Below are 43,733 nucleotides of genomic sequence, written 5' to 3'. Positions count from 1 at the left end.
CGGTCATGACGCGCTCGACCGCGACGCCCATCCCCTCGAAGAAGCCGAGGCACCGGCCCATGAACGCCACGCAGGTCTCCTTCCTCTCGTCCGGGAGCAGCTCGGCGTAGGCGGCGCGGCTCCGGTCGTCGACGGCCACGTGCAGGCAGGCCGTGCCCGCCGAGGTGTGCCCGTGGTCGAGCTCGGAGGCGCCGCGGGCCCTCCAGCCACCTCCGTCCGGTATCCGCGCGACCTTCTTCACGTCGACGTGCAGCAGCTCGCCGGGCCTCTCCCGCTCGTAGCGCACGCGGGTCACGGGGCCGCGCCTCCGGGGCTCGCCGGTCACGCGGTCCACGTCGGCGAGCCTCGGCAGGCCCGCCCTCGCGACGATCCGGGCGCAGGTTCGGGCCGGCACGCCCGTGACCGCTGAGAGGGCGTGCGGCGCGAGCAGCAGCGACGTGCGCGCCTCCACGACCCGGGCCTCGTCCTCCGGGGCGGTGAGCCGACCGAGCCGCGCCGGCCTGCTGGGACGGTCCGACAGCGGCTCGCCCCGCCTCGCCCGCGCGACCCACTTGCTGGCGGTCTGCCTGCTCACGCCCATCTGCCGGGCCGCCTCGCCGACCGCCTCGCCGGCCTCGATGCGCTCGACCAGCCGCTGACGGCCCCAAGGCGTGAGGCGTGCGTTAGGATGTTGTGACATGGGAGGGCCCCTCTCTTCGCTGCAGACCTAGACAATCCACAGCTTCGCGGAGCCCTCCCTACTTGTCACTAGTCAGACGTAAACAACCTGTTGGCACTAAACAGGGATGGCGTTGCCGCTGGGTCGCATGCCGACTCCCACCCGGGTCCCGGCCCACGCCATGGCGGAGAGCGCGGCCGTGCCAAGGGCGACGCCCGGCGCGAGCAGCGTCGCGATCACGCCATGGACGCGCCGGCCCCCGAGCCCGCCGCCGACGGCTCCGTCATTGAGGCAGGCGCCCCGCGTGGCATCCGTGGCCTGCTGGCCGGCATGGTCGGCGGTGCGCGCAAGCGTCTGGGCGCCGGCAAGCGCTCCGGTGCGGCGTTGCCCGCGGGCCCGCGAGAGCGCACGGCGCGCATCGCCGCCGGCCTGCGCCCGCGCGCCGCAATCGCCGGGCCGAAGGCCCCGGAGCCCAAGTCCCTCGAGCAGCCCGCCCGTCCCGCCGCGATCAAGGGCGCGTCCGAGCCCCGTGCGTCGCTCGGCAGCGGCCCGCGCACGCTCGACGAGGTTCCGCTCGAGCGTGGCCAGTCGCCTGCCGCGAACGACATCCGGCGCCAGATCCTCGACCTCGATCCGCGCCTGTGGATCAACGGCTGGCTGCTTGCGCACCCCGGTGCCTATACGCTCTACGAACGCAGGCTGCGCGCCCTGGACCGTGCCCTTGCCGGCAAGACGCAGCTGGGTGACGGCACGCTCACCTGTCGTGAGCTCTCCTACCAGGTGTTCGGCGACGAGAAGTTCCTCGAGCGCGACGGTGACGGCACCAAGCTGCTCAAGAACGTGGGCCTTGCCGACATCGTGCGGCATCGCCCCCAGCCCAAGCTCGGCATGCTGCACCACATCCCGCGCCTGCATGACGAGATGCGCATCGTCGTGAGCGAGAACCTTGACGCCTGGCTCGCCGTCCGCGAGCGCATGTACGTCGACGGCGCGACGCGCATCCTGGGCGAGCGTGTTCACGGCGTGGTCTTTGGCAACGGCTACCTGGTCAATGACGCCCGCAAGCTGCCGGAGTTCGTCGAGGGACTTGGCGCGAGCAAGGTCCAGATCCTGTATTGGGGCGACATCGATCGCGCCGGCGTGCAGATCCTGGGCAAGCTCGAGCGTGCCGCTGACGGACGATTCGACGTCGTTCCGTTCACCGCCGCGTACGAGGCGATGGTGCGCAAGGCGGCCGGGCGCTACCCCGATCCGCTCGACAACGAGCCGGCCGGCCAGGCGGGGGTCCCGTTCGACGGCATCGACGCGCTGGTGGCGGGCATGTCCGAGCGCGACGCCGCCTATGCCCGCGCCATCGTCGAGCAGGACCTGCGCATCCCACAGGAGATCATCACCCGCGCCGACCTGTAGGGCGCATGCGTTTTCCTCGTCGGATGTTTTGCGCCTGAGTTCCGTGGGCGTCCGCCCAGCTGCTACCATGGTGGCATGGATACCAGAGACGAACACATGGGGCGGGGCCTTCGCGGGGCGGGCGCATGCGGGCGCGAGCCGGCCCCTGCGGATAGGCCATCCGAGACCACCATCGGTCCGAGCGTCTCGGCGAACCCCCGGCTGCACCCGCTCTTTCCCGGCCGGACCTTCATCTCCACGGTGCTTGACGTGCTGGACTCCAAGGAGACCATGTCAACGTCGATGCGCGCCGTCTACGTGCAGCGGGCCGCGATGGCGGGGTTCTTCGTGGGCCTGTTTCTTACGGCCTACTTTGCCGTCATGACCGCATGCGCCCAGGTTGGTGGCGCCGGTCCCGTGGCGGGCCGCCTGTTGGGGCCGCTCGTGTTCGGCTGGGCGCTCGTGCTCATCTATTACACCAACTCAGAGCTTCTGACCTCGAACATGATGGTCATCTCCATAGGCGTGTACCACCGGCGCATCACCTTGGCGCACTCGGCGCGCCTGCTCTCGTACTGTCTGGCGGGGAACCTCATCGGCGCGGCGATCATTGCGGTGCTGCTGAGCCTTTCGACGGTGGCGTCGGGGGTGGTTGCTGACGGCATGGCCGCGGCCGCGATGGCAAAGATCGCCTATGTCGCAACTCCTGCGGGTGCCCTGGACCTCGTGGTCCGCGCGGCCCTGTGCAACTTCTGCATCAACATCGCAATGCTCATGGTCTACAACGGCAAGATCTCAGACGACCTTACCAAGTGCCTCATCATGATCGTCGCCGTCTTCGTCTTTGCCTTCTGTGGCTTCGAGCACTCGATTGCAAACTCGGCCCTGTTCCTCATCGTTGGCCTGCACCAGGGAGTCGACGTCATTGGGGCATGCGCGAGCGTCGCGCTCACGCTTGTCGGCAACCTGCTTGGCGGCGGCGTGCTCATCGGCCTTAACTTCGCCATCATGAACAACGAGGGACATCGAGACATCTGACGCGATTCGTCCGTGCGGACGCCCTGGCCGCCGCCGTCCGGAGGGTCCTCCTCTCGCCGTGGTCACACCACCACGGATGAGTTCTCCACTCGTGACCCGTGGGATTCTGCAGCGACAAACGGAAATGCGCGAAATCGGTTCTTGTTTCCAGGTTTCTCGCCGGGTCTTGCTGTTCGATTGAACATACCTCTGCAAACTTGCTGGTAGAGGGCTTGTAAAGCTATCCGATACTAATAGCTACTTGGAGATTCCGTCTCCAAGAACCGATTGCTCAAAACCCGTGCAAACTGTGCGCGAGGCCACTCGACGGTTCGCCGGCACCCCACGTCTGGCGCGGCTTGAGGCGAAGGCCGGAAAGATGATCGAGCCCGGGCCCCTTATCCCCTCCGCTCGGAGATGCCCGTACAAATCTAGGGTTGACACAGCCTGTCTAGGAAAGCCCTCTTCGCGCATCTTAGAGGTAGCTGCGTGAGGTACCCACCTCATGCGTGTATCGCTCGGGAACGATGTACTGCCGGTTGACGTAGATAATCCGCCCCGCTGGATCACTCAACCTCTCTAGCACCTCGAGAAGTGGGGCCTGCTCCGGACAAGAGAGCACCTGAGCGAGACGAGGACCTGCCGCACGAGCACCAAAACGGTCATCGAATCCGACGACCGGACCAATCCCCTCCCGCTTGAGCAGCTCAAAGAGGGAGGTGTCGTCGGAGATTCTGTCGACAAGTGCATCAATGCTATGCGGCAAGTAATCAATCTCAAGGACGCAAGGCAGGTTATTGGCGAGGCGCACGCGCCGCACCTCCCAAACCTCATCGTCAATCCCATCCAGCATTTCGACCACATCGGCCGGGGGAATTACCCGAGCATGCCCGAGCACTCGAGTCGAGGGGGTCATCCCCTTCCTCCGGCAGTTCTCTGAGAAGCTACCCGTGAGGTAGGCGCTCGTTCCCTTCGCGCGCGGGCTTACGTACGTGCCCGACCCCTTCCTTCTGATCAGGAGCCCCGCATTCACCAGCTCGTTAAGTGCGGAGCGGACGGTCACGCGGCTCATGCCGTAAATCTGCGAGAGCTTGTTCTCGGAGGGGATCCTCTCTCCCGGCCCATATATCCCGGAATCGATCTTCGCTCTCAGGTCATCTCTCAGCCGCTCGTGCAACGTCAGAACTCGACTCGACTCATCAGGCATGCCAACCATCCGTCCCAAAAACGACCGTTTGTGGGAATCGTAACGCGACTAGCAGCAGCAAAATCGGCGGCTCCCTTTTCCTCCATCCTACGGAGGCCGCTCACCGTTCGTTTGCGACCGTTCACCCGTCCTCATGGTACCAAAGTTGTCTTACCTTGTATTATCTCCATCAGAACAAATTGTATTAACTTGTATTATATGAAGGAGAACGTGGACCGAGAAGTCATACTTGCTTCCCATGGGCATCTGGCAGAGGGGATGCTCGACACCATCGCCATGATCATGGGTGAGCCGCCATGCCCAGTGCGCACCTTCTGCCTGCTACCCGGCGAGAGCCCTGATTCGCTTACACGAGAACTTGAGGAGGCGGCGCAGGGGCGTCCCGACACGCGCTTCGTGGTTCTCGCAGACCTATTCGGAGCGAGCGTGTTCACTTCCCTATGCCGGCTTGCCGCTTTCGACAACATCACGATCGTGGCGGGAATGAACGCGGCGCTCGTCCTGGCAGCCCTCACGGAGGAGGACGTATCGAACGAAGAGGCCCTTTCCTGGTGGGGCACAACCGGCATCAGGGGGTGCCGGGAGGCACTCCAGGCGGAAGACAACGAAGGAAACAGCTTTTGACAAAGAAGGGGAGGAAGGACATGGCGGACCACATCGATATCCTGGCGTGTCTAAAAGAGAAAAAGACAGTGATGGGCATGCTCCACCTCAAGGGCGAGAATGACCACGAGATCGCCGAGCGCGTCAAGCGCGAGTACGACGCCTATGTTACCGGAGGCGTGGACGGCGTGGTGGTTGAGAACTACTTCAACACCTATGACAGCATTCGCCTTGCCCTCGATTGCCTGGTGCCGCTTCGCGGGCCAGTTGCCCTCGGCGTCAACTGCCTGCGTAGCGAGAGCATGGGGCTGGAGATCGCACTCGAGTTTGACACCGACTTTGTTCAGCTCGACTCGGTTGTCGGCCACGTCGAGCCTCGCGACGAGCCCACCCTGTCAGCCCTCTTCAATCTGTGGCGGGAGCGCTACAGCGGTCGCGTTCTCGGCGGGGTGCGATTCAAGAAGCAGCCCGTTCTCTCCGACAAACCTCTCTCAGAGGACCTGACCGTTGCAACGGGGCGCTGCGACGCCGTATGCGTCACGCAGGACCGCACCGGTCAAGAGACCTCTGTCGAGAAGATCAGGGAGTTCCGCAAGGGGCTGGGCAGCTTCCCTCTTCTCGTCTCGGCAGGAGTGACGCCTGAGAATGTGGCGCGAGGCCTCACCTATGCCGACGGCGTCATCGCGGGAAGCTACTTCAAGGACACCTACGAGGCCGGTGGAGAGGTGTGTCTCGCTCATGTTCGTAAGCTCGTGGACGCCGTAGCCAGAATCGAGGTGCGTTCATCATGATCAGGTTGTGCCGCGTCGACCATCGTCTGCTTCACGGACAGGTCGCCTATGCCTGGATGCAGTCGCTGAGCGTCAACTGCATCCTCATCTCCAGTGACACGGTTGCCGCCGACGAGCTGCGCATGGCAGTCCTCAAGATGGCTAAACCGGCTGGCGTCAAGCTCGTAATGAAAAGCGTCGCCGACTCTGCCGCAGCAATCGAGAGCGGGGTTACCGACAAGTACGACCTGATGGTCATCTGCGAAACGATCGACGACGCGTACCGTCTCGCTCGAGCAACCTCGAAGATCACCGAGATCGATGTGGGAGGCGTGAAGAGCGAGGAGGGCAAGCGCAGAATCTCTCGAGCCGTCTGCGTCTCGGAACGTGAGTGCGCTCAGCTCAGAGAGCTCGAGTCAGCTGGGGTGCGCTGCTATGTCCAGCAGGTACCCAGCGAGAAGCCGGTCAATGTTAGCGAACTCATCTAGTCGAGAAAGGAGCAAGTGATGCTGCTGAGTCAGACGCTGGCCATCTTCGTCGTGTCCATCATCGGCTACCTCTACAACTCTCTCTCGAGTGGCCTGCTCAACCGTCCGATTGTCACGGGCGCGCTCGTTGGCATTGCCCTGGGTGACATCCCCACGGGCTGCATGGCGGGCGCCGCGCTCGAGCTCGTCTATCTGGGGTCGCAAGCCATCGGGGCGAGTAACCCACCCGATATGATTTCTGGCACCATCATCGGCACGGCATACGTCATCACAACGGGAGCGGATGTTGCGTCGTCGGTCGCCATTGCCATTCCCGTGTCCCTGCTCATGTCCATGGTCTGGGAGTCTCTGTTCCGGGCCATCCTCGGACCTCTTGCTGCGTCCAAAGCGGATGCCTATGCCCAGCAGTGCAACCGGCGCGGCATCGACATGGTGCACTATCTCTTTACAGGACTCCAGCTGCTGACGCTCTCCGGCCTCTGCGCCGCTGGCTTCTATGCGGGTGCGAACGCCATACAGGGGATCGTCGACTCCATTCCGACGTTCGTTACCGACGGCTTCAAGTATGCCATGGGCGTTATCCCGGCCATTGGCTTTGCCTTGCTCGCACGCATGATCATGAACAAGAGGCTTGCCTGCTTCCTATTCCTTGGCTTCCTTCTCGTCGCCTACGGTGGGATGAATATCGTCGGTGTCACGGCAGCCGCGGCGGTCGTCGCAGCAATCCTCGTCCTCAACGTCAACACGTCTAGCTGTATTGCAGTGGAAGGAGCCGAAGATGACAACGAGTTCTAGCGAGAAGAGACTCACGAAGAAGGAACTCCGTCAGATCTTCTGGCGCTCCTGCATGCTCGACAGCTCATGGAACTACGAGCGTCAACAGAACATTGGTTATTCCTATGCCATGACACCCGTGGTGAAGAAGCTCCATGAGGACGGCTCAGAAAAACAGCGACGCGCCTACGCCCGCGGCCTTGATTTCATGGCCGTCACGCCGCAGCTCTCGACCCTGCTCATGGGCATCAACGCTGCCATGGAGGAGGAAAACGCCAACAACGAGGACTTCGACGACTCCACGATCGTTGCCGTCAAGACCTCGCTTATGGGGCCGCTCGCGGGCGTTGGCGACTCTCTTATCGCCGCCACGCTGCGCATCATCGCCACGGGCGTTGCCATCGGCTTCTCCCAGCAGGGTAGTCTTCTCGGCCCAATCCTGCTGCTGCTCATCTTCAACATTCCCGGCTTTGCAATCCGTTATCTTGGGCTCAAGTTCGGCTACCGCTATGGTCAGTCCTTCATCAAGAATGCGGCGAAGGGCGATGTCATGGAGAAGGTGACACTCGCCGCGAGCATCGTCGGTCTCATGGCCATCGGGGGGATGGTGGCAAGCTACGTCTCGCTTGACCTTCCCTTCGTCGTTGGCTCGGGAGACTTTGCACGGCCGCTCACCGACTATCTCGACATGATCATGCCCTGTCTCACGCAGATTCTGCTCTTTGCGCTGATGTATTGGATTTTGGGCCGCAAGGGAGTCAAGACGGTGTGGGTGCTTGTCGCCACAATTGTCGTTTGCATTGGCGCTTGCTGGCTCGGGTCGTTGCTCTAAGAGTGTGCAAGACTCATTTCTCACCGGCCGCCCGGACTCGTCCGGGCGGCCTCTCTTACGTCAAAACCTAGGGTAGGGTGGCGGGAAGGGCTCGCAGCTAGCAGGCCACGTCTGCCTCCTTGCGGCCGTGGCGCCACGTGGCCGCCCGAGGCCAGCGCCTCGGGCGCGGCGTTCCCAATGACCACGCCGTCGCCGGTCGCTTCGAGCATGGACGCGTCGTTGCTGGAGTCGCCGAAGTCCACGACGTCGGCCACGCCCACGTCGAGCACCGCGCAGATCCGCCGCAGTGCTTCCGTCACCCCGATCTGGCCAAGGCAGCCCAACGGTCCTCGGCGGTCAGGACCTTCTCTCCCGAGAAGAGGTCGAGGCTGTGATGTCGGTTGCCCTGGTCAACGTCGAGGGCCTTGGGAAATGCGCCGCCACACGCATCTTGCCGCGGGGGAGCGCGACCACATCGCGGAAAAGCGAGCTTCGGGTCCCGGCGTCGGGGAGGTCGAGCGGGCCTACGACCTCATCAACGACAGGCCCAGGAAGGTGCTCGGATACAGGACGGCCAGCGAGGTCTATCGGGAGATGTTGCACTCAGCTTGACGATCCGCCGGGCCAAATCACGCCCGCAGCTCGGAGTACAGGTCCCCAAGGGTCACGAGTCGCAGGTTGTTACCTTTGTTCGCCCGCTCCCGTATCCCGTCGCTGAACTCCCTCTTCGAGAAGAGCATGTAGTGCTTTCGGTCGTAGCCGCGGAGGAGCTCGGCTCGGCTCATGAGCGTTCGAAGCGCCCTGGTCTCATCGAACGAGTTACGCCACTTGCACTCTCCGACAAGTAGCTCGCGCTCAATCGAATTGACCGCGACCACGTCGATGTCGGTTTCCTCGTGCGTTTGGTGATCGGTTCCCCACCAGCGACCAAACTCCAGCGCAGCGAAGGGGAGCTGCCCCGCGATGCTCTCGCGCCGCACCCATTGCAGGCAGACGTTCTCGAACTGCTTGCCGACATACGTGAGAAACGCCTGACCAGACGTGGCGTAGCCCGCCACCGCCCGCCCCGCGCCCTCCTCGATCGAGCCAACGTACCTGCTCACGAAGTGATACCAGTAGGAGAAGAAGGGATCCCCAAACTTCCAGACCGCTCGCTTTGCCGAGGCGCCGCCCAGCGGTACGAGTCTCTCGATGATGCCGAGGCTCGCCAGCGACCGGAGGTACTTCCCCACAGAGTTGGGGTTCATCCCCACCTTGTCGGCGATGCGGGAGGGCGACGTTGCCCCGGAGCCAATCGCGTCCAACACGGAGTTATAGCCCGCCGGCTCGTGCAACTCCTGACGCAGCAGCATGAGGGGCTCCTCGTAGAGCAGCCCGGCTCGGTCAAAGAACAGCTCGGCGACGTTCTCGGCATAGGTTTGCCCCGTGTCGATCTGCGCGAGGTAATACGGCGTCCCGCCAAACGTCGCGTAGTAGGCAACGAGGTCCTCATCGGAAACCCCGGGGAGCATCCGGGCCGCGTCGAGGTAGTCGAAGGGTGGGAGCCTCAACTGCATGGTTCTGCGGCCATAGAGTGGGCTCTTGCTCCCCAGGACCTCGCTCTCCATGAATCCCTCGTTGCTCCCACACAGGATGAGCATGGCATTCGTCTGCGCAAAGCCGTGATCGATTACGGATTGGAGAGCGGAGGGCAGCGACGGGTCAGACTCTGCGGCATAGGGAAACTCGTCGAACACGAAGACGAGGGGCTGCGAGCCTTCCCAGGAGCGCGCCCGCTCGACGATGAGGACCAGGGCATCGTTCCAGGAGGCGAAGGCGGGCAGTGACGTCGGGAGCGAGAACGCCTCGTAGACGGCCGCGCTGAAAAGCTCGAGGTTCTGCCTCGTGGTCTTTTGCTGCGCGGTGAAGTAGAGCGTCGGCTTGTCCCTGACAAACTCGTCGATGAGGGTCGTCTTGCCCACGCGGCGCCGCCCATAGATAACCGCCATCTGGAACCCGCCCTTGGCATACGCATGCTCAAGCGACCGGAGCTCGCCCTCTCTGCCTACGAACATGAGAGACACCACCCATTCAAACACGTACTCTACAGTACCGTACTCTACAGTACCGTACTGTAGAGTACGTGCAAAGATAGCTCTTGAAAGGGTGCTTCTCGCTTTTGGAGAACAGGCGTGAACAGGGGACTGAACAGGGGACGTACCCCCGTTCACGCTGCGGCCGCCCTCCCGCTGTGAAACAGGCGCACGTCCCCTGCCCAATCGCGTCCTCTGTTCACTCGGGGCCGCGCCGACCCCGCAGCCGAGTCCGAGGCCGTTCGGGGCGTGGCGGAGGCGGAGGCCGGTGACGCCGGGCCCGTGGACGCGTGGGGCGGCTCGGGGCCGAGCGCCCGCTCCGCGACCGCGGCGGGTTCGCAGCCGAAAGGGGCGCGCCCGACCCGCCGGTCATGGGGCCCAGCGCGCGGGCCTTGATGCTCCTGGCGCGGGCGTCGGGGCCGATGGCGGTGGCGCAGTCGGACGTGAGGGCCCTCGTCCGTCGCATGCGGCGCGCGCGGCCACGGCTGCGTGGTGCGGCCATTGCCGCCCGGCCCGCGATCGCTCGATGGGTCTGAGGGCCCCAGTGCTCGGCTCACATCGCCTGTTGCCTGCGCGCCATCTACGTCGCGAGGGTCCCGAGAAATGCACGCTAATTCGACCTGCGGTCACTTTTTCTGAGGGGCCATAGTAGGCGCGCGTCTTTGACCTGCGCCTTTGCAAAGGGTGGTATATCCAGTGTCCCGTTATGGCCGCATCAGGTTGCCCGCAAGTCGAATTACCGTGCATTCCGGGGGCCTTCCGCCACGTTGATCGCGTGCGCGGCGATGAGCCCACGAGCCCTGTGGGCGAATTCGGGCCACATCCCCAGCCGCACTTAGAGCTGGGCGACCTCGGGGGAGAGAAGCCCGCCGGTCTCGAGGAGGCTCGCGAGCGCGCCGGGACCGGGCAGCACCCCTTGGGCCCGTCGAGGCGACGTCGCTCACGAAGCGGGGCCTGAACAGGGCCGACCGTGCCCCCTCGAGCACGTCTCCATGCGTTCCGTGCTTGCTGTTTTCCCATCGTCGAAGAATGGCCCGGCTGCATAGAAGCCATGGCGGGCGCCTACGGGCGCCTCCCTGAACAGGGGACGTGAACAGGGGACGTACCCCCGTTCACGTCTTGCCGCTGTGAAACAGGTGTGCGTCCCCTGTTCACGTCCTGTTCATTGATGCAGATGGCAGCCCCACACATAGTTCCGTCACCAAACGCCTAGATGGCCCACAGCGGCATTGCCCACGCGCGCGAGCTCACCGGGTAGGCGTCATCCGCCATGCAGATGATGGCGCCCATGCCGACCTCGCGCTTGAGCGCGGCCAGCTCCCGGGGCACGCCCTCGTCCGCGAGGCCGTCCAGCGCGCCGAAGTTCTTGGCATCTCCCGCGACGGGCGTGGCGCTCTTCTTGACCTCGAGCGGATATACCGTCCCGTTCCGCTCCAAGAGCAGGTTGATCTCCTTGCGGTCGTTGGTGCGGAAGAACCAGAGCGGCGGCCGGCGGCCGGCGTTGCTGAAGCTCTTGTAGACCTCGCTGAACGCATAGCTCTCAAACGCCATCCCGGACATGGCGCCAAGCTCCAGGGTGCCGGCGCCGTCCCAACCGCTCAGGTACGCGGCGAGCCCCACGTCCACGAAATGCATGACAGGCTGCTTGCTCAGGCGCTTAAGCAGGTTGTTCGAGTAGGGCTCCAGAATCTTGACCTAGTAGGAGCTCACCAAGAGGGAAAGCCAGGACTTGGCGGTCTTTTCGTCAATGTCCGCAAGGCGGGCAAGCTCGGCGTAGACGACGGGTTTTGAGGTGAGGGCGGCGCACGCCGCCATGAAGCGCCTGAACTTGAGCTCGTCGGCAACCTGCGCGAGGCCGCGAATGTCCCGCATGATATAGGTCTCGACGTAGGACTCGTAGGCCGCGGGACGCATCTCGGGCGGAATGGCCCTTATTCCCGGCAGGGAGCCCGCGGTCATTCTCTCGAACGCCTCGTGCACGCCGAAGGCGGGCATCTGTCGGATGCGGCGGACATAGTAATCGGTCGTCGCCTCAAACGGCTCGGACTCAACGCCCGCAAGCTCGGCATTTGAGAGGCCAAGCATCTCAACAATGCCGGCGCGACCGGCCAGCGACTCGGAGACTTCCTTCATCAGGTGGAGCGGCTGGGAGCCCGTGAGCCAGAACTGTCCGTTCCTCTCCTCAGAATCGGCCGCGAGCTTGATGTAGGGGAGAAGCTCGGGCGCCTTCTGGATCTCGTCGATGAGCACGGGCGGGCGGTAGCGCTGCAGGAAGAGGGCCGGGTCCGTTCTGGCCGCCATGCACACGGCGGTGTTGTCCAGGGATACATAGGCACGTTCGACGCCCGTGTGCTCTTTCTCCTCCTTCGCAAGGTGCCGCAGCATGGTCGTTTTTCCAACCTGGCGCGGGCCGGTCAGCACGACGATCTTGAAATGCACGGAGTACCTGGCTACCACAGGCTCAAGGGCTCGCTTGATGTACATGTTGCTGTCACCTTCTCTCAAATCGGAGGACGTTCCGGATTTGAGACGGTTTGCGCAATTCGAGCTGGCAGCCAGGTACTATGCCCTCGAGTTCCATCAGGGGCATGTAAACGAACGGCGACTCGCCCCGACAACGCTCGACCGCAAAAGACCCGAGGTGGATAAGACTAAGAAGCTGCCCGAGGACACGATGCCCGGCGATTCGACGAAGACCGGGGACATGGAAAACGGCCTCGACAAGCCGCGCCACACCCAGGCGACTCTGCTCATAGGCGAGGGCGCCGAGGCCGGACCCCGTGCGCGAGGCGAGCGTCTCGCGCCCCCTTGGGGTGAGCCTTGCGTCAGGATGCCGTCGCACGGGAGGCCTCTCCTCGCCGGGAATCCAGACAACTCACAGCTTGGCAGGGGCCTTCCTATTTCTCACTACTCGGGTGCAAACAACCTGTTGGCACTAAACACCTAGGGCATGTCCATCTGACTCTGATGGGGTGGTTCGGTTGCATTGTCTAGACCTGGGTGTGCAGTTTGAGCGGATTTGAATGCCCGCCTGACGCCTCGCGTTTGGCGCGTGCGTTTTGTTCGGATTTGAATGCCCTTTTCCGTTCAAAGTGCACACGCGATCGTGTGGGCGCATTCCCAGGCGCCCTTTTCCGTCCAAAATGCACATCCGACCGGAAGCCAATGCGCCAACGCCATTGAACGTCGTTCAATGGCGGATGTCGGGAGGGGCAGTCGGGGGTTGAGGACGGCACTGTGGGTGTCGGGGTTCGAGGACGGTGTCGAGAACGGCGGCGCCGGGGTGTGTGATGACGACATTTGGGGACGGTGTCGAGAACGCCGGGCACTGGGGCAAGAGATGGGGTCTTGAGTGCCGGACGCCGGGGCAACGGGCGGCGGAATGAGCGTCGGGTGACAGGGCGAAAGGCGGTGCGGCAATCGATGGGCGTCGCGGCGGGAGGCCGCCGACGGGATGGTGAGTTGAGGCGGCGTGGAAACGCCGCAGGTCATTGTGCTGAAAGGGGCACATCATGAAGTTCATCAACGATTGCGCGAGTGCGTTTGCGGGCGCGTCCGAGGTGGGGGAGGCCAGCGCCGCCGGCCTCGTGGGCGACGCACTCGCCCGCAAGGAGGCGCCCCGTCGGGCGTTCGACAGGCTGGCGTCCACCTTTGACGAGGACAGGGCCGGCCGCCACGCCCGCAACCTCTACCGCCACGTGCTCTGGCAGCTTGCCGGGGCCTATCGCGAGTGGCTCTGCCGCGAGGGGCGCGAGGGTCGCCTCGGCGCCAACGGCGAGCCCGACCGCCGCTTCCGCGTGCTCGACCTCGGCTGCGGCACCGGCGCGCTTACCCAGCTCGCGCTCGGCGCGCTGCCGTTTGCGCGCATCGCGGGCGTGGACCTTTCGCCCGCGATGGTCGACACGGCCCGCGAGCGCCTCGGCGGCCGCGTGCGCCTCTTCGAGGCCGACGCCGAGCACCTGCCGTTCTCCGAGGGTAGCTTCGACGCGGTGCTCGCCAACGACGTGTTCCACCACCTGCCCGACGGCCCGCGCGCCTCGTTCGAGGCGTGGCGCGTGCTTTCGCGCGACGGCATGCTCGTGCTGGGCGATACCTGGGCGCCCGCGCCGGCCCGCGCGGTCCTGAACCAGTTCGTACTGCCACACTCCGCGGCCGTCGACGCCTGCGTCCGCTCGCAGGCCGAGCTCATCGGCATGCTCGGCGCGTGGTTCCACCACGTGGAGTGGGAGCGCCTGGGGTTCGACTCCTGCCTCGTCGTGGCGCGCAAGTCACCCATCGACTGCAGGTAGGGCCGTTCGGTAACGTGATGGCGTCTGTACGTTCCGTCGCTCCGCCCCACACACAAATGAGTCAATCGGGTTGCGAGCCGGTTCCATCGGCTCGTGACCCCTCGCTCCTTGCCGTACGGGCGGCCTATACTGTGCCCCGGACAATCCAGGGACAAGCCCAAAGGGGGACGCATGGCGGAGTTCGAGAAGACCGCACCAACCCAGCTGAGCACGGCCGAGGTGCTGGTAGAGTGTCTCAAGGCAGAGGGGGTCAAGGTCGTCTTCGGCATTCCGGGCGAGGAGAACCTCGACCTTATGTTCGCGCTCAAGCACTCCGACATCCGCTTCATCCCCACGCGCCACGAGCAGGGCGCCGCCTTCATGGCCGACGTCTACGGCCGCCTCACGGGCCACGCCGGCGTGTGTCTCGCGACCCTGGGGCCGGGCGCCACCAACCTCGTGACCGGCGTGGCTGACGCCTTCCTCGACGGCGCGCCGCTCGTGGCCATCACGGGCCAGGTCTCGAGCGAGCAGATGCAGCTCACGAGCCACCAGTACCTCGACCTCTCGGCCATGTTCTCGCCCATCACCAAGCGCAGCAAGGTGGTCATGCGCCCGGACACGGTGGCCGAGATCTGCCGCCTCGCCTTCAAGTACGCCGAGGCCCCCAAACCCGGCTCCACCCACATCGACCTGCCCAAGAACGTGGCCAACATGTCCAGCCCGGCGCGCCCCCTGCGCAAGCAGCAGCCGCCCAAGCTCTACGCCGACCCCGCGAGCGTCATCGAGGCGGCCAGGCTCATCTCCGAGGCCAAGAGCCCGATCATCCTGGCCGGTGCCGGAGCGGTGCGCGGCGAGGCCAGCGAGGCAGTGAGCTCCATGGCCGAGCGCCTGCACATCCCCGTGGTCCAGACCATGATGGGCAAGGGCGTCATTCCCACCGACTCGCCGTGGCGCCTCGGCGTGGTGGGCATCCCGCAGCACGACTACATCATCGACGCGTTCGACGAGGCGGACCTCGTGATCGGTGTGGGCTACGACCTCATCGAGTGCGCGCCCACCAAATGGCACACCCACCCCATGAAGATCGTGAACATCGCGGGGCTGCCGGCTGACGTCAACCAGCTCTACGAGCCCGACGTCGAGGTCACGGGCGACCTCTCAGACAGCATCTACCAGATCCTGCGCACGGCCCGGCGCGACGACAGGCCCGAGCCCACGGCGATGCTCGAGGTGGGCCGCCGCCTGCGTGAGGACTTCGACGAGCTTGCCGCGAGCGACGCCTATCCCATGAAGCCGGCCCGCATCCTCAAGGACGTGCGCTCCGTGATGGGCCGCCGCGACATCCTCGTGTCCGACGTGGGCGCCCACAAGATCTGGATCGGCCGCGACTATCCCTGCTACGAGCCGCGCACCTGCCTCATCTCCAACGGCTTCGCGTCGATGGGCTTCTCGGTGCCTGGTGCCATCGCGGCCAAGCTGGTACATCCCGAGCGTCGCGTGCTGGCGGTCACGGGCGACGGCGGCTTCATGATGAACAGCCAAGAGCTCGAGACGGCCGTGCGCGAGCACGTGCCCATCGTGGTGCTCATCTGGGAGGACGAGCACTACGGCCTCATCCGCTGGAAGGAGGAGGAGCAGTTTGGCGACACCTTTGGCGTGGGCTTCTCCAATCCCGACTTCAAGGCCTACGCGGAGGCCATGCACTGTCATGGCTACGAGGTGACGAGCGCCGCCGAGCTGATTCCGACGCTGGAGGACGCCTTCTCGCACGACGACGCGCCGAGCGTGGTGTGCGTGCGGGTGGACTACTCCGAGAACATGGCCCTCACCGAGCGCTTGCGTGAGCGTTACGGGAAGTAGCCGGGCCGTCGGGCCGTGCGTGCGTCGCGTTGGCCGGGTGCGTTTACGCGCTAGGCGCCGCGTGGCGAATAGTGAGACCGAACAACGAACGGATGTTCTGTGAAGCGGGCGTGTCCCATGGCACGCCTGCCTTGCTGTCGGTAGACTCTATGACTACCTAGTCGGGCCGAAAGGGGAGAGCGCACATGGCCTCCGATTCGATAGTCATCCGCGGCGCGCGCGAGCACAACCTACGCAACGTCGACGTCTCGATCCCGCGCGACAAGCTCGTGGTCATCACGGGCCTGTCGGGCTCGGGCAAGTCGAGCCTTGCCTTCGACACCATCTACGCCGAGGGCCAGCGCCGCTACGTGGAGAGCCTCTCGAGCTACGCGCGCCAGTTTCTGGGCCAGATGGACAAGCCGGACCTCGACAGCATCGATGGCCTGTCACCGGCCGTCTCCATCGACCAGAAGACCACCTCCAAGAACCCGCGCTCAACGGTGGGCACGGTCACCGAGATATACGACTACCTGCGCCTACTCTTCGCGCGCGTGGGCACGCCGCACTGCCCGGAGTGCGGTCGCGTCATCGAGCGCCAGACCACCGACCAGGTGGCCGACAAGGTGCTCGCGGCAGGACAGGGGCGTCGCGCCCTCGTGCTGGCGCCGGTGGTCGTGGGCCGCAAGGGCGAGTACACGAAGCTCTTCGAGGACCTCAAGGCCGAGGGCTTCTCGCGCGTGCGCGTCGACGGCGAGGTCCGCGAGCTCGACGACGAGATCAGGCTCGACAAGAAGCTCAAGCACACGATCGAGGTCGTGGTCGACCGCATCGTCATCCGCGAGAACTCGCTCGGGCGCATCGCCGAGGCCGTGGAGCAGGCAACCAAGCTCGCGGCGGGCAAGGTGGGCGTGTTCCTGCTCGCCGACCGCGCGGACCCCGAGCGCATGCCCGACGAGATGCTGCAGTACTCCCTGGCCCTGGCCTGTCCCATCCACGGCCACTCCATGGACGACCCGCAGCCGCGCGACTTCTCGTTCAACGCCCCCTACGGTGCCTGCCCGGACTGCGACGGCCTGGGCTTTCGCCGCGTGGTGGATGCCGAGGCGCTCATCGAGAACCCGGACCTCTCGGTGGCCGACGGCGTGCTCGGCGGCTTCTTCGGGCGCTCCAACTACTACCCGCAGATCTTCGCCGCCGTCTGCCGCCACCTCAAGGTGAGCGACGAGACCCCGTGGCGCAAGTTGCCCAAGCGCGCCCGCACCGCCCTGCTCGACGGCCTGGGCGACACCAAGATTCGCGTCGACTACCACACGGTCGACGGCCGCGACACACACTGGCTCACCACCTACGCTGGCGTGCGCACCATCCTGTTCGAGAAGTACAACGAGACCACCAACGAGAACATGCGGGCGCGCCTCGAGAAGTACATCCACGAGGTGCCGTGCCCCACCTGCCACGGCGCCCGCCTCAAGCCCGAGATACTGGCCGTGACGGTGGGCGGCAAGTCCATCTACGACGTGTGCCGTATGAGCTGCCGGGACTCGCTCGAGTTCTTCCGCGAGCTCAAGCTCACGGAACGCCAGCAGTTCATCGGCGGGCGCGTCGTCAAGGAGATCGTCGAGCGCCTGCGCTTCCTCGTGGATGTGGGGCTCGACTACCTCACGCTCTCGCGCGCGGCGGCCACGCTCTCCGGCGGCGAGGCTCAGCGCATCCGCCTGGCCACGCAGATCGGTGCCGGCCTCATGGGCGTGCTCTACATCCTGGACGAGCCCTCCATTGGCCTGCACCAGCGCGACAACGACCGCCTCATCCACACGCTCGAGCGCCTTCGCGACCAGGGCAATACCGTCATCGTGGTCGAGCACGACGAGGACACCATCCGTGCGGCCGACTACGTGGTTGACATGGGACCCGGCGCCGGCGAGCTGGGCGGCAAGGTGGTCTCGGCTGGTACGCCGCGGCAGATCATGGACGACCCGCACTCCATCACGGGCGCCTACCTCACGGGCAAGCGGCTCATTCGCCTGCCCGAGCAGCGCCGCCGCCCGCGTCGCGGCGCGCTCAAGATCACGGGCGCCTCGCACAACAACCTCAAGAACGTCACGGTGAGCATCGAGTTCGGCACGCTCACGGTGGTCACGGGCGTGTCCGGCTCGGGCAAGAGCTCGCTCGTCACCGATACGCTGGCGCCGGCGCTCACCAACGCCGTCCAGCACTCGATGCGCCCGGTGGGGGAGTACAAGCGGCTCACGGGCGTCGACCAGATCGACAAGGTCATCGACGTGGACCAGTCGCCTATCGGCCGCACGCCACGCTCCAACCCGGCCACCTACATCGGCCTCTGGGACGACCTGCGCGCCCTGTTCGCCAGCACGCCCGAGAGCCGCGCGCGCGGCTACAGCCCCGGCCGCTTCAGCTTCAACGTGCCGGGCGGGCGCTGCGAGGCCTGCAAGGGCGATGGCCAGATCAAGATCGAGATGAACTTCCTGCCGGACGTCTACGTTCCCTGCGAGGTGTGCCACGGTGCGCGCTACAACAGGGAGACGCTCGAGGTCACCTACCACGGCAAGAACATCTCCGAGGTGCTCGACATGAGCGTCACGGAGGCGCTCGCCTTCTTTGGCAACATCCCGCGCATCAAGAACAAGCTGCAAACGCTCTATGACGTGGGCCTTGGCTACATCCGGCTGGGGCAGCCCGCCACCACGCTCTCCGGCGGCGAGGCCCAGCGCGTCAAGCTCGCCAAGGAGCTGCACCGCCAGCAGACGGGCAAGACCTTCTACATCCTCGACGAGCCCACGACGGGCCTGCACTTCGAGGACGTGCGGCAGCTGATCAACGTGCTGGAGCGCCTCGTCGATGCCGGCAACACAGTGCTCGTCATCGAGCACAACCTCGACGTCATCAAGGTGGCCGACCGCCTCATCGACATGGGTCCCGAGGGCGGCGACGGCGGCGGAACCGTGGTCTGCCACGGTACGCCCGAGCAGGTGGCGAAGTGCAAGGAGAGCTACACGGGCAAGTTCCTCGGCCCCGTGCTCGGGCGCACGCGCGAGCTGCAGGAGCGGCTCGACGCGAGCGGCGCGCCCGAGTGGGTGCCGAGCTTCGAGCTGCCGGATGTCGCGTCCGCGGGATTGACGTCCGCGGACCCGGACGGCCCGGACGGTTCGAACGCCGAGGAGTAATGAGAGGGGGCCCCTCACCTGCCGCCTGGCGGTTGGGTGGGGGAGCCCCCTGCGTTGGGTGATGCATGTGTCGCCAGCCCAGGCGGGATGGGCGGCGCGGGCTGCCCTTGTCGCCAAACCGGGCAGCCGGCGATGCTTCTCAAGCTTGGGCCTTCGACGTCGCTGCCTAGTCGCGCCACTCCGGCGGGCAGAGCTCGTCGGCGCCAAGCGGGCGGCCGGAGTAGTTGAGGCCGGCCACCTGGGCGCGCACCTCGTTGCCGCCGCCACGCGTGAAGGCCTCGGCCAGCGAGGGCCAGCCCTTGAGGGCCTGGTCGAAGCGGTCGGCAAAGGAGTCGTGCGACACCGCGCCGGTGAAGGGGTCCTCCCACTCGTGGTGCTCGAGGTTGGCCGCCGCGCAGGCATCGGACGAGGTGACGCGGTGTGCCAGCGCCTGCAGCTGCGAGTGCGGACGTGCGAGGCGCTCGAAGACGCCGATGACCGTGGAGCCCGTCGAGCCGGCCGGCTCGATGAGGCGATACGTCAGCTCCATGCTGGCCGCCGCGGTCGCGTACTCGGTGGCCGGCAGCTCGATGCCAAACGCGGCCCAGGCCACGAGACTCGTGAGCGCGCCGGCAACGCGGTCGATGCGCTCGGTGCGGGCAAGCTCGCTCGCAGGTGGGCAGTCGTGCACCGTGGCTCGGCGCAGGCGCCAGAGCATCCAGGAGTCGAGGTCGCTCTCGATCACGGCGTGGACCTCGCTGCTCGCGTCGGAGAGCTCGGGGTTCGCGTCAATGAGCGCGTACTCCTGCGCGTAGACGAAGGGGTGCGCCGTGCGGTCGAGCTGGTAGTGCGACAGAATGCCCAGCGCAAACGCGCGTCCGATGCCGGCGTCGTGCGCGGGCAGGTGCCTCACGCCCTCACGCAGGGCCAGGAAGGCGCCGGTCATGCGCTCCTCGTGCATGCGGTTCGCAAGCTGCTGCGACGCGCGCACGCGGTCGGGCCAGCCGGCGACGCGGAAGAAGAAGGGGTCGGGCCCCTGGTTGCCAAGGAGGAAGGCGAGGAGCTGCTCTTCGTCGCTGATGACACCGTCGGGCAGCAGCGTGGCGGAGCGCTCGCCAAAGAGGTGATGCGTGATGAGTGCGGGCATGGTCGTCCTTTCGCAAGACGTGGTTCTCTCCATTATTACCACTCGCGGAGGGGCCAAGGCCGCTCAAGCGCGTAAAAGGGAGGCGCGCAGGGCCGGCAAGTCATGCCCCCAGCGCCGGAGGGGACGCGCACGGCTCCAGGGTCCCACCGCTTACCGCGGGCTTACAAGCGCGGGGCGCCTTTGCCGCTACCATTGGTGCATTGGTTAGACGGAATGCGTTGGCGCGCCATATTCGGGCGCCGATTGGGGAAGAGGCACGCATGGGGAAGTTCAGCTACACGAAGCTCGAGCGCAACTGGGTCATGTACGACGTGGGCAACTCGGCGCTCGTCCTCCTGCAGACCTCCGTGGTGCCCATCTACTTCAACGCACTCAACACGGGCGCCTCGGCGGCCGAGCTCGTGACGGCGTGGGCCAACGCCCAGACGGTGGCGTCGCTCGCGGTGGCACTGCTCATGCCGATCCTGGGGTCGCTCGCCGACTACGCGGGCAACAAGGTCAAGTTCTTCATCGGCTTCTTCCTCACGGGCCTCGTGCTCTGCTTCGCCCAGGCCATCCCGATGGGCGCGCTCGCGTTCCTCGTCATCTACGTGCTGTGCACCATCGGACTCAATTCGTCGATGACCTTCTACGACGCCATGCTCACCGACGTCACCACCGACGAGCGCATGGACGCGGTCTCGAGCTCGGGCTATGCCTGGGGCTACGTGGGCTCCACCGTGCCGTTCATCGTGTGCCTCGCCCTCATCTTCGGCGGACCGGCGCTGGGCCTCGACACCATGTTCTGCACGCGCATGAGCTTCGCCATCACGGGCGTCTGGTGGCTCGCCTTCACGCTGCCCCTGCTCAAGACCTACAAGCAGCGCTTTGGCAAGGAGCGCGAGCCGGGCGAGACGGTGGGCTCCATCGTGGCCGACACCTTCCGCGGGCTGGGCGCCACCATGGGCCGCATCGCCCACGAGCGCGTGCTCTGCATCTACATGTTCGCGTTCTTCTTCTACATCGACGGCGTCCACACGGTCATCTCGATGGCCACGAGCTATGGCTCGGCCCTTGGCATCGACTCCACGCAGCTCGTGCTGGCGCTCCTCGTGACCCAGTTCGTGGCGTTCCCGTCGGCCATCGTCTACGGGCGGCTGGCCGGCAGGTTCGGCACGCTGCGCATGATCATCACTGCGGTGGTGGCCTACGTGGGCATTGTGCTGTTCGCGGCCTTCTTCCTCAAGAACGCCGTCGAGTTCTGGATCCTCGCTATCCTGGTCGGGCTCTTCCAGGGCGGCATCCAGGCGCTCTCGCGCAGTTATTTCGGCAAGCTCGTCCCCAAGGAGAACGCCAACGAGTACTACGGCTTCTTCGACATCTTCGGCCGCTACGCGAGCGTCATGGGCACCTTCCTCGTGAGCGTCATCACCGCGCTCACCGGAAACGCGAGCCTGGGCGTGCTGTCCATCGGCATCCTGCTGGTGGTGGGCCTCGTGATGCTGCTGGGCCTGCCGGACGCGCGCGGGGAGCGGGCGTAGGGGCTGGCTTGCCTCGCCTGCAGCCCCTCGGATTCCCCCATTGTCGCGGGGTGAAGCCTTGCTAAAATAGATAGGTTGTGCATCCGAGCACCTCTGGGGAGGGTGGCGGATTTGAGCTTCATCGAAATCGTCGTGCTGGGGGTTGCCCTCTCGGCAGACTCATTTGCCGTGACCATCTCGAACACCTTCATCTACGCGAGCGAGTCCAGGGCAAGACTGGCGCTCATGCCCATCATGTTCGGTCTGTTCCAGGGCATCATGCCCCTCACGGGCTACTTCGTGGGCGGTCTGGCGGCCGACGTCATCGAGGCCTACTCGGGCATCGTGACCCTCGTCATCCTGGGCTTCATCGGCGGCAACATGGTGCGCGAGGGCGTGCTTGCCCTCATGGGCCGCGCCGGCCGCGAGCCTGGCGCAGGCCCCGTGGCCAAGCGCCTCACGCTCGTGTCGCTGTTCGTCCAGGCCGTCGCCACCGCCATCGACGCCTTTGCCGTGGGCGTGAGCCTTCGCGCCCAGGCCGCGAGCATCTTCGAGGCAGCGGGCGTCATCGCGCTCACCACGGCGCTCTGCTGCGCGATCGCCCTCGTGATCGGCCGCAAGGTGGGCGAGGCGCTGGGCGACAAGGCCCAGATCGTCGGCGGAGCGGTGCTGCTCGCCATCGGCATCAAGGCGTTCCTGTCGTAGGGGAGCTCCGGGCTTGGCGCGGCGGTGCGTCTCTTGTCCGTCTCGGCGGCGTGCGTCTCGTCTGAGCCCCGATTTGCGTGTTGGCCGCAGTGCGTCTGTCGCCTGTCTCGTCCTTTCCGTTCAGGCTCGCCTCGGCCGTTCGCGTATCTCTCGTAATCCCAGCTCGAACCAGCGCATATGCCGCCCGAGCCGTCGTAGCGGCCGCTCGCGGGTTTTTTGCTTTCTCGGAGGGGTCCTGCCCAAGGTGGGGTAGACTATCCTCTGTGACCGGGAGGTCGCATATGTTCCGCGCTGCAAGGCGCAATGTGTTGCCCCCGGAGGGGCAAACGAAAGAAAGGCACGTCATGGCTCAGGGTACTGTTAAGTGGTTCAATCCGGACAAGGGCTACGGCTTCATCTCTCGTGAGGATGGCGACGACCTGTTCGTCCACTACTCCGAGATTCAGATGGATGGCTTCAAGACCCTGGACGAGGGCCAGGCCGTCGAGTTTGACATCACCACCGGCCAGAACGGCAAGCTCCAGGCTTCCAACGTCCGTAAGCTCGTCTAAGTTCGACTTACATACGCTTGGACGGGAGGGGTGCCCACGGGTGCCCCTCCTTTTTTTGCGCGGCCTCCTGCAGGAGGGGCGTGCGCAGCTGGCAGGTCGCGTTGGACCCCGTCCTGATTGTGGGCCCATTCCGCGTTGGCCCCCTCAGAGTCAGTACGGTTGCCATTTTGGTAGAGTCTTCTGACGCTGAGGGGGCCAACGCGGAATGTCGTGGGGCCGACGCGGGCCAACGCCGCCGGAATTGGCATGGGGCCGACGCGGGCCGCCGCTGGGCTTGGCAGGCGGGTGCCCCTTGCGTTCGGAGGGGCTGACCGCGGAGGCCCGGCTGTGGGCAGCCCGGCGGGGTGTCCGCGCGGGCTGGCATCCTCGCGTGCAAGGGGGCCGGTCGCGAGCGGCCCGGGTACGTCATGATTCGGGGGTTGGATGGTTTCCGAGGCAACGCGCCACGTGATGCAGGCGAACAAGTCAAAGGACACCAAGCCCGAGCTCAAGGTGCGCGCCGCCCTCCGCGAGGCGGGCCTGCCCGGCTATCGGCTCCACTGGAAGGCGGCCGTCGGCAAGCCCGACATCTGCTACCCCGGCCGAAAGATCGCCATCTTCGTGAACGGGTGCTTCTGGCATCGCTGCCCCTACTGCGCCCTGCCGGACCCCAAGAGCAACGTCGAGTTCTGGAACGCGAAGTTCGCCCGCAACCGCGCGCGAGACGAGCGCGACCAGTCGCAGCTCGTGGCCGAGGGCTGGACGGTGCTCGTGGTGTGGGAGTGCCGGCTCAAGAAGGGCCGCTTCGAGCAGACCATGCACGAGCTCGTGCGCGAGATCAGGCGGGCGTCGGGCGAGCGGGAGCGTGCGGCTGCTCGCGGGAAGAAGGCGCCTCAGGGCCTGGGTACGCCCCAGCCGCAATCCCAGCCCGCGCCCTCCCCGCGTCCCGACCTCGCCTGGCCCGGCCGCGGCCCCTGCGTCATAGAGATTGGGTCGCTTCCGGCGTGGCGCCACCACGAGGTCGCGAAACGGCTCCGCTTGCGTCATAGTATGCAATCACAGGTTTGTTCTTCCAAAAGGAGCGCGCGTGCGGCCCTGGGCCCCGTGGCCCCGGGCTCGCATGCCCGTCGACGGCGCGGCTAGTCCGGCTTGGGGAGGTGCGGCATGGCAGTCTACGTCACGTCTGATGCCCACGGTCACGTTCGGGCGCTCGACGCGGCGCTCAACGCGGCGTCCATCGGTGTCGACGACGAGCTCTTCGTCCTGGGCGACATGGTCGACCGAGGCCCTGACCCGGTGGGCGTGCTGTCGCTCGTCCGGGCGCTTCCCAACGCGCGCGTGCTGCGCGGCAATCACGAGGAGCTCATGCTCATGGCGATTGCCCGCTCGGGTGCTCCCAGGGACGGCTCCTTCGACGTGTCGCACCTCGACGTGGACGGGTTCGTTGACTGGTCGGGCTGGATGCAGAACGGCGGCGGCGTCACGGCCACCCAGCTCGAGGACCTGGCTCCCCAGGACTTCGCGAGCCTTGCGGCGTGGGTGGCCGACCTGCCCCTCTACGCCGTGACGGTTGCCGGCGGCCGCACGTACGCCCTTGTCCACGCGGGCATAAACCCCGAGGTCACGGCTGCGTGGCGTGCCGACAACCCGGATGCGGACGTGTCAGACCCCGAGGTTCTCGAGCAGCTGCTCGAGGCACAGGACCCCGAGGACCTGCTTTGGGTGCGTGAGGGGTTCTGGGGCGCGCCCACCGGCCTCGTGGACGCCGGGGGCAAGGGCCCCATCGTCATCGCGGGCCACACGCCCTCGCCCTACCTCGAGCAATGGATTGACGCGCCGGACGTCGAGGGCATCGTGTGCGACGACGGCCTCGGCAAGGTGGTCCCGATGGGCGCCTGCGCGGCGACCGGCGGTGTGCCCGACCGATTCGACATCGACTGCGCGGCGGCGGGTGGCGCGGGCATGGGTCGGGTGGGCGTCATGCGCCTTGACGACCACAAGATCTGGTATGCGGAGATTGAGGAAGGCGAGTAGGTGGCGGAGCAGGGAGAGGAGGCCCAGAGGCCCTGGGGCCGCGTGGCGCCTGCCGCGGTGAGGCCCGCCGGGCGTCCCGCCTCGGACGGCGCCTCGGAGCCGCCCCTGGTTGCCGAGCTGCCGGCGCTTGTCACCAGCGTCCCCGCCGAGGGGCTGCTCCACGGGGCGGTGCGCGTGGAGGACCTCTCCCACGGCTGGGTGCGGCCCTGGCGCGTCCTGTCTGCCCAGCAGCGCTCGCTCACGAGCTGCATGGCCTGGTACCCGGGCATATTTCGCCAGATGGCCGCCTGCACGTCCGGCATCACGCTCGAGTTCGAGACTGACAGCTCGCACGTGGCCGTGGAGGTTCGCCTCGACGCCGAGCCCCGCGCCACGCGCAACGTCCTCGCGGGCGTGGACGGCGCGGGCGAGCCGCTCGCGCACGACGGCCTGTCCGTGGACGTGGACGGCCGGCACCGCAAGCCCGCGATGCCCACCTCCGCGGAGGGCATCCTGCCCGAGGCGCGCGGCGACGTTCTGCTCGTCGACCTCACGCGCTCCGGCCGCTCGCGTGCCGGTGGCCTGCAGCCGCTGCCGGGCATGGGCCCCGCGCGTCACGTGCGCGTGTGGCTGCCGTGCCTCAGGGGCTGTGAGCTGGGGCGCGTTTGCGGCGACGGTACCTTCATCCGCCCGATTGCCTCGCGAGACACGATGCTCGTCCTCGGTGATTCGCTCTCGCAGGGCTTCTGCGCCGACGACCCGGCCAAGGCCTGGCCCTCCGTCGTGGCGCCGCGGCTGGGCCTCGACCTCGTGAACCAGAGCATCGGCGCGCAGGTCTTCCAGCCCACGGCGCTCACGGGCGCGGAGGCCATGGGGCTTTCGCCCAAGCTCGTGGTGGTGGCACTGGGCGCAAACTACCGCTACGGCCGTTGCGGCGAGCGCGTGGTGGGGCGAGAGATCGCCGACTTCCTCATGCGGGTCGACGAGCTGTGGGGCGACTCTCCGCTTGTGGTGCTGGTGCCGGCCACGGAGGGCAGGGAGGCCGTCTCGGGCAGCTGCTACGAGCAGGTGCCCGGGCTTATCGCAGCCGCTGCGAGCCGGGTGCGTCGCCGTCGCGTGAGCGAGGGGAGCCCGGTCCTCCTCGTCTCGCAGATGCCGGTGCTTCCCGCCTCGTGCCTCGCGGACGAGGACGGCCACCCCACGGCAAAGGGCAACGCCCGCATCGTCGACTTCGTCATGGACGAGCTCGAGAAGCTCGACTGCCGCTGTCTGGCCGAGCTGGGCGAGTTCGGCCGCTGTGGGGCATGCCGGCACAAGGTCACCGCCAACCGGCATGGCTCGCGCAAGGCGGGGGAGCAAGGCGGCCACGCGGGCGAGTCCCACGCGGACGACGAGGCCCCCTTCGCCCCCGGGTCTCTCATGGAGCTCCCGTTCGAGTAGGGCGCTCTCGCCTTGGTGCCGGGCCGCGCCCTCGCTCGCGCTGGCATCTTCTCCCTCCCAAGATCAGGGGCACTCGTCCGATTCCATCTCGCGCTTATGCCTGAACCGCATAAAATCATATCGTTACGGATATTTGGCCTTTTGTGGAGAGGGCGTAAGGTAACGTCGACTAGAAGGACCTCGGTTGCCCTAGCTGCTATCTTTGTGCGGATTTGTCAAACTGCCGTCCTGGCGGGCACGACGCCCGCATCTCGGCCGTCCGCATAGTGGCGCGTCTTGGAGATGGCGCGCGCGGGCGCTCCGTACGTCAGGAGGAAGCCATGACCACGTCCCAGCCTGTCCTGGACTCTCGCTCGCTCGAGGACGAGTACGCACAGACCGTTCGCGACATGGGCGGTGACCTTGCGGGCCGCAAGCTTGGCGACGAGTACCTTGCCGGCACGCACGCCCTCTACCACGGCGAGCCCACGCCTTGGGCCCTCACGCCCAAGATCTTCGACAAGCCCACGGTCGAGCTGCTCCGCGACTCCGCGGAGACCATGTACGGCATCATGGACAAGCTCACGCGCGCCTTCCGTTCCAACGTCGAGATCCAGCGCAAGTTTGGCCTCGACCCGGCGTTTGCGCGCCTCTGCTGCCTGGACACGGGCTACGAGTGCCAGATTCCGCTCGCGCGAGTCGACATCTTCCTCAACGAGGAGACCGGTGACTTCCAGTTCTGCGAGCTCAACACCGACGGAAGCGCCGGCATGGTCACCACCGACGAGGTAACGCGCGCAATCCGCCGCACGCCGTCGTTCGTGGAGTTCGAGCGCCGCCACCCCGGCCTCAAGACCTTCGACATCTGCGGCGCCTGGGCCGACGCCCTCATCGAGACGTACAAGGGCTGGGTGGGCCCGGGCTTTCCCGACACCAACCCCGGCGCCGACTACACCTATGGCGACGAGACCATGAGCCTCGCCATCGTCGACTTCGAGGAGAGCATCGACCGCGAGGACGTCGAGCACTTCATCGCGCTGTTCCGCGACCGCGGCGTGCACGTGCGCTTTGCCGATGTGCGCGACCTGCGCATCGAGACGGTCCGCCCGGGTCGCCTGCGCCTCGTCGACAACGACGGTCCCATCGCCTGCGTGTGGCGCCGCGCCGTCACCGGCGAGCTCTGGGAGAAGCAGTGCGAGGGGCGCGACGCCCTCATCCGCGCCGCCGAGCAGAACATCGCCTGCGTCATCGGCGGGTTCCGCCCCCGGCCGGGCGCCACGAAGACCGTCTTCGCGGTCCTGTGGAGCGACGAGATGGCCGAGCTGCTCACGGCCGACGAGCTGGAGTTCGTGCACAAGCACGTGCCGTACACCAAGCTGCTGGGCCCGGACAGCGACCTGGCGCGCTTTGCCGACAAGAACAGCTGGATCGTGAAGCCGGCCGGCGGCTACAACTCGGTGGGCGTGCTGGCGGGCCTTGACGCCACGCAGGACGAGTGGCTGGCCGCGCTGGGCGAGACGGCCAAGCACTGCGGCATCGTGCAGAGCTATGCGCCGCAGTACCGCACGCCCTGCCTGCGCGGCACCCTCATCGAGGGCGAGCACCGCGGCGCTCCCACGGACGCCGATGCCGACGGCTTTGCCGACGCCACCAACATGGAGGGCCTCTTCCTGTTCAACGGCAAGTTCGCGGGCGTCTACACGCGCTGCGGCTTTGCCAACACCATTGGCGAGTGGACGAGCCGCCTCAACATGGGCTGCTTCTACGAGGGGTAAGCGCGCGATTTGTGCTAGCGGCCCGGTCGTGTGGCTAGTTTTCGAGCTGGTTGCGCGGGCTCTTGCCGGGTGTCTCGCTGCATGGGCACGCTCTTGCTCGTCGGTCGTCTTGTACATGGGCGCCAGGTAGCAATTGTGCGGCCTGGTGCCCTTTCTTGTGCGATTCGATGTTGGGCGCGGGCCTTTCGGGGCCGATCGTCGCTCCTCGAGGGGCTCCGGGGCGACTCGTGGGAGCTCCGGGAGCGACTCGTGCGCGATTTTTGCAGTTTGGCCCCATCACCTCGAATAGCCCGGATTTGAGTATTCGACTGACCTGCGGTTTTGTGGCCCATGGGCGGCCCGGTGGAGGCGTCTACTCTGGCGATGACTCCAAAACTGCAATATTCGCGCACGACTCCGAGCCGGCAGACTCGGCGGTCGTGTGGTGCCGTTGTTCGCGTGCCGGTTCGGCGTGCTCCCCCACGGCTTCGTCATGCCCCCACACGGTTCGGCATGCCCTTCGCGGTTTGACGCGTTCCCTTCACAAAAGTATGACACGGGTTTCTGAGCCTACCCCCCCAGGGGGGAGGGTGTATACTGTCCTCCGGACACTGACGATGAGCAGATGAGCAAGGGGGATGGCTCATGGCACATGAGAAGTTTGATGTGGGCGGCATGACGTGCGCGTCGTGCCAGGCCCACGTGGAGAAGGCGGTGAGCGGGGTCGCGGGCGTCTCGGACGTTGCCGTCAACCTGCTGTCCGGCTCCATGGTGGTCGACTTTGACGACTCCGCCACCTCGGCGGACGAGATCAGCCGCGCGGTCGACCGGGCCGGCTACTCGGCCTCGCCGGTCGACGCGGGGGGCGCCCCGGCCGGCTCGCCGGCGGCAGCCGGTGCGGCCAGGCTCGACAACCCGACCAAGAAGCTCGAGGCCACGGCCGACGCCATGCACACGCGCCTCGTGGTCTCGATCGTATTCCTCGTGCCGCTCTTCTACATCGGCATGGGGCACATGTTCGGCTGGCCGCTGCCGAGCTTCCTCTCCGACCACATGCATTCGATGACGCTCGCCCTCACCGAGCTGCTGCTGCTCCTACCGATCCTCTACGAGAACATGTCGTACTTCACCAACGGCTTCAAGAGCCTGTGGCACCGCGCGCCCACCATGGACGCGCTCATCGCCATCGGCGCCACGGCGAGCGTGGCCTGGTCGCTCTACGCCATGTTCGTGATGGCCGACCAGTACGCCATGGGCGACGCCATGATGGCCAACATGACGGCGATGAACAACCTCTACCTCGAGAGCGCGGGCACCATCCTCACGCTCGTGACCGTGGGCAAGTACCTCGAGACGCGCAGCAAGGCCAAGACCGGCGGCGCCCTCGAGAAGCTCATCGACCTGGCGCCCAAGACGGCCCACGTGGTCGCCGCCGACGGCTCGGAGATGGACGTGTCGGCCGAGCAGCTGCAGCCCGGTGACGTCATCCGCGTGCGTCCCGGCGAGTCGCTGCCGGTCGACGGCATCGTGCTCGAGGGCGCGAGCTCGGTCGACGAGAGCGCCCTCACCGGCGAGTCCATCCCGGTGGAGAAGCAGGCCGGCGACACGGTGAACGCCGCCACCATCAACCGCACAGGCACCTTCACCTTCCGCGCCACGCGCGTGGGTGCCGACACGAGCCTCGCCAAGATCGTGCAGCTCGTCGAGGACGCCAACGCCACCAAGGCGCCCATCGCCCGCCTGGCCGACAAGGTCGCCGGCGTGTTCGTGCCGGTGGTCATCTGCATCGCCATCGTGGTCTTCGCCGTGTGGCTCGTGCTGACCGCCAACGTGAACGAGGCCATCACGAGCGCCGTGGCCGTGCTGGTCATCAGCTGCCCGTGCGCGCTTGGCCTGGCCACGCCGGTGGCCATCATGGTGGGCACCGGGCGCGGCGCCGAGATGGGCGTGCTGTTCAAGAGCGCCGAGGCCCTCGAGAACCTGCGCGGCATCGACACCGTGGTGCTCGACAAGACGGGAACCATCACCAAGGGCAAGGCGGCCGTGACCGACGTGGTGCCCGCCGAGGGCACGAGCAAGAAGGCCCTGCTCAAGCTTGCCGCAACGCTCGAGGCAAACTCCGAGCACCCGCTTGCCGAGGCCATCATGGACCACACCCGGGAGCTGGGCATCGTGCCGCGCGAGGCGAGCGGCTTCGCGGCGGTGCCGGGCAAGGGCGTCACGGCGCAGGAGGGCGCCAATAAGGTGGCCGCCGGCAACGCCAGGCTCATGGCCGAGCTGGGCGTCGCCGTGGATGAGGCCGCGCTCGAGGCGTTTGCGCACGACGGCAAGACGCCGCTCATGTTTGCCAAGAACGGCGAGCTCGTGGGCACCATCGCGGTGGCCGACGAGGTGAAGCCCACGAGCAAGGCTGCCATTGAGGCGCTGCGCCGGTTGGGCGTGCGGGCCGTCATGCTCACGGGCGACAACCGCACCACGGCCGAGGCCATCGGGCGCGGCGTGGGCCTCTCAGGGGACGCCGTGATCGCCGACGTGCTGCCGGCCGACAAGGAGCGCCACGTGCGCGAGCTGCAGGACAAGGGCCACAAGGTCGCCATGGTGGGCGACGGCATCAACGACTCGCCGGCGCTTGCCCGCGCCGACGTGGGCCTGGCCATCGGCGCTGGTGCCGACATCGCCAAGGAGGGCGCCGACGTCATCCTCATGCACTCCGACCTGCTCGACGTGGGCCGCGCCATCGAGCTGTCGCGCGCGGTCATCCGCAACATCAAGCAGGACCTGTTCTGGGCGCTGTTCTACAACGCCATCGGCATCCCGCTGGCGGCTGGCGTGTTCTACCCGCTTCTGGGCTGGCAGCTCTCGCCGATGTTCGGCGCGGCGGCGATGAGCCTGTCGAGCGTGTGCGTGGTCACCAACTCGCTGCGCCTGCGCGGTTTCAGGCCGCGCGTGACCAAGTAGGGCCGCGTCTGGCCGGGCCGTCCTTGCCGCCGTGCGTGTTGCAGGCCGGCCCGGTCCTTCGCTCGTCTCTTGTGGGCCTCCCCGTGCCGCGCGTGCGGGGTACCATGCAGATATGTCTCTAGGAGAGGGGAACACCATGAAGTACACCATCAAGACCAAGGGCCTCATGTGCGGCCACTGCGAGGCCACCGTCGAGAGCGCACTGCTCAAGGTGGCTGGCGTGACCGACGCCGAAGCCGACCACGACACCAACACCGTCGAGGTGGAGTGCGGCGCCAACGTGACGCCCGAGCAGCTCTCGGCCGCCGTCGACGGCGCGGGCGACGCTTACGAGGCCCTCTCGGTCAGCGCGGAGTAACGGCCATGATGGCCGATCCGCAGACCGTCCTCAACCTACTCAAGACCGCGCGCGGCCAGCTGGACGCCGTGATCCGCATGGCCGAGGACGACCGCTACTGCATCGACATCTCCAACCAGCTCATGGCCATCGAGAGCCTGGTTGCCAAGACCAACGCCACCGTGCTCAAGGCGCATGTGGGCGGCTGCGTGAGGTCTGCCTGCGCGAGCGGCGACCAGGCCGAGCGCGACCAGAAGCTGAGGGAGGTCGAGAGCGTCATCGACAAGCTGTCGCGCTAGCGCGGGCAAGTCTGGGGCGGGTGGCCGCAATGCCGCCCGCCCCTTTTCCGCGACGTGTGTGATACCTACCCTGGCGACTGCCACGTGACAGTCGCCAGGACGGGCGTCTCAGGCCCCGCGGCACACAGAAGACGCTTCTGAAAAAGGAATGCCGGCCACACGGCACAGAAGACGTTTCTGAAAAAGGAATGCCGGCCACACGGCACAGAAGACGTTTCTGAAAAAGGTAATGCGCCCAATTCCTTTTTCAGGAGCGCCTTCTGTGGGCGAGGGGTGTTCGTTCTGCGAAATTTGCCCCAGGCAATGTCAGGTTGCCAGGCAGGCAGCGGCTAGACGGGCTCGGCCACGCGCAGGGGCCGGGTGCGGAGAGCCCAGATCAGAAGCGGCAGGGCGTAGAACGCGTAGCCCTCGAACTGCAGGTAGAGGTAGGCGACGAGGATGGTCCACCAGAGGTAGGTCCGTGCCTCGGCCCGCTGCCCGGTCGCGAGGCAGGCCGTCCGCGCATGTCGGGCGTCGCGCACCACGAGCGCCAGGAGCACCGCGAGCCCCACGAGGCCAAAGTCGGTGATGACGCTCGTGTAGGCGCTCATGGTGAAGGAGCTCTCCGGCGTGAACTTCGAGATCCAGCTCCACATGCTGGGCTTGCCAAGGCCGGACAGCGCCGACTTGGCCGTGTCGAGCCCCGTCTGGTAGGCGACGATGGAGTTGCCCGCACCAAAGCCGACGAGAAGCCGCAGCGGCTGCAGCACGCCGGCGATGATGGGCGTGAGGCCTTGGGCGATGCGCGCCGAGAGCGAGCCGTCGCCGACGAGCATGCCGCGCTCCATAATGGAGAGGATGCGCTGGTTGGCGAGGGCCACGACGACGGTGCCCGCCACGAGCGCCACCGAGCGACGGACGGCCCGGACGACCGATGCGCGCCGGCGCGGGTCGGTGTGCACGGCGATGTCGATGGCCAGCGCGATGAAGGTGTCGATGATGATGCGCACGCCCACGCCCATGAGCAGCGACCCCGCCGCAAAGACGCAGACGAGCACCGAGAGGTGGCGGCTCAGCTTGGGGTCATCCTGATGCGTGAGCCAGCGTAGCGGCAGGAGCACGCCAAAGAGGTGCATGCCGATGTAGGACGGCTCGGCAAAAAGGAACTGGGGGCGCCCGCCGCCCCAGGCCGACGCGTCGGAGAGGTACTCGCGCTGCATAAGGTTGGTGAGAAACGCCCGCATGGGCTTTATGTCGAGGTGGATGGACGCGAACTGTGCCACGCCCACGGCAAACGCCGTCCAGTAGGCGCAGACGAGCACGACGATGAGGGCGCGCACGAACCTCCTACCCTCGACGCGGCTCGCGATGTCGATGGCGGCGAGGCAGCCAAGCGCCCCCATCACGCCCAGGATCGAGAGCGCGGCGGGGACGGGGTAGAGCGCGACGGTGGCCCAGCCGATGGCCGAGAGGGCCACGAACAGGGCAGGCAGCAGGAAGTAGCCGCGATAGCGTCGCACGACACCCGGCAGCTCACGACAGTTGAGGACCACGTAGAGCATGAGCGGCCAGGGTGCGAGCGGCGTCCAGAAGGGCATGGCGAGGCCAAACTTGGTGCCGTCGACGGGCATGAGGACGGCGGCAAGCACGAGCAGGGCCCGCGACGCCCAGCGCAGGGCCGCTGGGCGCACGTCCTGCTCGCGCCGGGCCGGGTGGGAGGTGCCCACATGGCAGGGTGCGGCGGGGCGCGCGTCCTCCGGGCATGTCGGTGCGAGATGCCCGCGTGCCTGGGTCTCCCTCTCCGTGTCGCGCAGGTGGCGCGGGTGCGTCCTCGTCATGCCATGCCTCCCGTCCTCGGTGAGCCACCATCATGCCCCCGTTTGCCGACAAATGCATATCGCCCACCGATTCGTTCACACACCTGCTATCTCTCTGAACTGCGGAAAACCAGGGACTCCCTGCTGAGCTGTGGGTTTGTGTGGTTCCATTAAATCCGAAATCGGACTAAACTGATTCAGTCCGAAATCAGACCGATAGGAGCGACGTGCAGACGCAAGATTCGCCCCGGGGGCCATCCATCAACTCCGTGCCGCCCGACGGCTGGTCGGGCCAGGCCGCGGGTCCGGCAGGGAGCGACCGCCTCGGCCAGCCGCTTGCGGCGGGGCCGGAGGCCGCGCAGCCCGGCCGAGGCCAGGTCGCGGCCACGGCTGCCGCCTCGCCCGCCCCCAGCGTGGCCGACCTCGACATGCTCTACAAGGAGACCGACCGGCTCTACGTGGAGCTCTCGCGCGGCAGCGGACTCTCCGCGTGCGCCTACTGGGTCATGTACGCCATCGAGGTGGGTGGCGGCACCGTCACGCAGCGCCAGATCATCGACCGCATCTACTACCCCAAGCAGACCGTGAACTCGGCCGTGCGCTCGCTCGAGGGCAAGGGGCTCCTCGTGCTCGCCGCCGCCGACGCCGACCGCAGGAGCAAGCTCGTGACCCTCACCGAGGCGGGCCGCGCGTTTGCCCGCCGGCACCTCGACCCGGCCATGCGGGCCGAGGCGCGGGCGTTCGCGAGTCTCGGGCCCGAGAAGGCCGCCCGGCTCGTGAGCCTCGCCAGCGAGTACGCACGGGCCGTCCACGCCGAGGTAGAGGCCATGGGATGCGCCTCCCCGACGGACGGTGCGGTGTCTCAGGGGAAGGCGGGCGCATGAGCGGACGCATCAGGGGCCACGCCGGCCAGCTTCGCCTGCTTATGCGCTTCGTGGTGCCGTATCGCACCCTCATGCTCGCGACGCTTGCCGCGCTCGTGCTCGACATGGGCGGCATGCTGCTCGTGCCCACGCAGCTCTCGGCCATGATCAACTCGGCCGTGGGCATGGAGGGCGCGGGCGCCCTTGCCGACCACGCGTGGGCGATGCTCGCGGCGGCGCTCTGCGGTTCGGGCGGCGCCGTGGCGGCGAGCCTGCTCGCGGCGCGCCTCTCGGCCAACGTGGGCAGGGACATCCGCGTGGCCGTCTACGAGGCGTCGCTTGCCTACTCGGGCGCCGACTTCGAGCGCTTCGGCACGGGCGGCATGGTGACGCGCACCCTCTCCGACGCCAACGTCATCCAGCAGACGCTGCTCATGGGCATCCTCATGATCTTGCCGGTGCCGGTCATGAGCGTCATCGCCGTGGGCCTGGCCTTCTCCATCGACGAGGTCATGGGCTGGGTGCTGCTTGCCGTGACCCTGGCCGTGCTGGCCATCACGGTGGTGGCCGTGCGCCACTCGGCACCCGTCTTCACGCGGCTGCAGGGCTACGTGGACCGCATGAACGTGCGTCTGCGCGAGACGATTGGCGGCGTGCGCGTGATCCGGGCGTTCGGGCGCGAGCGCGAGGCCAAAGAACGGCTCGACGAGACCTTCGACGAGTACGCGCAGAACGCCATCCACGTGAACGTGCTCTTCTCGACGGCCGACTCGATGACGTTCTTCCTCATGAACGGCGTGGAGTCGCTCATCCTGTGGCTGGGTGCGAACCGCGTGGGCGCCTGGGCGATGCAGATCGGCTCGATCACGGCGCTCATCGAGTACGCGATGCTCATCATGTTCTTCATGATGATGGCGCAGTTCGCGCTGCTCTCGGTGCCCAGGGCGCTTGCCTGCCTGGGCCGCGCGGGAGAGGTGCTTGCGCTCGTGCCCGAGATCCAAGACCCACGGGTGCCGGGTGGGGAGACGCGCACGGCCCTTGCGGAGCCGGTGGGGAAGGCCCACGCGGGCGCGTCCGAGGCTGCCGCGTCCGACCCCTCGTCGCCCGCCGCCGAGGTGGCCCGCTTCGACCACGCGAGCCTGCGCTTCCACGACGCGGACGAGGACACCCTGCACGACGTGAACTTTGCCCTGCTCCGGGGCGAGGTCACCGCGATCATCGGCAACACGGGGTCGGGCAAGTCGACCATCGCCAAGATGCTTTTGCGCTTCCACGACGTCACGGGCGGCGCCGTGACGTTTGGCGGAGCGGACGTGCGCTCGCTTGCCCAGGCGGACCTGCGCTCGCGCATCGCCTACGTGCCGCAGCGCGCCTGGCTCTTCAGCGGCACGATTGCCGAGAACCTGCGCCATGGCGACGCTGACGCCACCGACGAGGCGCTCTGGCACGCGCTCGACGTGGCGCAGGCGGGCTTCGTGCGCGAGCTTCCCGACGGCCTCGCCTCGCGCGTGGCGCAGGGTGGCACCAACTTCTCGGGCGGCCAACGCCAACGCCTCGCCATCGCCCGGGCCCTCGTGCGCCAGGCCGACCTCTACCTCTTCGACGACTCGTTCTCGGCGCTCGACTTCAAGACCGACGCGGCGCTGCGCCACGCCCTCAGGCCCGAGCTCGCGAACGCCGCGATGCTCGTGATCGCCCAGCGCGTGAGCACCATCCGCGATGCCGACCAAATCGTCGTGCTCAATGACGGGCGCGTGGTGGGGCTGGGCACGCACGACGAGCTCATGGTGGCATGCCCCACGTATCGCCTGATCGCGGAGTCCCAGGAGAGGAGGGGAGACTCGCATGAGTGAGCGCGACACGACCGGACGTGACGAGACGCGCGATGAGAAGCGTGCCGAGACGGACGCGCCCGAGGAGCTCGAGGCGCCCGCCGACGCCCGCGCCACGGCGCGACGGCTCTGGGAGGCGGCGGCCGGCATGCGCTGGCGCCTCGTCGTGGCCACGGTGGGGGCGCTCGGCTACGTCGCGGCGTCGCTCGCGGCGCCGGCCTACAGCGCCTACCTCGTCGACCTCTTGTGGACCAACATCCAGGCGGCACGCGCGTCGGGCGAGCCGTTCGTGGTGGCGCTCTCGAGCGGCGGCACGCAGATCCTCACCTTCCTGGGCATCTGGACCGTGGCCTGGGTCTTCTACACCGTGCAGGTCATGGTGATGGCCAGCTTCGCCGAGCGGCTCAACCTCTCCCTGCGCACGCGCATCGCCGAGAAGCTCGCACGCCTGCCGCTTGCGCACTTCGACGCGCACCAGCCCGGCGAGACCATCAGCCGCGCCACCAACGACCTCGACAAGCTCTCCGAGGTGCTGCAGCGCGGGCTGCTCCAGCTCATCATCGCCGCGACCACGCTCGCGGGCGCCATCGTGATGATGGCCACCTTCAACCTGCGGCTCACGGCGGTCTTCGCCGTGTGCGTCGCGGCCAGCGTGGGCGTCACGAAGGTCGTCTCGGCGCGCACGCTCAAGGTGGCGGCCGCCCGGCAGGAGGCCATGGGCGTGCTCACCGGGCGCGTGGAGGAGGCCTACAGCGGACGGGCCGTCATCAAGGCCTTTGGCCGCGAGCGCGAGAGCGCCGCCGAGATGCGTGCCTCTGCCGACGAGCTGGCCCGCACGAGCGCCTCGGCCGACTTCCTCGCCAACGCCACGGCGCCGGCCGTACGCCTCCTCGTGCGCCTCTCACTCGTGACCATCTCCGTGATGGCGGGCGGGATGCTCCTGGCCGGGCAGCTCACCGTTGGCGTCTTCCAGGCGTTCTTCCAGTACGTGAACGTGGGCAGCGAGCCGCTCTGCCAGTTGTCGATGACGGTGAACATGCTGCAGGGCGCCCTCGCCGCCGCCGAGCGCGTGTTTGCCCTGCTCGACGACGACGAGGTCGAGCCGGACCCCGCGCGCCCGCTTGCCGTGCGGGAGCCGGTGCGGGGACGGGTGGCCTTCGAGCACGTGCGCTTTGGCTATGCGCCGGGGCGCCCGCTCATGCGCGACGTGTCGCTCGTGGCCGAGCCGGGCCAGAAGGTTGCCATCGTGGGCGCCACGGGGGCGGGCAAGACCACCCTCATCAACCTGCTCATGCGCTTCTACGAGGTGGACGGCGGGCGCATCGCGCTCGACGGCGTGGACACGCGCCGGATGCGCGCGGCAGACCTGCGCCGCCAGTTTGGCATGGTGCTGCAGGACGCGTGGCTCTTCGAGGGCACGATTGCCGACAACATCGCCTACGGGCGCCCGGGTGCCACGCGCGACGAGGTGGTGGCGGCCGCGCGCGCCGCGCACGTGGACTTCTTCGTGCGCACGCTGCCCGACGGCTACGATACGGTGCTCGAGAACGACGCCGAGAGTGTGAGCCAGGGCCAGCGGCAGCTGCTCACCATCGCGAGAGCGATGCTCACCGACCCGGCCATCCTCATCCTGGACGAGGCGACCTCGAGCGTGGACACGCGCACCGAGCAGGCCATCGTGCACGCGATGGAGACGCTCATGGCCGGGCGCACGAGCTTCGTGATCGCGCATCGCCTGTCGACCATCGTCGACGCCGACCTCATCCTCGTGATGGACCACGGCACCATCATCGAGCAGGGTACCCACGACGAGCTCGTGGCCGCCGGCGGCGCCTATGCCGACCTCTACCGCAGCCAGTTCGCGTAGTGCGCAGTGCGCGCCGCGCGGGCCCCGGTCGCCCGGGCGGCGTGCCGGCGGCTGCCGGCCGGGGGCCATGCGGCTCGCCGGCGCCAGCCCCGCACGCGTCCTGCGAATTCGGCACCGCCCCGCACGTGCCCTGTCAATCCTCTGTAATGGGCGCGTGCGGACTTCGCGGCGGCCCCTCGACAGTCCCTGTCGCCTGTGCCACCATGGCCCGATGCACGAGACGGGGCCGGCCCCCGCGCCGCCGAGGGGGCTGGCGCGCGCCGGCCCGCCAGGGGGCGAGTTCCATGGACAACCTGATATTCAGCCTGAACGCCATGATGCCGCTGTTCTTCCTCATGGTGGTGGGCATGCTCTTGCGCCGCACGGGCGTGGTGGGCACGGACACCGCGAACGGCATGAACAAGTTCGTCTTCACCACCGGCATCCCGGTGCTGTTGTTCAACGACCTCGCCACCGCCGACCTCTCCGACATGTGGGACCCGGGCTTCATCGGCTTCTGCTTCGTGGCCACGCTCGCGGGCATCGCGCTCTCCTACGTGGTGTCTTTGCCCTATCGCAAGACGGGCTACCAGGGCGAGTTCGTGCAGGCGGCCTACCGCTCGAGCGCCTCGCTGCTCGCCATCGGCGTCATGCAGAACATCTACGGCACGTCGGGGCTCGCCTCGCTCATGGTCATCGGCGCCGTGCCGCTCTACAACGTGATGGCCGTGGTCATCCTCGTGGCCATGCGGCCAGGCCAGGCCACGGGCTCCTCGGCCTCGCTGGGCAGGACGGTGCGCGGCGTGCTCACCAACCCCATCATCATCGGCATCGTGGCCGGGCTTCTGTGGGCGCTCCTGCGCATCCCCATGCCCACCATGGTGGGCAAGACGGTAGGCTCGATCGCCGACGCCGCCACGCCGGTGGGCTTCATCGCGATGGGCGTGCTGTTCGACGCCAGGAAGGCCTTTGCCGTGCGCGGTCCCGCGGTCCTTGCCACGGCGATGAAGCTCGTCGTGCTCGCGGCTCTCGCGCTGCCGCTGGCCGTGGCGCTGGGATACCGTGACCAGGCGCTCGTGGCGGTGCTCGTGATGATGGGCTCGGCCACGACGCTCTCGGCCTTCGTGATGGCGCGCAACATGGGCCACGACGGCACGCTGACCTCGAGCGTCGTGATGCTGTCGACGCTGCTCTCGGCATTCACGCTCACCGGCTGGCTCTGGCTGCTCAAGACGCTGGCGCTCATCTAGGGCAGCGCGGTGTTCGCCCGGCTCAACTCCCTGCTAGACGGGTATCCTCTGTGGCGCATGGAAACGTCGATGGCAGCGGCCCCGCGAGGCGCCGCCGCCGGCAGGGAGGACGCATGGCCTGCACCACCATCCTGGTAGGCAAGCGGGCGAGCTACAACGGCTCGACCATCATCGCGCGCAACGAGGACTCGCCCAACAACGAGTACAACCCCAAGAAGCTCGTGGTCATTCACCCCGACGAGCAGCCGCGCCACTACAGGAGCGTCATCAGCCACGTCGAGCTGGAGCTCCCGGACAACCCCCAGCGCTACACCTCCATGCCCAACGCCGTCGCCGGCCAGGGCATCTGGGGCGAGGCCGGCGTCAACGAGAGCCAGGTGGCGATGAGCGCCACCGAGACGCTCACCACCAACGAGCGCGTGCTCGGTGCAGACCCGTTCGTCGAGCTCGTGCCGGCCAAGGGCACGCCGGGCGAGGAGGGCTACGTGCCCGAGGTCGCCGGCGGCATCGGCGAGGAGGACTTCCTCACCATTGTGCTGCCCTACGTGCGCACCGCGCGCGAGGGCGTGCTGCGCTTGGGCAGGCTCCTCGAGGAGCACGGTACCTACGAAATGAACGGCACCGCCTTCTCCGACGCCGACGAGGTCTGGTGGATGGAGACGGTGGGCGGCCACCACTGGATCGCCCGCCGCGTGCCCGACGACGTCTACGTCACCATGCCCAACCAGCTGGGCATCGACGAGTTCGACCTCGACGACGCCCTGGGCGAGGGCAGGGACTTTCTCTGCAGCGCCGACCTGCGCGAGTGGATGGCGGCCAACCGCCTCGACCTCACGCTGGGCGCCGAGGGCCTGGGTGCCGACGGCGTGCACGCGCGCTTCAACCCGCGCGAGGCGTTTGGCTCGCACTCCGACCGCGACCACGTCTACAACACCTGCCGCGCGTGGTACATGCAGCGCTGCCTCAACCCGTCGCAGGACTGGGACGGCGAGTACGCCGCCTGGACGCCCGAGAGCGACGACTTGCCCTGGGCCCAGGTGCCCGAGCGCAAGGTGACGCTCGAGGACGTGAAGGACGTGCTGTCGAGCCACTACGAGGGCACGCCCTTCGACCCCTACGGCGAGATCGGCACGCCCGAGCAGCGCAGGCGCTACCGTCCCATCGGCATCAACCGCCAGAGCCAGCTCTCGGTCATCGAGATTCGCCCGGACGCGCCCAAGGCGTGCCAGGCCGTGCAGTGGATGGCCTTCGGCTCCAATCCGTTCAACACGCTCGTGCCCATGTATCCCGAGGTGGATGCCACGCCCGAGTACGTGAGCAACACGTGCGGGCGCGTTACCACGGAGAGTTTCTACTGGGCCAACCGCGTGATCGCCGCCATCGCCGACCCGCACTACGGTGACAACGAGAACGACGTGAGCAACTACCGCGAGCGCACGATGGCCCTTGGCCACCAGGTGGTGCGCGAGACGGACGCGGTGGTTGCCGCGGCCGACGCCGGCGAGGTCGAGGGCCTGCTCGAGGCCGCCAACGAGCGCATGGCGGCGAGCCTCAAGGAGGAGACCGACAAGCTTTTGGGCAAGGTGCTCTTCACGTCGAGCAACCTCATGCGCAACCGGTTCTCGCTCTCCGACCATTAGGGGCTCTCGGGCCGTGCGAACCTCCTGGCTGACCTGCCCGGGCACCGCCCCACCGCTTCGCTTCGTCGCGTCCTCGGCGCACAATGCGCGCCTGCGGAATGCTCCTCGGCGAACGGTGGGGCGGTGCCCTGCGCTTACGGTGCTGAAGGCCCGCGCGTACCGCACGGAGCGGGGCTTCTGTCGGTTTTGAGAGGGTGTTGGGGACTGTTGGGGGATTGCCTATTCGCCTACCTGGGAGATGGTGCCGCCGCCTAGGAGGGTGGGGGATTGGTAGACCACCACTGCCTGGCCGGGGGTGATGGCTCGCTGGGGGGCGTCGAAGGCGATGCGGACGGTGCCGTCGGAGAGGGGCGTCACGTGGCAGGGCTGGTCTGGCTGGTGGTAGCGCACCTTGGCCGTGGCGGCGAAGGTGCCCGGCGCGGGCGGCTCGCTGGCGATCCAGCTCCAGTCGCGGGCGACGAGCTCGCGGTGCATGAGCCGCTCGTTGTCGCCCAGGGTCACCGTGTTGGCGCGCACGTCGACGTCGCAGACGTAGAGCGGCCGGGTGCTCGCCACGCCCAGACCCTTGCGCTGGCCCAGCGTGTAGTGAAGCGCCCCGTGGTGGCGTCCCAGCACGTTGCCCTCCGAGTCGAGGATGTCGCCGTCGGGGGTCTCGTGCCCGGTGCGCTCCTCGATGAAGCGCTGGTGGTCGCCGCCGGGCACGAAGCAGATGCCCTCCGAGTCGCGCTTGTGGGCGACGGCGAGCCCCGCCTCCTCGGCGATGCGGCGCACCTGCGTGGCCTTGACGAGGCCACCGAGCGGAAAGAGCACGTGCGCGAGGCGGGCCTGCGTGAGGCCGTAGAGGAAGTAGCTCTGGTCCTTGGTGGCGTCTATGCCCTTGAGCAGACGATACGTGGGGTCGCTTGAGCCCGGGGCCGCGTCGTCGTCCCTTTCCGCGTCGGTCTTCTCGACCCGGGCGTAGTGTCCGGTGGCGAGCCAGTCGCACCCCAGCTCGAGCGCGCGGTCGAGCAGCGCCCCGAACTTGAGCCTGCGGTTGCACCACACACAGGGGTTGGGGGTCTCGCCGGCCTCGTAGGCGGCCACGAACGGGTCGATCACGTCGCGCGAGAACTTCCCCGTGTAGTCGAACACATAGTGGCGGATGCCCAGCCGCCAGCACGCCTCGCGCGCGTCGGCCACGTCGTCGACGCTGCAGCAGGTGCGCTCGCCGGGCCGGTCGTCCTCGTTGGGGGCCAGGCGCATGGTGGCGCCCACGCACTCGTAGCCCTCCCGCTGGAGGAGCCACGCGGCGACGCTCGAGTCCACACCGCCGCTCATGGCCACGAGCACGCGCCCGCGGCTCACCGGTCGCTCCCGGCGCCGGAGGGCGCGCTTGCCCTGGGGCGCGCCGCCACACTCGCGAGCGCCTCGATGGCGCGGTCCACGTCGCCCTCGTCGTTCTCGCGCGCGTCGAGCGAAAGGCGCAGGAAGGTCCGGGCCTCGCCCTCGTCTACGCCCATCGCGGCGAGCACGTGGCTCTCCTCTAAGGATCCCGCGGCGCAGGCCGAGCCCGCGCTCACGCAGACACCCAGGCCGTCGAGCAGCACGAGGGCGCTCTCGTGGTCCACGCCGGCGAGCGTGATACCCACCACACCGGGCAGGCGCCGCCCGTCCTCCGCGGGTCCCAGCACGCGGGCGCCGCCGATTCGGTCGAGGCCGGCTGCGAGGCGCTCCCGCAGCTCGCGGAGGTGCCCGGCGTCCCGCTCGAGCGAGGCGCAGGCCTCCTCGAGCGCCGCCGCCATGCCGGCCGCCGACGCCACGTCCGTCGTGCCCGCGCGATGCCCCCGCTCCTGCGCGCCGCCAACCACGAGCGCGGTGGGCACGATGCGGTGCGAGCACACGAGCGCGCCCGTGCCGCGCGGCCCGTGGAACTTGTGGGCCGAGAGCGAGAGCAGGTCGAAGCCATCGCGCGTGAAGTCGATGGGGAGGTGTCCCGCCGCCTGCACGGCGTCGGTGTGGAAGAGCACGCCGCGCTTGCGAACGGCCCGGCAGATGTCGCGGACGGGCTGCACCGCGCCCACCTCGTTGTTGGCGTACATGACGGAGACGAGGCACGTGTCCTCGCGAAGGGCCGCCTTCACGGCCGAGACGCTCACGACGCCGTCGGCGTCGGGGCGCACGAGGGTGACGTCGAAGTTGCCGCCAAAGGGGCCGTCCGGCGAGGCGAGGCGCTCGAGCATCCTGAGGACGCTCGGGTGCTCGACGGCCGAGGTGACGATGTGGCGCCTGCCTGCCTTGGCGCCATAGGCGGCACCCGTGAGCAGGGCCTGGTTGTTTGCCTCGGAGCCGCCGGAGGTGAGCTCGACCTCGCGTGGCTGGGCGTGGAGGCACGTCGCGATGCGCGCGCGGGTGTCCTCAAGCGCGCGGAGTGCCGCGTCTCCCGCGGCGTGCTGGCTCATGGGGTTGGCAAACGCCGGACCCTCGTAGATGCGGCGCATCGCCGCCAGCGCGGCGGGGGAGGTGCGCGTGGTCGCGGCATTGTCGAGGTAGACGAGCTTGTCCGGTTCCATCTGTCCCATCTCCCTGCGTGCGCGGCGGCGTGCGGCCCTTCCCGCGAGCCCGTGTGTCCCTGGCGTTGTGGCCGCCTGCGCCCCTTGATGCGCGGCGACTTGCGCCCCTGGCGTAGCAGCCTGTGTCCCTGGCGTCGCGGCGACCCCTTCGATCCCCAGTCTAGCGCATGCCCATAATCGCCCAAAAAAGATGCTTGCACACTCCGGTGTGTTTTCCTATACTTCTTTCT

General features: G+C 67.4%; 33 protein-coding genes and 2 pseudogenes (1 of these 35 cut by a window edge). 26 read left to right on the top strand and 9 right to left on the bottom strand.

Going from position 1 to position 43,733, the window contains the following annotated elements; translation table 11 throughout:
- Positions 1-679, bottom strand: a pseudogene (locus tag EFAMC1_RS10220) (IS481 family transposase) (it extends 302 nt beyond the left edge of the window).
- A gap of 90 nt (positions 680-769) precedes the next feature.
- Between EFAMC1_RS10220 and EFAMC1_RS10215 the strand changes: the two are divergent.
- Together EFAMC1_RS10215 and EFAMC1_RS10210 are read left to right on the top strand one after the other, a co-directional pair.
- Positions 770-2,068, top strand: a complete 1,299-nt coding sequence (locus EFAMC1_RS10215) for a Wadjet anti-phage system protein JetD domain-containing protein (protein ID WP_261981874.1) — start codon at positions 770-772, stop codon at positions 2,066-2,068.
- Positions 2,069-2,143: 75 nt separating this feature from the next.
- On the top strand, positions 2,144-3,085 hold the full coding sequence (locus tag EFAMC1_RS10210; RefSeq protein WP_222838709.1) for a formate/nitrite transporter family protein: 942 nt from the start codon (positions 2,144-2,146) through the stop codon (positions 3,083-3,085).
- 454 nt (positions 3,086-3,539) lie between these two features.
- Here EFAMC1_RS10210 and EFAMC1_RS10205 read toward each other — a convergent pair whose 3' ends face one another.
- Complete coding sequence (locus tag EFAMC1_RS10205; protein ID WP_187324657.1) at positions 3,540-4,271, bottom strand: GntR family transcriptional regulator; 732 nt, start codon at positions 4,269-4,271, stop codon at positions 3,540-3,542.
- Positions 4,272-4,469: 198 nt separating this feature from the next.
- Here EFAMC1_RS10205 and EFAMC1_RS10200 point away from each other — a divergent pair, with 198 nt between their 5' ends.
- From EFAMC1_RS10200 to EFAMC1_RS10180, 5 genes are read left to right on the top strand one after another with little or no spacing between them, the layout of a single operon-like run.
- Positions 4,470-4,895, top strand: a complete 426-nt coding sequence (locus EFAMC1_RS10200; RefSeq protein WP_154054160.1) for a PTS sugar transporter subunit IIA — start codon at positions 4,470-4,472, stop codon at positions 4,893-4,895.
- A gap of 20 nt (positions 4,896-4,915) precedes the next feature.
- Positions 4,916-5,665: a BtpA/SgcQ family protein gene (locus tag EFAMC1_RS10195; protein ID WP_154054159.1), complete on the top strand. Its 750-nt coding sequence runs from the start codon at positions 4,916-4,918 to the stop codon at positions 5,663-5,665.
- Positions 5,662-6,132, top strand: a complete 471-nt coding sequence (locus EFAMC1_RS10190) for a PTS sugar transporter subunit IIB (RefSeq protein WP_154054158.1) — start codon at positions 5,662-5,664, stop codon at positions 6,130-6,132. Before EFAMC1_RS10195 ends, EFAMC1_RS10190 begins: the two co-directional genes overlap by 4 nt.
- 18 nt (positions 6,133-6,150) lie before the next feature.
- Positions 6,151-6,927: a PTS mannose/fructose/sorbose/N-acetylgalactosamine transporter subunit IIC gene (locus EFAMC1_RS10185; RefSeq protein ID WP_154054157.1), complete on the top strand. Its 777-nt coding sequence runs from the start codon at positions 6,151-6,153 to the stop codon at positions 6,925-6,927.
- A complete protein-coding gene (locus EFAMC1_RS10180) occupies positions 6,911-7,738 on the top strand; it encodes a PTS system mannose/fructose/sorbose family transporter subunit IID (protein WP_154054156.1) in 828 nt (275 codons plus the stop codon). Before EFAMC1_RS10185 ends, EFAMC1_RS10180 begins: the two co-directional genes overlap by 17 nt.
- A gap of 20 nt (positions 7,739-7,758) precedes the next feature.
- On the opposite strand, the gene EFAMC1_RS11555 is transcribed toward EFAMC1_RS10180, so the two are convergent.
- The 3 genes and pseudogenes from EFAMC1_RS11555 to EFAMC1_RS11550 form a co-directional block, all read right to left on the bottom strand.
- Positions 7,759-8,037 carry an HAD family hydrolase gene (locus EFAMC1_RS11555; protein ID WP_410054793.1) on the bottom strand — a complete coding sequence of 93 codons (279 nt, stop codon included), beginning with the start codon at positions 8,035-8,037 and terminating at the stop codon, positions 7,759-7,761.
- Positions 8,038-8,346: 309 nt separating this feature from the next.
- A complete protein-coding gene (locus tag EFAMC1_RS10170; RefSeq protein ID WP_154054154.1) occupies positions 8,347-9,771 on the bottom strand; it encodes an ATP-binding protein in 1,425 nt (474 codons plus the stop codon).
- Between the two features lie 1,227 nt (positions 9,772-10,998).
- Positions 10,999-12,273 (bottom strand): annotated as a pseudogene (locus EFAMC1_RS11550) (ATP-binding protein).
- Between EFAMC1_RS11550 and EFAMC1_RS10155 the strand changes: the two are divergent.
- From EFAMC1_RS10155 to uvrA, 4 genes are all read left to right on the top strand, one after another.
- Positions 12,266-12,736, top strand: coding sequence for a hypothetical protein (locus EFAMC1_RS10155; RefSeq protein ID WP_154054152.1), 471 nt, complete (start codon positions 12,266-12,268; stop codon positions 12,734-12,736). The pseudogene EFAMC1_RS11550 and the gene EFAMC1_RS10155 overlap by 8 nt on opposite strands.
- 565 nt (positions 12,737-13,301) lie before the next feature.
- Complete coding sequence (locus EFAMC1_RS10150) at positions 13,302-14,078, top strand: class I SAM-dependent methyltransferase (protein WP_154054151.1); 777 nt, start codon at positions 13,302-13,304, stop codon at positions 14,076-14,078.
- Between the two features lie 171 nt (positions 14,079-14,249).
- Positions 14,250-15,920 carry an acetolactate synthase large subunit gene (locus EFAMC1_RS10145; protein ID WP_154054150.1) on the top strand — a complete coding sequence of 557 codons (1,671 nt, stop codon included), beginning with the start codon at positions 14,250-14,252 and terminating at the stop codon, positions 15,918-15,920.
- Positions 15,921-16,105: 185 nt separating this feature from the next.
- The gene (gene uvrA, locus EFAMC1_RS10140; RefSeq protein WP_154054149.1) at positions 16,106-19,087 is read left to right on the top strand and encodes an excinuclease ABC subunit UvrA; all 2,982 of its coding nucleotides are present in this window, start codon (positions 16,106-16,108) and stop codon (positions 19,085-19,087) included.
- A 166-nt stretch (positions 19,088-19,253) separates the two neighbouring features.
- On the opposite strand, the gene EFAMC1_RS10135 is transcribed toward uvrA, so the two are convergent.
- Complete coding sequence (locus EFAMC1_RS10135) at positions 19,254-20,213, bottom strand: zinc dependent phospholipase C family protein (RefSeq protein WP_154054148.1); 960 nt, start codon at positions 20,211-20,213, stop codon at positions 19,254-19,256.
- A 260-nt stretch (positions 20,214-20,473) separates the two neighbouring features.
- Here EFAMC1_RS10135 and EFAMC1_RS10130 point away from each other — a divergent pair, with 260 nt between their 5' ends.
- The 10 genes from EFAMC1_RS10130 (at position 20,474) to EFAMC1_RS10085 (ending at position 31,727) form a co-directional block, all read left to right on the top strand.
- Positions 20,474-21,733, top strand: a complete 1,260-nt coding sequence (locus tag EFAMC1_RS10130) for an MFS transporter (protein WP_154054147.1) — start codon at positions 20,474-20,476, stop codon at positions 21,731-21,733.
- A 111-nt stretch (positions 21,734-21,844) separates the two neighbouring features.
- Positions 21,845-22,417, top strand: a complete 573-nt coding sequence (locus EFAMC1_RS10125) for a manganese efflux pump MntP family protein (protein WP_154054146.1) — start codon at positions 21,845-21,847, stop codon at positions 22,415-22,417.
- A gap of 344 nt (positions 22,418-22,761) precedes the next feature.
- Positions 22,762-22,968: a cold-shock protein gene (locus EFAMC1_RS10120; RefSeq protein ID WP_154054145.1), complete on the top strand. Its 207-nt coding sequence runs from the start codon at positions 22,762-22,764 to the stop codon at positions 22,966-22,968.
- A gap of 423 nt (positions 22,969-23,391) precedes the next feature.
- Positions 23,392-24,090, top strand: coding sequence for a very short patch repair endonuclease (locus EFAMC1_RS10115; RefSeq protein ID WP_154054144.1), 699 nt, complete (start codon positions 23,392-23,394; stop codon positions 24,088-24,090).
- A gap of 21 nt (positions 24,091-24,111) precedes the next feature.
- A complete protein-coding gene (locus EFAMC1_RS10110; protein ID WP_154054143.1) occupies positions 24,112-24,981 on the top strand; it encodes a metallophosphoesterase in 870 nt (289 codons plus the stop codon).
- Positions 24,982-26,400, top strand: coding sequence for an SGNH/GDSL hydrolase family protein (locus EFAMC1_RS10105; protein ID WP_154054142.1), 1,419 nt, complete (start codon positions 24,982-24,984; stop codon positions 26,398-26,400).
- A 320-nt stretch (positions 26,401-26,720) separates the two neighbouring features.
- Positions 26,721-28,154 (top strand): hypothetical protein, encoded by a 1,434-nt coding sequence (locus EFAMC1_RS10100; protein ID WP_154054141.1) that lies wholly within the window; start codon positions 26,721-26,723, stop codon positions 28,152-28,154.
- A gap of 624 nt (positions 28,155-28,778) precedes the next feature.
- Entirely contained in the window at positions 28,779-31,091 is a 2,313-nt protein-coding gene (locus EFAMC1_RS10095) for a heavy metal translocating P-type ATPase (RefSeq protein WP_154054140.1), read from the top strand.
- Between the two features lie 136 nt (positions 31,092-31,227).
- Positions 31,228-31,449 carry a heavy-metal-associated domain-containing protein gene (locus tag EFAMC1_RS10090; protein ID WP_154054139.1) on the top strand — a complete coding sequence of 74 codons (222 nt, stop codon included), beginning with the start codon at positions 31,228-31,230 and terminating at the stop codon, positions 31,447-31,449.
- A gap of 5 nt (positions 31,450-31,454) precedes the next feature.
- On the top strand, positions 31,455-31,727 hold the full coding sequence (locus EFAMC1_RS10085) for a metal-sensing transcriptional repressor (protein WP_154054138.1): 273 nt from the start codon (positions 31,455-31,457) through the stop codon (positions 31,725-31,727).
- Between the two features lie 329 nt (positions 31,728-32,056).
- Here the strand turns inward: EFAMC1_RS10085 and EFAMC1_RS10080 are convergent, their stop codons facing one another.
- Positions 32,057-33,544: a hypothetical protein gene (locus EFAMC1_RS10080; protein ID WP_154054137.1), complete on the bottom strand. Its 1,488-nt coding sequence runs from the start codon at positions 33,542-33,544 to the stop codon at positions 32,057-32,059.
- Positions 33,545-33,750: 206 nt separating this feature from the next.
- On the opposite strand from EFAMC1_RS10080, the gene EFAMC1_RS10075 reads away from it, so the two are divergent.
- The 5 genes from EFAMC1_RS10075 (at position 33,751) to EFAMC1_RS10055 (ending at position 40,954) form a co-directional block, all read left to right on the top strand.
- Positions 33,751-34,407 (top strand): MarR family winged helix-turn-helix transcriptional regulator, encoded by a 657-nt coding sequence (locus tag EFAMC1_RS10075; RefSeq protein ID WP_154054136.1) that lies wholly within the window; start codon positions 33,751-33,753, stop codon positions 34,405-34,407.
- Positions 34,404-36,239: an ABC transporter ATP-binding protein gene (locus tag EFAMC1_RS10070; RefSeq protein WP_261981873.1), complete on the top strand. Its 1,836-nt coding sequence runs from the start codon at positions 34,404-34,406 to the stop codon at positions 36,237-36,239. Before EFAMC1_RS10075 ends, EFAMC1_RS10070 begins: the two co-directional genes overlap by 4 nt.
- A complete protein-coding gene (locus tag EFAMC1_RS10065; RefSeq protein WP_154054135.1) occupies positions 36,232-38,085 on the top strand; it encodes an ABC transporter ATP-binding protein in 1,854 nt (617 codons plus the stop codon). The genes EFAMC1_RS10070 and EFAMC1_RS10065 overlap by 8 nt, the downstream gene beginning before the upstream one ends.
- A 284-nt stretch (positions 38,086-38,369) precedes the next feature.
- Positions 38,370-39,314, top strand: coding sequence for an AEC family transporter (locus EFAMC1_RS10060; protein ID WP_154054134.1), 945 nt, complete (start codon positions 38,370-38,372; stop codon positions 39,312-39,314).
- Positions 39,315-39,427: 113 nt separating this feature from the next.
- Entirely contained in the window at positions 39,428-40,954 is a 1,527-nt protein-coding gene (locus EFAMC1_RS10055; RefSeq protein ID WP_154054133.1) for a C69 family dipeptidase, read from the top strand.
- A 219-nt stretch (positions 40,955-41,173) separates the two neighbouring features.
- Here EFAMC1_RS10055 and mnmA read toward each other — a convergent pair whose 3' ends face one another.
- Both mnmA and EFAMC1_RS10045 read right to left on the bottom strand, forming a co-directional pair.
- On the bottom strand, positions 41,174-42,298 hold the full coding sequence (mnmA, locus tag EFAMC1_RS10050) for a tRNA 2-thiouridine(34) synthase MnmA (protein ID WP_261981872.1): 1,125 nt from the start codon (positions 42,296-42,298) through the stop codon (positions 41,174-41,176).
- The gene (locus tag EFAMC1_RS10045) at positions 42,295-43,503 is read right to left on the bottom strand and encodes a cysteine desulfurase family protein (RefSeq protein WP_154054132.1); all 1,209 of its coding nucleotides are present in this window, start codon (positions 43,501-43,503) and stop codon (positions 42,295-42,297) included. Before EFAMC1_RS10045 ends, mnmA begins: the two co-directional genes overlap by 4 nt.
- Positions 43,504-43,733: the final 230 nt, after the last annotated feature.

Source organism: Olsenella uli, assembly GCF_901212675.1.
Lineage (GTDB): Bacteria > Actinomycetota > Coriobacteriia > Coriobacteriales > Atopobiaceae > Parolsenella > Parolsenella uli_B.
This window is presented reverse-complemented; position numbering and strand designations above follow the sequence as displayed.

What these genes read in the sequence shown, in the direction of transcription:
- EFAMC1_RS10210 (WP_222838709.1), top strand. Translation starts at nt 2,144, where the DNA reads ATGGATACCAGAGACGAACACATGGGGCGGGGCCTTCGCGGGGCGGGC.
- EFAMC1_RS10205 (WP_187324657.1), bottom strand. Translation starts at nt 4,271, where the DNA reads ATGCCTGATGAGTCGAGTCGAGTTCTGACGTTGCACGAGCGGCTGAGA.
- EFAMC1_RS10200 (WP_154054160.1), top strand. Translation starts at nt 4,470, where the DNA reads ATGAAGGAGAACGTGGACCGAGAAGTCATACTTGCTTCCCATGGGCAT.
- EFAMC1_RS10195 (WP_154054159.1), top strand. Translation starts at nt 4,916, where the DNA reads ATGGCGGACCACATCGATATCCTGGCGTGTCTAAAAGAGAAAAAGACA.
- EFAMC1_RS10190 (WP_154054158.1), top strand. Translation starts at nt 5,662, where the DNA reads ATGATCAGGTTGTGCCGCGTCGACCATCGTCTGCTTCACGGACAGGTC.
- EFAMC1_RS10185 (WP_154054157.1), top strand. Translation starts at nt 6,151, where the DNA reads ATGCTGCTGAGTCAGACGCTGGCCATCTTCGTCGTGTCCATCATCGGC.
- EFAMC1_RS10180 (WP_154054156.1), top strand. Translation starts at nt 6,911, where the DNA reads ATGACAACGAGTTCTAGCGAGAAGAGACTCACGAAGAAGGAACTCCGT.
- EFAMC1_RS10170 (WP_154054154.1), bottom strand. Translation starts at nt 9,771, where the DNA reads ATGTTCGTAGGCAGAGAGGGCGAGCTCCGGTCGCTTGAGCATGCGTAT.
- EFAMC1_RS10155 (WP_154054152.1), top strand. Translation starts at nt 12,266, where the DNA reads ATGTACATGTTGCTGTCACCTTCTCTCAAATCGGAGGACGTTCCGGAT.
- EFAMC1_RS10150 (WP_154054151.1), top strand. Translation starts at nt 13,302, where the DNA reads ATGAAGTTCATCAACGATTGCGCGAGTGCGTTTGCGGGCGCGTCCGAG.
- EFAMC1_RS10145 (WP_154054150.1), top strand. Translation starts at nt 14,250, where the DNA reads ATGGCGGAGTTCGAGAAGACCGCACCAACCCAGCTGAGCACGGCCGAG.
- uvrA (WP_154054149.1), top strand. Translation starts at nt 16,106, where the DNA reads ATGGCCTCCGATTCGATAGTCATCCGCGGCGCGCGCGAGCACAACCTA.
- EFAMC1_RS10135 (WP_154054148.1), bottom strand. Translation starts at nt 20,213, where the DNA reads ATGCCCGCACTCATCACGCATCACCTCTTTGGCGAGCGCTCCGCCACG.
- EFAMC1_RS10130 (WP_154054147.1), top strand. Translation starts at nt 20,474, where the DNA reads ATGGGGAAGTTCAGCTACACGAAGCTCGAGCGCAACTGGGTCATGTAC.
- EFAMC1_RS10120 (WP_154054145.1), top strand. Translation starts at nt 22,762, where the DNA reads ATGGCTCAGGGTACTGTTAAGTGGTTCAATCCGGACAAGGGCTACGGC.
- EFAMC1_RS10115 (WP_154054144.1), top strand. Translation starts at nt 23,392, where the DNA reads ATGGTTTCCGAGGCAACGCGCCACGTGATGCAGGCGAACAAGTCAAAG.
- EFAMC1_RS10110 (WP_154054143.1), top strand. Translation starts at nt 24,112, where the DNA reads ATGGCAGTCTACGTCACGTCTGATGCCCACGGTCACGTTCGGGCGCTC.
- EFAMC1_RS10100 (WP_154054141.1), top strand. Translation starts at nt 26,721, where the DNA reads ATGACCACGTCCCAGCCTGTCCTGGACTCTCGCTCGCTCGAGGACGAG.
- EFAMC1_RS10095 (WP_154054140.1), top strand. Translation starts at nt 28,779, where the DNA reads ATGGCACATGAGAAGTTTGATGTGGGCGGCATGACGTGCGCGTCGTGC.
- EFAMC1_RS10090 (WP_154054139.1), top strand. Translation starts at nt 31,228, where the DNA reads ATGAAGTACACCATCAAGACCAAGGGCCTCATGTGCGGCCACTGCGAG.
- EFAMC1_RS10085 (WP_154054138.1), top strand. Translation starts at nt 31,455, where the DNA reads ATGATGGCCGATCCGCAGACCGTCCTCAACCTACTCAAGACCGCGCGC.
- EFAMC1_RS10080 (WP_154054137.1), bottom strand. Translation starts at nt 33,544, where the DNA reads ATGACGAGGACGCACCCGCGCCACCTGCGCGACACGGAGAGGGAGACC.
- EFAMC1_RS10070 (WP_261981873.1), top strand. Translation starts at nt 34,404, where the DNA reads ATGAGCGGACGCATCAGGGGCCACGCCGGCCAGCTTCGCCTGCTTATG.
- EFAMC1_RS10065 (WP_154054135.1), top strand. Translation starts at nt 36,232, where the DNA reads ATGAGTGAGCGCGACACGACCGGACGTGACGAGACGCGCGATGAGAAG.
- EFAMC1_RS10060 (WP_154054134.1), top strand. Translation starts at nt 38,370, where the DNA reads ATGGACAACCTGATATTCAGCCTGAACGCCATGATGCCGCTGTTCTTC.
- EFAMC1_RS10055 (WP_154054133.1), top strand. Translation starts at nt 39,428, where the DNA reads ATGGCCTGCACCACCATCCTGGTAGGCAAGCGGGCGAGCTACAACGGC.
- EFAMC1_RS10045 (WP_154054132.1), bottom strand. Translation starts at nt 43,503, where the DNA reads ATGGAACCGGACAAGCTCGTCTACCTCGACAATGCCGCGACCACGCGC.